This is a genomic window from Planococcus salinus (genome assembly GCF_003719725.1).
Taxonomy (GTDB): Bacteria; Bacillota; Bacilli; order Bacillales_A; family Planococcaceae; genus Planococcus; species Planococcus salinus.
Genome location: NZ_RIAX01000010.1, coordinates 1 through 55,000, shown reverse-complemented (window position 1 = coordinate 55,000; position 55,000 = coordinate 1). Strand labels below are relative to the sequence as shown.

At 47.1% G+C, this 55,000-nt stretch carries 63 protein-coding genes, 1 riboswitch and 1 other annotated feature (1 of these 65 cut by a window edge); of the genes, 41 read left to right on the top strand and 22 right to left on the bottom strand.

Translation table 11 applies throughout. The features are described from left to right. Positions 1-286: the 5' portion of a GntR family transcriptional regulator gene (locus EEX84_RS12880; protein ID WP_123166061.1), read on the bottom strand. 377 nt of this gene lie to the left of the window's left edge; only the first 286 of its 663 coding nucleotides appear in the window; the start codon lies at positions 284-286; the stop codon falls past the left edge of the window. Positions 287-462: 176 nt separating this feature from the next. Between EEX84_RS12880 and EEX84_RS12875 the strand changes: the two genes are divergently transcribed. Then, positions 463-822, top strand: a complete 360-nt coding sequence (locus EEX84_RS12875) for a SpoIIAA family protein (protein WP_123166060.1) — start codon at positions 463-465, stop codon at positions 820-822. A gap of 133 nt (positions 823-955) precedes the next feature. On the opposite strand, the gene EEX84_RS12870 is transcribed toward EEX84_RS12875, so the two are convergent. Then, a complete protein-coding gene (locus EEX84_RS12870; RefSeq protein ID WP_123166059.1) occupies positions 956-1,165 on the bottom strand; it encodes a hypothetical protein in 210 nt (69 codons plus the stop codon). A 105-nt stretch (positions 1,166-1,270) separates the two neighbouring features. Between EEX84_RS12870 and EEX84_RS12865 the strand changes: the two genes are divergently transcribed. The 8 genes from EEX84_RS12865 to EEX84_RS12830 all read left to right on the top strand — a co-directional run bounded on the left by EEX84_RS12865 (position 1,271) and on the right by EEX84_RS12830 (position 9,128). Further along, positions 1,271-2,464 (top strand): class I SAM-dependent rRNA methyltransferase, encoded by a 1,194-nt coding sequence (locus EEX84_RS12865; RefSeq protein WP_123166058.1) that lies wholly within the window; start codon positions 1,271-1,273, stop codon positions 2,462-2,464. A 28-nt stretch (positions 2,465-2,492) separates the two neighbouring features. Further along, positions 2,493-2,990: a DUF1648 domain-containing protein gene (locus tag EEX84_RS12860; protein ID WP_123166057.1), complete on the top strand. Its 498-nt coding sequence runs from the start codon at positions 2,493-2,495 to the stop codon at positions 2,988-2,990. A gap of 118 nt (positions 2,991-3,108) precedes the next feature. Further along, entirely contained in the window at positions 3,109-3,411 is a 303-nt protein-coding gene (locus EEX84_RS12855) for a DUF3817 domain-containing protein (RefSeq protein ID WP_275669736.1), read from the top strand. A 104-nt stretch (positions 3,412-3,515) separates the two neighbouring features. Further along, entirely contained in the window at positions 3,516-4,730 is a 1,215-nt protein-coding gene (locus EEX84_RS12850; RefSeq protein WP_192892971.1) for an MFS transporter, read from the top strand. A gap of 31 nt (positions 4,731-4,761) precedes the next feature. Then, entirely contained in the window at positions 4,762-6,504 is a 1,743-nt protein-coding gene (locus EEX84_RS12845) for an ABC transporter ATP-binding protein (RefSeq protein WP_123166055.1), read from the top strand. 62 nt (positions 6,505-6,566) lie between these two features. Next, entirely contained in the window at positions 6,567-7,331 is a 765-nt protein-coding gene (locus tag EEX84_RS12840; RefSeq protein ID WP_123166054.1) for a MerR family transcriptional regulator, read from the top strand. Between the two features lie 95 nt (positions 7,332-7,426). Next, positions 7,427-8,185 (top strand): endonuclease/exonuclease/phosphatase family protein, encoded by a 759-nt coding sequence (locus EEX84_RS12835; RefSeq protein ID WP_123166053.1) that lies wholly within the window; start codon positions 7,427-7,429, stop codon positions 8,183-8,185. A gap of 100 nt (positions 8,186-8,285) precedes the next feature. Continuing rightward, positions 8,286-9,128 (top strand): endonuclease/exonuclease/phosphatase family protein, encoded by an 843-nt coding sequence (locus EEX84_RS12830; RefSeq protein WP_240033983.1) that lies wholly within the window; start codon positions 8,286-8,288, stop codon positions 9,126-9,128. Between the two features lie 50 nt (positions 9,129-9,178). Here EEX84_RS12830 and EEX84_RS12825 read toward each other — a convergent pair whose 3' ends face one another. Beyond that, complete coding sequence (locus EEX84_RS12825) at positions 9,179-9,808, bottom strand: queuosine precursor transporter (RefSeq protein WP_123166052.1); 630 nt, start codon at positions 9,806-9,808, stop codon at positions 9,179-9,181. Between the two features lie 12 nt (positions 9,809-9,820). Then, positions 9,821-10,315, bottom strand: a complete 495-nt coding sequence (gene queF / locus EEX84_RS12820) for a preQ(1) synthase (protein WP_123166051.1) — start codon at positions 10,313-10,315, stop codon at positions 9,821-9,823. Positions 10,316-10,410: 95 nt separating this feature from the next. Next, positions 10,411-10,458, bottom strand: a riboswitch (PreQ1 riboswitch). 100 nt (positions 10,459-10,558) lie between these two features. On the opposite strand from queF, the gene EEX84_RS12815 reads away from it, so the two are divergent. After that, positions 10,559-11,461, top strand: coding sequence for a cation diffusion facilitator family transporter (locus EEX84_RS12815; RefSeq protein ID WP_123166050.1), 903 nt, complete (start codon positions 10,559-10,561; stop codon positions 11,459-11,461). A 51-nt stretch (positions 11,462-11,512) separates the two neighbouring features. Here the strand turns inward: EEX84_RS12815 and EEX84_RS12810 are convergent, their stop codons facing one another. Beyond that, positions 11,513-12,835, bottom strand: a complete 1,323-nt coding sequence (locus tag EEX84_RS12810; RefSeq protein ID WP_123166049.1) for a cytochrome P450 — start codon at positions 12,833-12,835, stop codon at positions 11,513-11,515. A gap of 178 nt (positions 12,836-13,013) precedes the next feature. On the opposite strand from EEX84_RS12810, the gene EEX84_RS12805 reads away from it, so the two are divergent. Then, positions 13,014-13,553, top strand: coding sequence for a TraR/DksA C4-type zinc finger protein (locus EEX84_RS12805; protein WP_123166048.1), 540 nt, complete (start codon positions 13,014-13,016; stop codon positions 13,551-13,553). 177 nt (positions 13,554-13,730) lie between these two features. After that, positions 13,731-14,129 carry a thiol-disulfide oxidoreductase DCC family protein gene (locus EEX84_RS12800; RefSeq protein ID WP_123166047.1) on the top strand — a complete coding sequence of 133 codons (399 nt, stop codon included), beginning with the start codon at positions 13,731-13,733 and terminating at the stop codon, positions 14,127-14,129. A 49-nt stretch (positions 14,130-14,178) separates the two neighbouring features. Here EEX84_RS12800 and EEX84_RS12795 read toward each other — a convergent pair whose 3' ends face one another. Beyond that, a complete protein-coding gene (locus tag EEX84_RS12795) occupies positions 14,179-15,390 on the bottom strand; it encodes a DUF3238 domain-containing protein (protein WP_123166046.1) in 1,212 nt (403 codons plus the stop codon). Between the two features lie 156 nt (positions 15,391-15,546). On the opposite strand from EEX84_RS12795, the gene EEX84_RS12790 reads away from it, so the two are divergent. Beyond that, positions 15,547-15,939: a PH domain-containing protein gene (locus EEX84_RS12790; RefSeq protein WP_123166045.1), complete on the top strand. Its 393-nt coding sequence runs from the start codon at positions 15,547-15,549 to the stop codon at positions 15,937-15,939. A 99-nt stretch (positions 15,940-16,038) separates the two neighbouring features. Next, positions 16,039-16,905: an STAS domain-containing protein gene (locus EEX84_RS12785; RefSeq protein WP_123166044.1), complete on the top strand. Its 867-nt coding sequence runs from the start codon at positions 16,039-16,041 to the stop codon at positions 16,903-16,905. A 25-nt stretch (positions 16,906-16,930) separates the two neighbouring features. Here the strand turns inward: EEX84_RS12785 and EEX84_RS12780 are convergent, their stop codons facing one another. Next, positions 16,931-17,431, bottom strand: a complete 501-nt coding sequence (locus EEX84_RS12780) for a metallophosphoesterase family protein (RefSeq protein ID WP_123166043.1) — start codon at positions 17,429-17,431, stop codon at positions 16,931-16,933. A gap of 101 nt (positions 17,432-17,532) precedes the next feature. On the opposite strand from EEX84_RS12780, the gene EEX84_RS12775 reads away from it, so the two are divergent. Next, positions 17,533-18,063, top strand: coding sequence for a dihydrofolate reductase family protein (locus EEX84_RS12775; RefSeq protein WP_123166042.1), 531 nt, complete (start codon positions 17,533-17,535; stop codon positions 18,061-18,063). A gap of 87 nt (positions 18,064-18,150) precedes the next feature. Here the strand turns inward: EEX84_RS12775 and EEX84_RS12770 are convergent, their stop codons facing one another. After that, positions 18,151-18,522 (bottom strand): PaaI family thioesterase, encoded by a 372-nt coding sequence (locus EEX84_RS12770; RefSeq protein WP_240033982.1) that lies wholly within the window; start codon positions 18,520-18,522, stop codon positions 18,151-18,153. A gap of 265 nt (positions 18,523-18,787) precedes the next feature. Here EEX84_RS12770 and EEX84_RS12765 point away from each other — a divergent pair, with 265 nt between their 5' ends. From EEX84_RS12765 to EEX84_RS12755, 3 genes are all read left to right on the top strand, one after another. Then, positions 18,788-19,417: a cell wall hydrolase gene (locus tag EEX84_RS12765; RefSeq protein ID WP_240033981.1), complete on the top strand. Its 630-nt coding sequence runs from the start codon at positions 18,788-18,790 to the stop codon at positions 19,415-19,417. Positions 19,418-19,549: 132 nt separating this feature from the next. After that, positions 19,550-19,897, top strand: coding sequence for an ASCH domain-containing protein (locus EEX84_RS12760; RefSeq protein ID WP_123166041.1), 348 nt, complete (start codon positions 19,550-19,552; stop codon positions 19,895-19,897). A gap of 7 nt (positions 19,898-19,904) precedes the next feature. Then, the gene (locus EEX84_RS12755; protein ID WP_123166040.1) at positions 19,905-20,336 is read left to right on the top strand and encodes a hypothetical protein; all 432 of its coding nucleotides are present in this window, start codon (positions 19,905-19,907) and stop codon (positions 20,334-20,336) included. 60 nt (positions 20,337-20,396) lie between these two features. On the opposite strand, the gene EEX84_RS12750 is transcribed toward EEX84_RS12755, so the two are convergent. The 3 genes from EEX84_RS12750 to EEX84_RS12740 form a co-directional block, all read right to left on the bottom strand. Further along, positions 20,397-21,206, bottom strand: a complete 810-nt coding sequence (locus EEX84_RS12750; RefSeq protein WP_240033980.1) for a carbohydrate ABC transporter permease — start codon at positions 21,204-21,206, stop codon at positions 20,397-20,399. Between the two features lie 74 nt (positions 21,207-21,280). After that, on the bottom strand, positions 21,281-22,156 hold the full coding sequence (locus EEX84_RS12745; RefSeq protein ID WP_123166039.1) for a carbohydrate ABC transporter permease: 876 nt from the start codon (positions 22,154-22,156) through the stop codon (positions 21,281-21,283). A gap of 4 nt (positions 22,157-22,160) precedes the next feature. After that, positions 22,161-23,420, bottom strand: coding sequence for an ABC transporter substrate-binding protein (locus EEX84_RS12740; RefSeq protein ID WP_420812574.1), 1,260 nt, complete (start codon positions 23,418-23,420; stop codon positions 22,161-22,163). A 220-nt stretch (positions 23,421-23,640) separates the two neighbouring features. Continuing rightward, positions 23,641-23,851, top strand: a binding site (T-box leader). A gap of 116 nt (positions 23,852-23,967) precedes the next feature. Between EEX84_RS12740 and trpE the strand changes: the two genes are divergently transcribed. Then, positions 23,968-25,308: an anthranilate synthase component I gene (gene trpE / locus EEX84_RS12735; RefSeq protein ID WP_123166038.1), complete on the top strand. Its 1,341-nt coding sequence runs from the start codon at positions 23,968-23,970 to the stop codon at positions 25,306-25,308. After that, positions 25,305-25,895 (top strand): anthranilate synthase component II, encoded by a 591-nt coding sequence (locus EEX84_RS12730; protein ID WP_123166037.1) that lies wholly within the window; start codon positions 25,305-25,307, stop codon positions 25,893-25,895. Before trpE ends, EEX84_RS12730 begins: the two co-directional genes overlap by 4 nt. Before the next feature lie 441 nt (positions 25,896-26,336). On the opposite strand, the gene EEX84_RS12725 is transcribed toward EEX84_RS12730, so the two are convergent. From EEX84_RS12725 to EEX84_RS12715, 3 genes are all read right to left on the bottom strand, one after another. Beyond that, complete coding sequence (locus EEX84_RS12725; protein ID WP_123166036.1) at positions 26,337-27,215, bottom strand: dimethylarginine dimethylaminohydrolase family protein; 879 nt, start codon at positions 27,213-27,215, stop codon at positions 26,337-26,339. A 159-nt stretch (positions 27,216-27,374) separates the two neighbouring features. Then, positions 27,375-27,752 carry a nucleotide excision repair endonuclease gene (locus tag EEX84_RS12720; protein ID WP_123166035.1) on the bottom strand — a complete coding sequence of 126 codons (378 nt, stop codon included), beginning with the start codon at positions 27,750-27,752 and terminating at the stop codon, positions 27,375-27,377. Between the two features lie 80 nt (positions 27,753-27,832). Beyond that, on the bottom strand, positions 27,833-28,480 hold the full coding sequence (locus EEX84_RS12715; protein WP_123166034.1) for an SDR family oxidoreductase: 648 nt from the start codon (positions 28,478-28,480) through the stop codon (positions 27,833-27,835). 166 nt (positions 28,481-28,646) lie between these two features. On the opposite strand from EEX84_RS12715, the gene EEX84_RS12710 reads away from it, so the two are divergent. Next, entirely contained in the window at positions 28,647-28,931 is a 285-nt protein-coding gene (locus tag EEX84_RS12710; protein ID WP_123166033.1) for a DUF6509 family protein, read from the top strand. 43 nt (positions 28,932-28,974) lie between these two features. Here EEX84_RS12710 and EEX84_RS12705 read toward each other — a convergent pair whose 3' ends face one another. Next, positions 28,975-29,718, bottom strand: coding sequence for a SurA N-terminal domain-containing protein (locus tag EEX84_RS12705; RefSeq protein WP_123166032.1), 744 nt, complete (start codon positions 29,716-29,718; stop codon positions 28,975-28,977). A gap of 197 nt (positions 29,719-29,915) precedes the next feature. On the opposite strand from EEX84_RS12705, the gene hisC reads away from it, so the two are divergent. Continuing rightward, the gene (hisC, locus tag EEX84_RS12700) at positions 29,916-31,025 is read left to right on the top strand and encodes a histidinol-phosphate transaminase (RefSeq protein ID WP_123166031.1); all 1,110 of its coding nucleotides are present in this window, start codon (positions 29,916-29,918) and stop codon (positions 31,023-31,025) included. 149 nt (positions 31,026-31,174) lie between these two features. After that, on the top strand, positions 31,175-32,083 hold the full coding sequence (locus EEX84_RS12695; protein WP_123166030.1) for an NAD(P)/FAD-dependent oxidoreductase: 909 nt from the start codon (positions 31,175-31,177) through the stop codon (positions 32,081-32,083). Between the two features lie 542 nt (positions 32,084-32,625). Here EEX84_RS12695 and EEX84_RS12690 read toward each other — a convergent pair. Then, positions 32,626-33,366 carry a YwaF family protein gene (locus tag EEX84_RS12690; protein WP_123166029.1) on the bottom strand — a complete coding sequence of 247 codons (741 nt, stop codon included), beginning with the start codon at positions 33,364-33,366 and terminating at the stop codon, positions 32,626-32,628. Positions 33,367-33,497: 131 nt separating this feature from the next. On the opposite strand from EEX84_RS12690, the gene EEX84_RS12685 reads away from it, so the two are divergent. From EEX84_RS12685 to EEX84_RS12675, 4 genes are all read left to right on the top strand, one after another. Beyond that, entirely contained in the window at positions 33,498-34,727 is a 1,230-nt protein-coding gene (locus EEX84_RS12685) for a DUF3221 domain-containing protein (RefSeq protein ID WP_123166028.1), read from the top strand. 115 nt (positions 34,728-34,842) lie between these two features. After that, the gene (locus EEX84_RS12680; protein ID WP_123166027.1) at positions 34,843-35,142 is read left to right on the top strand and encodes a hypothetical protein; all 300 of its coding nucleotides are present in this window, start codon (positions 34,843-34,845) and stop codon (positions 35,140-35,142) included. A gap of 67 nt (positions 35,143-35,209) precedes the next feature. Continuing rightward, positions 35,210-35,380 carry a hypothetical protein gene (locus tag EEX84_RS16630; protein ID WP_192892970.1) on the top strand — a complete coding sequence of 57 codons (171 nt, stop codon included), beginning with the start codon at positions 35,210-35,212 and terminating at the stop codon, positions 35,378-35,380. A gap of 5 nt (positions 35,381-35,385) precedes the next feature. Continuing rightward, positions 35,386-35,754: a nuclear transport factor 2 family protein gene (locus tag EEX84_RS12675; protein ID WP_123166026.1), complete on the top strand. Its 369-nt coding sequence runs from the start codon at positions 35,386-35,388 to the stop codon at positions 35,752-35,754. A 44-nt stretch (positions 35,755-35,798) separates the two neighbouring features. Here EEX84_RS12675 and EEX84_RS12670 read toward each other — a convergent pair whose 3' ends face one another. Genes EEX84_RS12670 through EEX84_RS12660 form a run of 3 tightly spaced genes read right to left on the bottom strand, consistent with a single transcriptional unit; the run spans position 35,799 to position 38,219 of the window. Beyond that, positions 35,799-36,371 carry a 5' nucleotidase, NT5C type gene (locus tag EEX84_RS12670; RefSeq protein WP_123166025.1) on the bottom strand — a complete coding sequence of 191 codons (573 nt, stop codon included), beginning with the start codon at positions 36,369-36,371 and terminating at the stop codon, positions 35,799-35,801. Beyond that, positions 36,368-37,471 carry a bifunctional diaminohydroxyphosphoribosylaminopyrimidine deaminase/5-amino-6-(5-phosphoribosylamino)uracil reductase RibD gene (ribD, locus tag EEX84_RS12665; RefSeq protein ID WP_123166024.1) on the bottom strand — a complete coding sequence of 368 codons (1,104 nt, stop codon included), beginning with the start codon at positions 37,469-37,471 and terminating at the stop codon, positions 36,368-36,370. Before ribD ends, EEX84_RS12670 begins: the two co-directional genes overlap by 4 nt. Beyond that, complete coding sequence (locus EEX84_RS12660) at positions 37,458-38,219, bottom strand: GTP cyclohydrolase II (RefSeq protein ID WP_123166023.1); 762 nt, start codon at positions 38,217-38,219, stop codon at positions 37,458-37,460. Before EEX84_RS12660 ends, ribD begins: the two co-directional genes overlap by 14 nt. A gap of 264 nt (positions 38,220-38,483) precedes the next feature. Between EEX84_RS12660 and EEX84_RS12655 the strand changes: the two genes are divergently transcribed. From EEX84_RS12655 to coaW, 7 genes are all read left to right on the top strand, one after another. Continuing rightward, entirely contained in the window at positions 38,484-38,981 is a 498-nt protein-coding gene (locus EEX84_RS12655) for a ferritin (protein ID WP_123166022.1), read from the top strand. Between the two features lie 59 nt (positions 38,982-39,040). Next, positions 39,041-39,772 carry an ABC transporter ATP-binding protein gene (locus tag EEX84_RS12650; RefSeq protein ID WP_123166021.1) on the top strand — a complete coding sequence of 244 codons (732 nt, stop codon included), beginning with the start codon at positions 39,041-39,043 and terminating at the stop codon, positions 39,770-39,772. After that, positions 39,769-40,518 carry an ABC transporter permease gene (locus EEX84_RS12645; RefSeq protein ID WP_123166020.1) on the top strand — a complete coding sequence of 250 codons (750 nt, stop codon included), beginning with the start codon at positions 39,769-39,771 and terminating at the stop codon, positions 40,516-40,518. The genes EEX84_RS12650 and EEX84_RS12645 overlap by 4 nt, the downstream gene beginning before the upstream one ends. A 91-nt stretch (positions 40,519-40,609) precedes the next feature. Continuing rightward, positions 40,610-41,614, top strand: a complete 1,005-nt coding sequence (locus tag EEX84_RS12640; protein WP_123166019.1) for a S8 family peptidase — start codon at positions 40,610-40,612, stop codon at positions 41,612-41,614. A gap of 62 nt (positions 41,615-41,676) precedes the next feature. Next, positions 41,677-42,549, top strand: a complete 873-nt coding sequence (locus EEX84_RS12635) for a DMT family transporter (protein ID WP_240033979.1) — start codon at positions 41,677-41,679, stop codon at positions 42,547-42,549. Positions 42,550-42,751: 202 nt separating this feature from the next. Then, positions 42,752-43,831 carry a M42 family metallopeptidase gene (locus EEX84_RS12630; RefSeq protein ID WP_123166137.1) on the top strand — a complete coding sequence of 360 codons (1,080 nt, stop codon included), beginning with the start codon at positions 42,752-42,754 and terminating at the stop codon, positions 43,829-43,831. Between the two features lie 130 nt (positions 43,832-43,961). Further along, complete coding sequence (coaW, locus tag EEX84_RS12625; RefSeq protein ID WP_123166136.1) at positions 43,962-44,765, top strand: type II pantothenate kinase; 804 nt, start codon at positions 43,962-43,964, stop codon at positions 44,763-44,765. 83 nt (positions 44,766-44,848) lie between these two features. On the opposite strand, the gene EEX84_RS12620 is transcribed toward coaW, so the two are convergent. After that, complete coding sequence (locus EEX84_RS12620) at positions 44,849-45,409, bottom strand: nitroreductase family protein (RefSeq protein ID WP_123166017.1); 561 nt, start codon at positions 45,407-45,409, stop codon at positions 44,849-44,851. 152 nt (positions 45,410-45,561) lie between these two features. On the opposite strand from EEX84_RS12620, the gene EEX84_RS12615 reads away from it, so the two are divergent. Continuing rightward, positions 45,562-46,947: a protoporphyrinogen oxidase gene (locus EEX84_RS12615; protein ID WP_123166016.1), complete on the top strand. Its 1,386-nt coding sequence runs from the start codon at positions 45,562-45,564 to the stop codon at positions 46,945-46,947. A gap of 163 nt (positions 46,948-47,110) precedes the next feature. On the opposite strand, the gene katA is transcribed toward EEX84_RS12615, so the two are convergent. After that, positions 47,111-48,577, bottom strand: coding sequence for a catalase KatA (gene katA, locus EEX84_RS12610; protein ID WP_123166015.1), 1,467 nt, complete (start codon positions 48,575-48,577; stop codon positions 47,111-47,113). A gap of 253 nt (positions 48,578-48,830) precedes the next feature. On the opposite strand from katA, the gene EEX84_RS12605 reads away from it, so the two are divergent. Together EEX84_RS12605 and EEX84_RS12600 are read left to right on the top strand one after the other, a co-directional pair. Beyond that, positions 48,831-50,012, top strand: a complete 1,182-nt coding sequence (locus EEX84_RS12605; RefSeq protein WP_123166014.1) for an acetyl-CoA C-acetyltransferase — start codon at positions 48,831-48,833, stop codon at positions 50,010-50,012. Beyond that, on the top strand, positions 50,005-50,919 hold the full coding sequence (locus tag EEX84_RS12600; protein WP_123166013.1) for an NAD(P)H-dependent flavin oxidoreductase: 915 nt from the start codon (positions 50,005-50,007) through the stop codon (positions 50,917-50,919). The genes EEX84_RS12605 and EEX84_RS12600 overlap by 8 nt, the downstream gene beginning before the upstream one ends. Positions 50,920-51,053: 134 nt before the next feature. On the opposite strand, the gene EEX84_RS12595 is transcribed toward EEX84_RS12600, so the two are convergent. After that, complete coding sequence (locus tag EEX84_RS12595; protein ID WP_123166012.1) at positions 51,054-51,641, bottom strand: hypothetical protein; 588 nt, start codon at positions 51,639-51,641, stop codon at positions 51,054-51,056. 141 nt (positions 51,642-51,782) lie between these two features. Here EEX84_RS12595 and EEX84_RS12590 point away from each other — a divergent pair, with 141 nt between their 5' ends. The 4 genes from EEX84_RS12590 to EEX84_RS12580 all read left to right on the top strand — a co-directional run. Further along, complete coding sequence (locus EEX84_RS12590) at positions 51,783-53,342, top strand: fatty acid--CoA ligase (protein WP_123166011.1); 1,560 nt, start codon at positions 51,783-51,785, stop codon at positions 53,340-53,342. 77 nt (positions 53,343-53,419) lie between these two features. After that, positions 53,420-53,815: a hotdog fold thioesterase gene (locus tag EEX84_RS12585; protein ID WP_123166010.1), complete on the top strand. Its 396-nt coding sequence runs from the start codon at positions 53,420-53,422 to the stop codon at positions 53,813-53,815. Positions 53,816-53,919: 104 nt separating this feature from the next. After that, positions 53,920-54,261 (top strand): hypothetical protein, encoded by a 342-nt coding sequence (locus EEX84_RS16530; RefSeq protein ID WP_158599126.1) that lies wholly within the window; start codon positions 53,920-53,922, stop codon positions 54,259-54,261. 1 nt (position 54,262) lies between these two features. Continuing rightward, a partial coding sequence (locus EEX84_RS12580; RefSeq protein ID WP_148039026.1) for an RNA-guided endonuclease TnpB family protein occupies positions 54,263-55,000 on the top strand: 738 nt, incomplete at its 3' end.

The window sequence follows — 55,000 nt, the reverse complement described above, 5'->3', positions numbered from 1 at the left end:
GCAAAACAGCCAGCGGAGGAAGAAGGTTTTTGAGGTCGTCTTTCGGCACTTCCGTTACACGTGTAGCTTTTCCCGGAAACATCTCCACAAATCCCTGCACTTCCAAAAGCTGCAGCGCCTCACGGATCGGCGTTCTGCTCAAATTCAAAGCTTGTGCCAGTTCAGTGTCTGCCAACTTTTCGCCAGGCTGTAAAGTTCCATCAATAATCCATTGCTGCAATTGCAAAAAAGCACTTTCTTTCGCTGTAAGGCGTACAGGTTTCGAGTGGTCCGTTGGAACCGGCATGGCAAATCTCCCTTTCTATAGAGCACGTTTTTTTAATTATACACCAAAATACAGCGCGTGGAAGCGTTGATTATACAATATATCGCTGTACTGCCGTTAAGAGTAAACCCATCCTGTTTGCAGGCGCTCGGAAAGGGAATAAGGAAACTAACGATTATTTCAGGAGGAGGGAAGGTATGCTGTCTTTTATCCCCAGCAAAGACACCAACACCATCGCTATTGAGTTTGACGGCAAGGCAACGAAAGAAGATCTGCAGAAAATGGATCGTGTCATCGAAGAAAAATTCTCTGACAAGGAAAAGTTTAATGTCTACGCCGTCATGCACGATATCGATGGAGCGACAGTAAAAGCGATGGCAGAAGAAATGAAAATCGACGCCAAACGGTGGAGCCAGTATCACAAACTGGCGGTAATCAGTGAGAAAAACTGGCTCGAAACCATGACGGACATGAGTGACTACCTGCCGGGAATCAAAGCAAAGCATTTTGCACCGGATCAGATGAACGAGGCATGGGATTGGATACAGCAGGAATAGAGGAAGCTGGAGACGTTTTGCCGTGTGGCAAAGCGTCTTTTCATCGAACGCCACTAGGTAAGGCATCACCGCAACTAAAGCCAGCAATGCAAAGAAAAGAGCCGTTTGCGTGAACGTAAACGGCTCTTTCCTGCTATTCCTCTTCCTCTTCAATCTCCAAAAGCTCTGCTTTGACGATGTGGAACATGTTGAGAACGATTGTGTTGCCATTTCGGTTTTCCACCGGCATGAAACTGACGGCCACACCCGGAAAATTGTATTCGAGTGGACCTTCAATGCGCACATCCTCAATCCATTCGCCGGTGGTCAACAGAATGCGGTAAACATGAAATCGTTTCTGCATCATTCTCCCTCCTCTTTTATTCGCCGTGAAACAGGTGTATTGCCAGAAGCTTTGTATTACAGTTATTATATGACAAATGAGCTTTAACAGATAGGATGAGGAATTGTGGAGCAGGAAGTTACAGTAAAGATTAATGACAAAATGGCAGGCGCTTATGCAAAAGGATATCCGCTGATTACAAAAGAAGCGGTGGAAAGCAGCGAAGCTTTGAAAACGGAAGGTGCGATTGTGCATCTGACGGACAAACGGGGCCGATTTTTGGCAAAAGGATATTACGGCAAACAGAACAAGGGATTGGGCTGGGTGCTGACACGTGACGCAGAGGAAGCAATCGATCAGTCATTCATCGAACGCATTCTGGCTGCTGCAGTCCAGCGGCGGAAAACTTATTTTGACGATCCGGAGACGACGGCGTTCCGTGTCTTCAATGGCGAAGGGGACGGCTTCGGCGGCCTGACCATTGACTATTTTGACGGTTTCTATATGATCAGCTGGTACAGCGAAGGGATTTATACGTTTAAAGAACTGGTGGTCGCGGCGCTTGAACAAGTGGTAAACGCGAAAGGGATTTACGAGAAAAAGCGATTTGACACCAAAGGGCAATACATTGATGACGATGATTTTGTTACAGGACAGCGCGGCGAATTCCCGCTCATCGTCAAAGAAAATGGCGTCAATTTTGCCGTTTATTTGAATGACGGGGCCATGACGGGGATTTTCCTCGATCAGCGGGATGTGCGTAACACCATCAAAGAAAAGTACGCAAAAGGCAAGACTGTGTTGAACACGTTTTCGTACACTGGCGCTTTTTCGGTGGCCGCGGCGCTTGGCGGTGCTGTCAAGACGACCAGCGTCGATTTGGCAAAACGCAGTTCCAGCAAGACAATCGAACAATTCAGCGTCAACGGCATCGATTACGAAAGCCAGGATATCCTTGTTATGGATGTCTTTAATTACTTCAAATACGCCAAGCGCAAAGAATTGGCGTTCGATTTGGTGATTTTGGATCCGCCGAGTTTTGCACGTTCCAAAAAATACACGTTCAGCACATCAAAAGATTATACAGATCTGATGAAGCAGGCGATTGCCATTACCGAAAAAAACGGTGTTATTGTCGCTTCGACCAACAGTGCCTCTTTCGACATGAAAAAATTTAAAGGATTCATCGATAAAGCATTCAAAGACCTCGGGAAAAAATACAGCATTGTGGAGGAATTTACGCTGCCATCTGACTTCCGTGTGCAAAAAGAGTTTAAAGCGGGCGATTATTTGAAAGTATTGTTCGTAAAATTAAAGTAGATGATTTGTCAGGAAAGGGAAGCTTGCAATGAATCTAAAAAAGCAGCCAGTATTCAAAATAGAAAAAACGTTTCTTGAACGGCTATTTGACTGGATCGGTATTTTCTCATTTCTTGCAGCGACCATTTTTCTCATTATCGAATGGCCATCGATTCCCGAAACTGTGCCGATGCATTTCGATGCAAGCGGCGAAGCGGATGGCTGGGGACCGCGCTGGACGATTTTCCTGCTGCTCGCTGTGGGGCTCGCCCTGTGGATCGGTTTGTATTTTCTTGAAAAAGTGCCCCATGTCCATAATTATTTAAATCTGACAGAACAAAACGTCAGGCAGCAATACAAAAATTCACAGCTGCTCCTCAATGTGCTGAAAAACGAAATTCTTGTCTTTTTTTCTTATTTCACCTGGAGTTCAGTGCAAATCGCCAAAGGCCAGGCAGATTCACTCGGCACATGGGCATTGCCGGTGTTCCTGGTTATCATTTTCGGTTCATTGGGCTTTTTCATGATCCGCAGCCTCCGTCTGTAATCAAAGATGTGGCGGAAGTTTGAAAGACCGTCTTCTTTTTTGCCTGATAGCCTCCACTGCCCTTGTGAAATCCAAATTTCTCCTTTTATAATGGATGATAGATAGCGAGGGGAAAAAATTGAAAAACGCATTAAAGCAATTTCGTTTTATGGGCATACTGGAAGGCGGGTCGCTGCTGGTTTTGCTGTTCATCGCCATGCCATTGAAATACTTCTTCGGCTTTCCGGAAGCGGTCAGTGTCGTTGGAGCCATTCACGGCGGCTTGTTCACGGTTTATTGTCTTGCCATTCTGTACGCGACATTTGCGGTAAAGTGGCCGTTCCGTTTCACGGTCGGCGCATTGGCAGTGGCATTCATCCCATTCGGCAATTTCGTATTGGACAGACGGCTCGAGAACTGGAAACAATTGAAGATGTCTTAATTAATACACCTGCGGAAATGTTCCGCAGGTGTATTTTCGTTTGGGGTTCGATTGTTCTATAATGGAATCATTGATTGAAAAATTTGATAAATGGAGGCAGTACAATGGCAAGAGCAATAAGTTCTTCTTCGTTAGCCGGAAATCCGGTTTATCCCGTCATGTTGGCGATTGGCGGCTGCCATTTGTTGAATGATACGCTGCAGGCGGTGGTTCCCGCGATCTTCCCGATTCTCGAGGCGGATATGGGATTGTCCTTTACACAGCTTGGCATGATTGCTTTTGCCTTGAATATCGTCGCATCTGTGCTTCAGCCGGTTGTTGGCTTTATCAGCGATAAAAAGCCGATGCCTTTTGCATTGCCGCTGGGGATGACAAGTTCTTTTATCGGCATTGCGGGCCTGGCTTTTGCCCCTGAATACTGGCTGATTGTCATATCAGTGGTTTTCCTTGGGCTCGGTTCAGCCATATTCCATCCGGAAGGCTCCCGTGTTTCGTTTATGGCGGCAGGTTCAAAGAGAGGGTTGTCGCAGTCGATTTATCAAGTGGGAGGAAACTCGGGCCAGGCGCTGGCTCCGTTGATCGGTGCTTTTATATTGGTGCCGCTCGGTCAGCAGGGTGCTGCGTTGTTTTTGCTCGTCGCGGCTTTCGGCATCTTCGTGTTGTCGAAAATTTCGTTATGGTATAAAGACACATTGGAAAAGGAAAAACTGAGCAAAGTGAAGAAAGTAATACGGTCCTCCTTGCCCGAGATGACGAAAAAGCAAGTGGGAGTTGCGTTGATACTTTTGCTGGTCATCATCTTTGCGCGGTCTTTCTATGTCACGAATATGACCAGCTTTTATATCTTTCATTTGATTGAATCGTACGGACTGACTATCCAGCAAGGCCAGCTGTATATTTTTCTGTTCCTTGGTGTAGGTGCGGTGGGAACTTTTTTCGGCGGGCCGCTTGCCGATAAAATCGGCCGCAAGAATGTCATTGTGCTGTCATTGGCCGTTCCGATTCCGCTGGCTGTTATCCTGCCTTACGTTCCTTTGTTTGCAGTGCTGATGCTTCTTGCGCTGATTGGCTTTTTCATCATGCTGAGCTTTTCGGTGACAGTGGTCTATGCACAGGAGCTGGTACCGAGCAAAATCGGTACAATGGCCGGGCTGACGGTAGGTCTGGCGTTTGGCATGGGTGCGATCGGCGGTGTGGTCATTGGTATGTTGATGGACTATATCGGCGTTTACCAGACGATGATTATTGTATCGTTCCTGCCGATTATCGGGTTGGTCGGTTTCGCTTTGCCGAGTGACCGGAAAATCAAAGCTGTCTAAATCGAATTGCAATGGATAGGAGATCTTTTTTATGAAAGAACAACAACAGAATACCGGCTTGAAACCGTTCGTTTCCCTCATTTTATCTTTGAAAATCCCGAAGCTGGCACTGGTCTTCGGATTGCTGGCGAGCTTGATAACGACGCTTGTCGGGCTTGTCGTGCCACTGTTGACAAGAAATTTGGTGGATGGCTTTTCGGTGGATTCGTTAAGCACTCCATTAATAATCGGCATTGCGGCCGCTTTTATTGTACAGGCGGTCATCAATGGTGCTTCGATTTACTTGCTCAGCATGGTGGGCCAAAGAATTGTGGCGGGCCTGCGTGACAAGATGTGGCTTCGGCTGATCCGGTTGCGCGTCAGTTATTTCGATCAGCATTCAAGTGGTGAGACAGTCAGCCGGGTGGTCAATGACACCGGCATTGTCCGGAATCTGATTACCGATCATTTCCCGAATTTCATCACGGGCATTATTTCCATTATCGGAGCGGTCATTATATTGCTTATCATGGACTGGAAAATGACATTGATCATGCTGCTTGCTGTGCCGGTCACTATCGCCATCATGATTCCGCTCGGCCGGCAGATGGCAAAAATCTCACGGAATCTGCAAGACGAGACAGCTTTGTTCACAGGAAATGTGCAGCAGACGCTGAGCGAAATCCGTTTGATGAAATCATCCACCGCCGAACTGGCCGAACAGCAAAAAGGATTGAACGGGATCAGCCGTTTGTTCACCATCGGTATGCGGGAAGCGAAAATTTATGCCTTGATTGCACCGCTTATGTACGTAGTGATCATGGCTGTGATTGTGGCGATTATTGGCTACGGTGGGATTCGTGTGACAGAAGGCACGATGACCACGGGGTCGCTCGTGGCGTTTTTGTTGTACTTGTTCCAGATCATCATGCCGATGACGACATTTGCCATGTTTTTTACAGAACTGCAAAAAGCAAAAGGGGCGACAGAGCGCATCATCGAAATACTGGAGTTGCCGCTTGAGGAATCGCATACGGGAATTGAAATGGATATCACAGGCAAGGCATTGCAAGTGCAAGATGTCACGTTTTCGTATAATCAGCAGGAACAGCCGGTTCTTCAACATATTTCGTTTACCGCACAGCCGGGAGAAATGATTGCTTTTGCAGGCCCCAGCGGCGGCGGAAAAACCACCATCTTCGGTTTACTTGAACGCTTTTACGAACCCGATTCTGGAGAAATTACCATCGGCAGTGTACCGATTTCGGATATTTCCATTGCTTCCTGGCGTGACCAAATCGGCTATGTGTCTCAGGAAAGTGCCATGATGGGTGGAACCATCCGGGCGAATTTGACCTACGGCTTGCCTGGCAACGAAACCATTGAAGACGAAGAGCTTTGGGCCGTGGCGCGTATGGCTTACGCGGAAGATTTCATCAAAGCGTTTCCAAAAGGCCTGGATACGGAAGTGGGCGAACGGGGAGTCAAGTTGTCCGGAGGGCAGCGGCAGCGTATTGCCATTGCACGTGCATTTTTGCGCGATCCCAAAATTCTCATGATGGACGAAGCGACAGCCAGTCTGGACAGTCAATCAGAAGGGATTGTCCAACAGGCGTTGAGCCGTCTGATGCAGGGGCGCACCACATTGGTCATCGCCCATCGGCTTTCGACCATTGTAGATGCTGATAAGATCGTTTTCATTGAAAAAGGACATGTCACCGGCATTGGCAGCCATACTGAACTGATCGAGAAGCATTCCTTATACCGTGAATTTGCGGAACAGCAGTTAACGTGAATTTCCTGTTTGACATTGACGTTGCGTGAAGGTGTAGAGTGGAGTTATCAGGAGGTGAGCGCATGGAATATACGGTGCAGAAGTTGGGGGAACTGGCTGGCGTCTCGACAAGGACGCTGCGGTATTACGATGAAATCGGAATTTTGAAGCCTGCCAGAAAAAATTCCTCAGGTTACCGGATTTACGGGCAGCGCGAAGTGGATCGACTGCAGCAGATCCTTTTCTACCGGGAACTGGGGGTGGACTTGAAAAGCATCAAAAAAATAGTCACCGACCCTGCTTTTGATGGTGCCGACGCGTTAAAGAGACATCGCCAGCAGCTGGTTGAAAAGCGACGGCAGCTGGACCTCCTGATCATGAATGTGGAAAAGACCATTTCCGCAGCAGAAGGGAAGAGTTCAATGGCGGATAAAGAAAAGTTCGAGGGCTTTAAACAACAGCTGATAGAGGACAATGAACAGCAGTACGGTCAAGAAATTCGTGAAAAGTACGGCAACGAAGAAGTTGACAAGTCGAATGCCAGAATGCTGAATATGAACGAGCAGCAATACCGGCAATTTACACAGCTGGAGCAGGAAGTGCTGGCTGTGTTAAGAGAGGCTTGTGAAACAGGCGATCCTTCAAGCGAAACGGCACAAAAAGCGGCGGATTTGCATAAGCAGTGGCTGGCTTTTACATGGCCATCCTATAGCAAAGAAGCGCATGCCGGACTTGCGCAGATGTATGTGGACGACGAACGGTTCGCCGCCTATTACAATAAAGTGCATCCAAAAGCTGCCGAGTTTTTACGGGATGCAGTGCACATTTATACCGGATTTAAAAAATAGGCTGAAAAGTGCACAATTCGTTGGTTGTGCACTTTTTTTTAGTTTCTGATTAAGGACAAAAGGGAATTATACTCAAAAAAAGAGAGGTGAAGAAGATGCAATCGGACAGAAGCGTTAGGGTTGTCACCTTTAACATCGGAAGTGGCAGGGATATGGAAGGACATATTGATTTGCCTGGGACTGCTGAACTGCTTGGCCACGCAAAAGCCGACATCATCGGACTGCAGGAAGTGGATCGCCATTTTTCCAGCCGCAGCCATTTTGCAGACCAAGTAAACTGGCTGGCGGAGCAGTTGGATATGTATGCCGCATACGGTCCGAATATTGACTTGCCTGCCACTGAAGAGGGACGGCCGAACCGTCAGTATGGAAACGCAGTTTTCAGTAAACATCCGATTGTTTCCTGTCAAAATCACCTCTTGGCCAGTGTGCCGAACGAACAAAGTGGAAATGAACAGCGGGGTGTATTGGAAACGATCATAAATATTGAAGGTACGACAATCGCTTTTTTGAATACCCATTTTTCATTGGATGAGCAGGAACAGCATTTAGGGGTGGACACCTTGATTGCCATTACAGAGCAATTGGAGGTACCGTCCATTATTGTGGGAGATTTTAATATGACAATTGATGAGCCGCCGATGGAGCGCCTCTTTTCCCATTTCAATCCAGCCCTTCCGCGGAACATGCATTACCCGACAACCTATAGTCGGGATGCGGAAAAAGGAAACCGTCTCGATTACATCCTCTCCGATAAGCATTGGTCAACAAAGCTGGTAGCTGTACTTCCCACAGACGTTTCGGATCATTTTCCGGTCTTGGCTGACATGGAGCTGATTTTGGACTTGAAATAAAACTTTACATAAACTCAACAACATTTCTTGTATTTCTTTGTTATACTCGGGGTGACAAAGAAAGAAGCCGAATGGTTTCGATCAAAAAGGAGAGGTTCGAGTGTCTGAGAACGAAGATCCCGTCAATATAGCTGTAAGAGTAATGTCGTTTAACATCGCCCACGGATTAGGAATGGATGGAGTAGTGGATTTGGAGAAAACTGCCCGTGTCATCGAGGAATCGGAAGTGGAGATCATAGGCTTACAAGAAGTGGATCGTTTTTTTTCAGCGCGCAGTTCTTTTATTGACCAGGTCGACTGGCTGAGTAAGAGGCTGGGGATGTATGCGGCATTCGGTGCCAATCTGAACGTGGAATCCGAAGAGTTGGAACGGCCGATCGCACAATACGGCAATGCGGTATTGAGTAAATATCCAATCAGGTATGCGGAAAATCATAAGTTGACGCAAGTTATTGCTCCGATTGGCAATAATGAGCCGAGAGGAATTCTGGAAACGGTGGTCGACATCAAGGGAACTTATATCAGTTTTTTCAATACCCATTTTTCGTTGAAAGATGAAGAATTGAAAGTCAGTGTTTTAGAGCTTCTCGAAATTTCAGGGAAGAGCCGGTTTCCCCGCATCGTTACAGGAGATTTTAATGCGCCACCAAGGCATGAGGAAATGAGCAGGATAAAGCACCACTTTCAGGATGCTTTCCTGAAAGTGAAAAAAGGTGATGCTTATACGTATCCCTCCCCTTACGTCAATCAGGATACCAGAGAGATTTTCAGACCGGCGACAAGAATTGATTATGTCTTCACGGATGACGGGTTTGAAGTCAGTCAGGCAGAAGCGATCGAAACAGCGGTGTCTGATCATTTGCCCATTATTGCTGACTTGGTCCTGACGAAAATACCGGGCCGTACAAAACAACCAGCAAAGACACAAAGCATAAAACTGTAAAAATTCTTAATAGGAAAGGCCGGAAGCTCTTCGCTTCCGGCCTGTTTCGTTTATCCATAAACTTGTTCAGTTGAGTGCTGTCTGCGTCTGCACAGTTTGACGAGCAAGTAGACAAGCGGTGTATCCGCGCCGGCCACTACCCATTTAAAGAGGTACTGTGTCACGATCATGCCAAGCAATGCGCCGGTCGGCAGAGTGCCGTAAAAAGCGATGGCGATAAAAAGCGTCGTATCCACCAATTGGCTGACCATGGTGGAAGCGTTGTTTCGGATCCACAATTTGGAATTGCCATGACGCTGTTTTAATTTGTGGAAAATCGTTACGTCCAGATGCTGGCTGATAAAATAAGACACGAGGCTTGCGAGTGTCACACGGAAGCCGGCAGAAAAGATCGTTTCAAAGGATGCCTGGTCACCGAAAAAAGGGGCAGCAGGCAAACGGATGGCAAAATAGATGAACAGCAGTGCACAAAGCTGGGTGATGAAACCGGCCCATACGGTTTGACGCGCCGCTTCTTTTCCGTATACTTCTGCAATGGTATCCGTGATTGGGAACGTAAAAACGTAGACGATGACGGCGGCCGGCAATACAGCCCATGGACCGATGCTGAAAAGTTTGACGGCCAGGATGTTTGATAAAATCAAAAGGCCGACAAAGGCACCATTCAAATAAAGCAACATGTTTTTCCCTCCTTACCGATTGGTGATCGTTTCGGGATTCATGTCGTGATTCATCATCCGGTACGATGCCATTTCTTCGTATTTTGTGCCTGGTTTGCCGTAATTGGTGTAAGGATCGATCGACAAGCCGCCGCGCGGTGTGAATTTGCCCCAGACTTCGATATAGCGGGGATCTAGCAAATCGATCAGGTCATTCATGATGATATTGACCACGTCTTCATGGAAATCTCCATGGTTGCGGAAACTGAAGAAATACAATTTCAGCGATTTGCTCTCCACCAATTTTTTATCAGGGATAAAGCTCAGGTAAATCGTAGCAAAATCCGGCTGGCCGGTCTGTGGACAAAGGGACGTGAATTCGGGATTGTTGAATTTCACGAAATAATCGCGGGTATGCATATTATCAATTGCCTCCAGAACTTCCGGAGCGTATGCGTATTTATATTTTGTGTCCTGATTGCCGAGCAATGTTAAATGATCCAATGTGTCTTCGTTTCTTCCTGCCATAAAGATAGGCCTCCTTAAAAATGCCGGCTGGAGAGAGCCTATAAAAAACGGACAAAAGAAAAAGCCAAATCGCATGTGGATTTGGCTGAGCTTCAAAATCCATAGTTTTTTATAGAGGGTGAAATGCTATGAACCTCTCCCGTCGCCGGGTTATTTATTTTCCTCACTTATCGTATAAGACTTCCGCGGCGCTGTCAATTGCGTTTTTTGTTAGACTGTTTTCAAGAGAAAGGAGCTTGTGGAATGGGACACGATCACAGCCATTTTGAAGCTGCCCGGGAAGGAAACAGGAAAGCGCTTGTCGTGGCCCTTGCCATCACAGCAGGTATCATGCTGCTGGAATTTTTCGGCGGCCTTCTCACAAACAGTCTGGCATTGATCGCCGACAGCGGCCATATGCTGTCTGATACTGTATCACTGGCTCTCAGCCTGTCGGCGATTTGGTTTGCAGGAAAAGCTGCGTCTGCGCGGAAAACCTATGGCTATTACCGATTCGAAATCATTGCGGCTTTCTTTAATGGCATCACGTTGTTCGCCATGGCCGGCTTCATCGTCTATGAAGCCATTGAGCGGTTTTACGCGCCGCCTGAAGTGCAGGGAAGCCTGATGCTGCTCATTGCCGCCATTGGCCTGCTGGCAAACTTGCTGAGCGCCTGGGTATTGAACCGGAAAGCGGATGTCCATGAAAATCTTAATATGAAAAGTGCTTATCTGCATATTATCGGTGATGCTTTGGGTTCAGTCGGTGCGATTGTGGCGGGCTTGCTGATTCTGTGGTTCGGCTGGAACATTGCAGACCCGATTATTTCTGTGTTCGTGGCGCTGCTGATTTTGAAAAGCGCCTGGGGCATTCTTCAGAACAGCATCCACATTCTGATGGAAGGAACGCCGCCGACCATCGATCCGAAAGAAGTGAAATTGCTGTTGGAAGAAATTGACGGTGTCGTGGAAGTCCACGACCTGCATATCTGGACCATTACGTCGGGGCTTGATCTGTTCACGTGCCATATGAAGGCTGAGAACGAAGCTGACGAGCAGGAGCTGCTCAGCCAGGCCATTGCGCTGATCCATAACCGTTACAAAATCGAACATACGACTATTCAAATCGAAAAGTCTGCTGACATGCATGATGAATTGAAAGTCTAGCCACGTAAAAAAGCCGGTTTCCCCAAATAGGAAACCGGCTTTCTCTATTTATCAATGGACACGTGATTGTACGACTGTCTGGCTTTGTTCATGGAACAGGACGTTGTCGGGGCGGGCTCTCAGTTTTTGGACATCGCGGATGACAAAGTGGCTTTTTGGCATGGTCGGCATGCGGGCCATATCGTATGTCAAATCCTGATCGGGCACTGTGTAACGGATGTTGGTGGCCAGATACTTAAAGAAAGACTGCATAACCATGACCGTCATCCATTCACCGGCGCAACGATGACCCATGTGATGATCGCCGCCTCCTTGAGGGATAAAAGAGAACGGGCTGCCTTTCCAATTCTGGAACCGTTCGGGAACAAACTCCTCTGGACGATCCCATGAGTCCGGATGCCGGTTCGTGCCGTAAAGATCCAGTATGACCAGCATGTTCTTTTTGAAATGATAGCCGTGCCAAACAAAGTCTTTCTTCACTTTTGCCGCCATGGCGGGCGCAAATGGGTAATAGCGGCGGACTTCCTGAGCGAACATATGGCTGTAGTTGTCTTCATCCGCCTGCATTTTTGCCTTTGTTTCCGGATATTGGTGAAGTGCCATCGCTCCAAAGACGATGAGATAAGCGGTGGCAATCATCGGACGGTAGGCATTATTCAAATCAACTGCTGCGGTATGAAGGTCCAATAGTTTCCCTTCAGGCGTTTTTTGATGTGCCACAATATAGGCGGCGGTATAAGGCGGTGGGTTATAGACACCGGAGCGAATTTCCTTGATGATGCCTTCCAACCACTCTTCGTGGCTTTTGCGCGCTTTGGCCCCTTCTTTCAGGCGGTTCACGGAACCACCGAAAGAGTCAACCATGGCGACCAGTTCCTGTGTACGCTGTTTGACGTCGCTTTCTTTGAAAGGCAATCCTGCCCAGTGCATGACGGCCCGTGACAGTACCTCTTCCAGCTCGTCGAGAAGGATGACTTCATCCTGCGTTTCCCATTGATCCACTTTGGCATCCAGTTCCTGTATGGCCATGCGTTTGACTTCTTCCAGCCGTTCCGGTGTCATCATGGAAAGGAACATCCGTTTTTGATGGTGATGGTCTTCTCCGTCTCTGACATGGACACCGCCTTCGCCGAACAAGGTTTTCTTCAATGGTTTCGGAGCGGCTCCTTTGCGTTTAAAGTATTTATTGTCATAGAAGACGGCTGCCGCTTTTTCTCCGGCTATGCAGACGGCTTTTTGTCCGAGTAAGCGGGTTTCGAATATATCGGATTTCAGTTCTTTGCGGCGGCTTGGAAGAAAGTCGAAGCCTTCATTGATAAGTGATAATGTGCTGTCCAGTTCCTTGGCTTTGGGGATGGGAGTCTTCACCTTCATTTGATTCATCTCCTCTGTAATATTCCTCTTTAGACAGTACCCTTCCAAAGCGGGCGTAAACCCGTGACTGGCATGAGTTGCCGTTCTCTGCAGCAGCAAACGCATATCGATTCCAGGTTTGATTTGTCCAAAAAAGGAAATATACAGAACAAGCAGGTTTTATTGAGGAGGAATCAGGATGACTGATGAACAACTGAAACAATTGAAAAATGAATTGGAGCAGCAATTGAGTTCTTTGGAAGAACGCGTGGAACATACCGAGGAATTCGATACAAACGAATTATCCAATTACGATAATCACCCAGCAGATAATGCGACGGACTTGTACGATCAGGAACGCGGCATGGCATTGACTCAATTCAAAGAAGATGAACTGGGAGATATCAAAGCTGCGCTTGCGGCTATAGAAGACGGTACCTACGGAAAATGTACAGTGTGCGGAAAAGAAATCCCCTTTGAGCGCTTAGAAGCCCTGCCGACAGCGCTTACCTGCATCGATCATGCCGATCAGGAAGTGGATCTGACGACGCGTCCCGGAGAAGAAGACATCCTGCGCGACTCGACGGATCAGCCGGTTGTAAAAGAAGACAAAACGTTGCGGGACGATCGGGACAGTTTTATGGACGTGGAAGATTACGGTTCATCAGACGGTCCTCAAGACCAGCCGGGAGACGACGAAGAAATGGAAGACTTTTATGAGGACGAAAAAGGAAGCTGACCCCTGGAGAAAACTGCACCCTGCTTGTTAATCAGGTTTGACAAGTACGGTGCAGTTTTTCAGGAAGAAGACGGCTATTTCCCGGGAAATAAAATACCTTGAAGCTGCTTTGTTTCAAGAAAGCGGAAAAAGGTTATTTAAACAAAATAAGGATTACTAGATAGAGGAGGAACGATTATGGAACATGCAATTGTGCTGTTTGATGGAGACTGTAATTTCTGCGACGCCAGCGTCCAGTTCATCATAAATCATGATCCGGCCGGCTATTATCAGTTTGCTTCGCTGCAAAGTGAGATAGGGGAAGAGCTTCGGAAAAAACATGAAATTCCGGATGATGTGGACAGTCTGGTGCTGATCCAGGATGGTAAAGCGTATGTAAAATCAGATGGCGCCATTCGGATTTCCCATCATTTGACGGGCTTGTGGAAACTGGCGTTTTATCTGAAGTCATTTCCTCGGCCACTTCGCGACGCCGTCTATGACACAGTGGCAAGGAACCGCTACAAAGTGTTTGGAAAGCTGGACAGCTGCATGCTGCCGCCACCACATATCCGCAAAAGATTCCTGGACAAATAAAAAGATCCGAAACAGTTGACTGTTTCGGGTCTTTTTGTATGCTTTTGCGTTATTCGAAATTTGAGATGCGCCAGTATTGCCGAGCGATGGGGCCGGCCATCCAGGCGAGTCCTTTGCTTTCTGCTTCGTGGATCATCTCCCATTCTTCACTTGCTCCGTCTTTCAAGTACACCTCATGATTCGGCGATTGATCATGGATGCCGGAAATATCGTACGTTCCATTGTGATAGAACACCGCCGATACTTCGTAACTGATATCCGGAGCTGTAGTGATGGGATTTCCGACTTTATGTGTATAAAAAACGGTAGCGGTTCTGTCGTTTTCTCTCACTTCTTCAAAATGAATTCCTTCGGTCGAAGCCACATCCGCTTTACGGAATTTCCTGCGCCAATTATAAGCGACACTGGTGCCGATATCTTTGTGGAATTCGCAGATTGCACTTTTGTCATTGAGCTCAATGGAAAATTCAACTTGCGTACGGTACCGCTTCGCTTCCGGATCAAATGACCGGTCATCACCTGAGAAATATCGGTTTGGTGAAAGCATGTTCGGGTTTTGAATTATGCGGTCGGGCAGAAAAGTCATGTATCGGAAATACCATTTTGAAAATTGAGGCCGATCCTGTGCCTGATGCCGATCCACCAGTAACCGGTCCAATCGGCCGATTTTCTTGGTCAGCCAAAAATCCTCCATGGCCGGTTCACTGCGGGAAGGGCGCCTGTTGAAGAGACCAAATAAACGGGCGGCGATGAATTTTTCTTCCCCGAAATTCTCTTCCGAATCCGGCAAAGGACGCTTGCAGCGGATCCAAAATGTATAGGATTGGTCCATGGGAACGTTGCGGTCGGTATATTGCGTTGCAGTGACGGTGTCAACGAGTTCTCCTTCCCGGTAAATCTCATATTCTTCGACTCCCTGGATTTCTCCCCACGCCAGTGATATTCTATTTTCCGACACAATGGCGGTGACGGTGATCGCCTGCAATCGATTTAAATGGTTATGTTCCTTATTTTCTGTGCCGGTCTGCATTTTTATGCGGTCAACCACTTTTTCTTCCTGATCAAGGCGTTCAATAGTATACGTATAGAATTCGCCTCTCTCCAGGTTTTCATCTTTGACTGCATTGTGAGTTCCGGTGTAAATGACTGTTTCGTCCCGGATCACACGGCAGGTATCGCCGGTTTTTGTCCATGTAAAGTATATGGCTGTATCGGATTGTTCCAATAAGTTAATGTCGAATGTATTGGTTGGCTGGCTCATCGGGTTCCCTCCTCAGTTCTTTTATAGAGCCATACCCTTTTTGTGATGTCCCTGAACCCGTTTTCCAAATTACTGAAATAATTGTTACGGAAACTAAATATTATCACAACATAATTACCTGTATAATAAAGACAAAGAGTAGAGGAGGTTTTCCTTATGACACATCCAGCCCGTCTGGCAGAGGATTTGAAAAAGAAGATGCCTCACTTCCCGTTTCGCTATTGGGTGTTTGGACTTTTCCATACCACACACATCGAAAACGTCAAAGGAGTGAAGGGGCTGTTGGCTGCAGCGGAGAATCGGTTGATTTTTTTCGCCAAAACTGCTGAAAAGGAAGACTTCTGTGTATCTGTCCATTACAACAAAATCGATTATATAGAAGCAAGAACTTCTGGAAACGCCAGTATCTCTTGTTTTTTGACAGACGGAAGCCAAATGGAAATGACGCTCATTTCCAGAGGGGACTACGAAAAGATGGCAGAATTTCTACATGAAAAATGTGGCGGTTCTTTAGAAAATAACTTTTCCAGAAAAGCTGATTCTCTATAGAATCGGCTTTTTTTGATAAATAATTGCAATATTTAGAATTTAATAGTATCTTTTATAGAAGAAAAGAGAACGGATACAGCGGTGGCGGGGGGATGTTGGATGAATTTAAAAGAACCGCAGAAAGCGAAGGGGTTCCGGGATTTCGCGGGAGCCGCCGAGCATATTCTGCAAATGATCGGCAAGCAGATGGATGTTCACACTTTATGGATTGCGCAGAATGAGGGGCAGGAAAACCGGCTGGTTCACGTCTATTGTGCAGCAGAAGAAACGACGATCGAAAAAGAGCTTTTGAAGGTTTTATGCAATTTAACGCTGCACTACAGTCACGACACATTGGTCATCCCGGATTTTTCAAATGCTCAACAAACACTTGCTTTGGACACGATGCCAGAGATTCAGGAAGGGGCGTTTATTGGAGTTCCGATCTATTATGGAAACAATGAAATTTTCGGGACCCTCTGCGGCTTGAACCGGCAATCGTTCAAGTTCACGGAAGAACATGTTCACCTGTTTGCGATGATGTCTTCCTTGTTGACCTACGTGCTGGAACTGGAAAAGGCGAACGAACAGATCGAATCATTATCAGCGCCGCTTGTGCCGGTGACAAAAGGTGTTTTTATCCTGCCGGTGATCGGGGAAATAACGGCTTCGCGCGCAAAGGCGATTATCAATCATGTACTGAACAAAAGTCAGGAAGATACAATGGAGTACCTGATCATTGATGTATCGGGCGTATCCCAGATTAACTCTGCCGTTGGGGAATACTTGTTGAAGCTGGTCAATATCCTGAAAGTTATCGGCATAACACCGGTGATTACCGGTATTCAGCCTTTTATGGCATTAAAGGTTCCGCATTTTGCAGCTGCCTTAAAAGGGGTGTTGATCGAAGCGAACCTTGAAACGGCATTAAAAAAGCTGGGATTTGTGCTGATACAGGAATGCAGTGAAAAACCGGGTCGCCAATGAACGGCAATCCGGTTTTTGGAAGTGTTCAATCTTCTTTGTCAAAAAACACATGCTTCAACTGCCATGTTTCGTCAATTTCAAGTATGCCAAATGAGTATTGATCCTGCCGCCGCTTGTCAGTTGGTGAACCGGGATTAAAGAGTGTGATTCCTTCTGCGTCCCGCATGACAGGGGTATGTGAATGTCCAAAAACGATAATATCCACATCCTCTTCCGCGAACGCTTCAAAAGCACGCTGCTCTGTCGTCTTCCGGGTGCCATCGCCATGGATGACGCCGATTTTCAAGTCACCGAAAGTGAATGTTTTCTTTTGCCCAAAGCGGTCCAGGATGTCCCAGGGATCCACATTTCCCGTCACACCATCTGTTTCAGCATAAGCGGATAGTTCATGGTACACATCCATGTGTTGCCAATCTCCGGCATGAATGATGAAGTCAGCCTTTTCGCATGCCTCTGTTAAAGCGCGAGGCAGTTTTTTTGCACGTGCGGGAATATGGGTATCGGACACAATCACAATTGTTTGCATATAATCCCTCCAGGAAATCTGTTTTCTTCACTTTATCAGAATAATAGAAAGAGGTCTAAATGCTTTGATCAGATGAATAAAGAAAGGAGCCGGAAACAGAAATGGACAGCAGCCGAAAAATAATCTGCTATATTGCTGCGAGTTTGGACGGGTACATTGCCACACCGGACGATTCTCTTGATTGGTTGATGAAGACGGAAGGGGAGGGCGACGCGGGTTATGCCGAATTTATGGAAACGATCGACACCATCATCTGTGGAAAGCGGACGTATGATTGGGTGGTGGAGAGGGAAGGAGAGTTTCCGTATAAGGAACAAACCTGTTATGTATTCACCCGTACTCCCGGAGAACCGGAAAGCCATGTTCGTTTTGTCAATGAAGACATTGCGTTGTTTGCGGACAAGTTGAAAAGACAGGACGGAGAAAATATCTGGCTGGTTGGAGGCAGCCAACTCCTGCATGAGTTTCTGAAGAGAAAATTGGTGGATGAGTTCATCATCTCCATTGCACCTGTAGTGATTGGCAAGGGCATTCCATTGTTTCAGGAGTTGGAATTTGAAATCGATTTCACGTTGAAAAGCGTCAAGCGGTATGGGCAGTTTGCACAAATGCATTATGAAGTGCAACAGTGATTGTTTTCAGGGAAATGGACGGTGAATCCCTGGACAGAAAGTGAGAGATTCGGAAGCTCCTGCTTCCGGGTCTTTTTTTATGCCCGGCTATTTATTGAACAGCACAGCCTTTGCTTTGGCGATCACGTGATCTTCATCGTCATAAATCAGGCAGTCGGCATGGATCAGGTTTTGCCCTTCCTTGACGGCAAACGCACGTGCGGTCAGCAAAGAAGAATTGCTGCTTTTGAGAAAAGTGACATTCAAGTCGACTGTCACCGCCTGTTGGCGCCCTTGTTCATCAGGTGCGACAGTATTGCACAACGCCACTTCGGCCAGTGTTGAAATGATGCCGCCGTGTATAAGTCCGCCGTTATCAACATAAAGTTCTTTGATCGGCAACTGCACTTTTACGCTGTTTTCGGTAGTGCGCTCATATTTCATTTCCAAAAATTCATCAAATGGCTGCTGGATAAACACAGACTTCCCTCCTAAACTGTCTCGTCCTTTAGTGTTTCTATTCGCTTTTAGCTGCTTGAAATCCTTTTTTGTTAAAATGCTGAATCTTTATACCTAATAAAAATACCAAAAGATCAGTGTATACCTATAATAAAAGGTTAAACCTTACTTTTATACTTTTATTTTTGGAAAATAAAGTAGGTCTGACGGATATAAATCTTATTATTCTAAATTTATACTGAAGAGAAGAATCAGAAATGGATTCTAAAGAGAAAGGAGAGGGAAGATGAATAGGACAAAAATGATGTTCTCAGGATTTTTATTGGGATTGGCAGTGGTATTCAGTTTTTTCTCAACTGAAGCGGAAGCGCATGCAGCTGATTTCCAAGTCGGTTCTACAGGGCAGGGAGTTACGGAATTGCAGTATACACTGCAAAAATTGGGGTATTTCGATGTTGCACCCACAGGCTATTATGGGCCTGTCACGAAGCAGGCAGTTTCCCGTTTCCAGCACGACTTTGGCGTTCCGTCTACCGGTTATACAGGCGAATTGACAAGAAATGCACTTGACCGGGCAGAGATGATGGCGCATGTGGTGCATGGGGAAGCGCGTGGAGAAAGTTTCGAAGGGCAAGTAGCGGTGGCGGCAGTCATCCTGAACCGCGTTCAATCACCCGAATTTCCCAATTCGACCTACCATGTGATTTTTCAACGAAACGCATTTACTGCAGTAAACGATGGCCAGTATGGGTTAACACCCAACGCTTCAGCTTACCGGGCAGTGAAAGAAGCGATGCGGGGCTGGGATCCTTCGTCGGGTGCCACGTATTATTACAACCCGGCTGGTGTAACGGATACCTGGATTTATACACGTTCCGTCATTAAGACAATCGGTAAGCATCATTTCGCGAAATAGCATTTAAACTGCCCCAAAAGCCGGAATGCGGTTTTTGGGGCAGTTTTTTGCTGAAAAGCCCCTATCAGCTGGCCACAGCGTTTATACTGGTACTGGTAGAGAAAACAAAACAAAAGGAAAGGCGGGATGTAATTGACAACACAGAACCAAAACGAACTGCCGCCCAAAACGTGCAGTATTGAAAAACTGGTGACAAATAAAAAAGATATTGAAAAAGTGCTGGCTGGCCAAAAGACAGCCACTCGCCGAAATGGACGCTACGCAGATATAGGCGAAATCATGGTGCTTGACGGCCGTAATTTTCAAGTGGATCGCGTGTATCAACAGGAACTTGGTGATTTAACCGATGAAGCGGCACGACAGGAGGGCTATGCGAGTGTGGAGGATTACAAACAATCCATCTTATCGTTCCATCCCGGAATGCCGTGGCTGCCCGAAATGAAAGTTTGGGTTCATGAGTTCAGCGCTGTAACTGAGTGACAATCGTATGTATACAGCCATTCTGTACGCACATATAATGAGCGCGGTTTTGTCGATCGGTCCATTTTTCGTCCTCGTTCCGATGGTCAAAAAGATGGCAATTGCAGAGGGTGCAGTTTTACGGACCCATATTGCCACATTCAAATCAGCGACGCGTCTGGTCAAGCATGCAGGCCATTTGCTTGTAACGACAGGTGTCCTGCTCATTTGGCAAAGTTCCTGGTCATGGACAGCGTCCTGGATCGTCTTGACGCTTGCTGTCATGCTGGGCTCCGTCTTTTTTCTGGCACGGGCGTTTACGCCTGTCTTGAGGAAATTCGACGACGTACAGGAAGACCAGTTGCAACTGGTCCGGAAATTGAATCGCTCGCTGTGGATCTACATTTTTCTGCTGATGCTGATGCTGTGGTTCATGGTCGACAAACCGATGCTTTGGTAATAAAAAAGGCTGCTGTTTCACTCATTAAGAGTCGAAACAGCAGCCTTTTTTTATTTTAATTTACCCCTTCACAGCCCCTGCTGTCATGCCTGCAACGAAGAAACGCTGCAGGAAGATGTAGGCGATGACCATCGGTGCCGAAGCAATGACGACACCAGTGAAAAGCATCGGGTAGTTGGTGGAATATTGGCCCTGGAATTCCAGAAGCGCAAGTGGCAACGTCTTATAGGCATTATCCGTGATGAATAACAGAGGATAAAGCAAATCGTTCCAATGCATAACAAAAAGAAAAATCGCCGTGGCCGATAAAGACGGCAGTGATAGCGGAATCACTATTTTCGTGAATATTTTCCAGTTTCCTGCGCCGTCAATTGTGGACGCTTCATACAGCTCTTTTGGCAAGGTCTTCATGAAGCCGGTCAATATGAAGACGGCAATCGGCAACGTCACGGCTATATTCACAAGGATCAAGCCGAGCAGGCTGTTTGTTAAGCCGAGGTTCAGCATCAATGAATACAACGGCACCATGCTGACTTGTGCAGGAACCATCATGCCGAGTGTGAACAAGCCGAAAATCACGTTGCCCAACCAGTTATTGAGGCGTGTAATGCCATAAGCAATCATCGAAGCGAAAAGCAGAGTGAACGTTACAGAAAACAGCGTGACAATGGTGCTGTTGACGAAATAACCGGCCATTGTCTGTTCTTCGAAAATGGAAACGTAATTGGTGAAATCAATACCGCCTTCAGGAAGGCCGAGCGGGTTTCTGAATGTTTCCTGTCTCGTCTTAATCGATGTCAGCACAACAACGATCATTGGAATGATGATGAGCAAAGCATATAGAAGTAAAGAAAACCTTCGAAAAAACACCCTTTTCCCTCCTTAGTTATTCCATGATTACCGTCAGTGGGGAGGAAGAACCCACTGAGTGAAGTTTCTGTCTGTCAATAAGAAATCCGGTCTGACCGCAATGCTTTGAATTGCAGATACGTAATAATCGCGATGATGACCATAAAAATGACGGAAATGGAACTGGCATAGCCAAATTGATAGCTTCTGAATGCGATATCAAAAATATAAGTGGCAATGATCTCTGTTGAATTATTGGGTCCGCCGCCCGTCATGGCAAAGACCAGATCGAACGCTTTGAACGATTGAATGGTCGTGTAGGCGACAACAATAGTGGCGGAAGGGGCAAGCAATGGCCACGTTACACGGCGAAAAGCCTGCCATTTATTGGCCCCTTCGATTTCAGCCACTTCGTAAAGTTCTTTCGGGATCGCCTGAAGTCCTGCCACAAAAATGATGAGCATCTGTCCGGCATGGAACCAAACCTGCGTGATGGCCAGGGAGTAGATGGCAATATCCGCGTTTCCGATCCAGTTTTGTGTCAGAAAATCCAGTCCCACCAATTGAAGCACCTGATTTAAGATACCGAGTGACGGGTCGTAAATGAATGTCCAGATAAAAGCGACCGATACAGACGAAAGAATGGTCGGAAAAAAATACAAGGCGCGCAATAATACATTGGTTTTGGTATTTTTAATTACAATCAAAGCGAATGCCAGTGCCAACAGGGTCTGTAAAATCACTACGACCAGCATAAACTTTAAATTGTTTCCGACTGTCTTCCGAAATATCGAATCTCCGGTAAAGGCCCGGCTGTAGTTGTCGAACCCGACAAATTGAAACGAAGCGCTCAACCCATCCCAATCGGTAAAGGAATAAAACAAAGCACTGACGGTGGGAACCAGAAAGAAAATCGCGTATAAAATGAAACCCGGTATAAAAAATAAATAAATCGTTTTTGAAGCTTTCATAACATCATTCCCTGTTTTCTTCTACAATTTGTTGAGCTTGTTCTGCAGCTGCCATCGGATCTTCTCCGCCCAATACGTTTTCAATGGAGCTGAGAACAGCTGCTTCTATTTGCGCATTGGTAATCAGGAATCTAGGCTGGAACCGGGTATTTCTTTCGTCGATCCAGTAAGACGTATTCTGAAGTGCTTCCGATTCGTACTCAACTCCATTAACCGTTAAGTGCTGCCCGGTTTCATTGGCGTATTTGGAAGCCACTTCAGGCTGGCTGAGGTAATCGATGAACATTTTGGCTTCTTCTTTTTTCTCTGAATTGCTGTTGACAGCCAGCATGAAAGTGGCTGTATGGATGCCCTCGTATTGTGCCTCTTCTTCTGGAACTGTAATCGGAGCCAGTAAATCAAGCTGCAAATCCGGGTTCAATTCCAAAAGTGATGCCATATGATAAGAGCCTGTTGCGAGCATGGCTGCTTCCTCGTTTGCTACCATTGCCATGGCAGAGTCCTGGTTTGTTCCCAGTGCATCAGCCTGAATATAGCCTCTTTCTTCAAGCAATTGGAAATCTTCCAATGTCTTGACCCACCACTCGTTGGTCAGTGATTCTTCACCGTTCTGCAGTTTCTCAAATACATCTTCATCAGGTGCGTTGTTCATCATCATGCTGTTCATGAATTGGTTCGGACCGATATCAGCCCCCGGAAAAGCGATGGGAGTTATGCCATTTTCAAGCAAGGTATCGGACATTTCCTGAAATTCAGTCCAGCTTTTTGGAACTTCCAATCCGAGTTCATCAAACATGCCTTTATTGTAAACCGGCATATTAAAAACGAGTTGGTAAGGAAGTGCGAATTGCTGACCGTCTTTTTGGCCAACCGTTATGGAACCTTCATCAAAATTGGAGACGAATTCTTCATCCGTCAGATCCTCAAAGAACCCTGCGCTGTGGATGGCTTCAAATTGAGCGCCGGGAAAAGAAGTGAAAACATCCCCGGTTGATCCATCCTGCAGCATCCGCTGTCCGGTTGCCTGGTATTGCTCAGAAGGATAGATGGTCATTTCGACGGTGATGTCAGGATTTTCTTCTTCAAATTGCGCAATGATTTCATCAAAGACATCTTTGTCTTCGCCCCGCCAGTGGATAAAGCTGATTTGAGTGGAATCGCCATTGTCGCTGCTTCCACTGTCATTGCTTTCGCCTGCACAACCTGCAAGCACCAGCAGCATGCCTAAGAGGCCCGCCCGTAAAAAATGAGTTTTTTTCAACATATTCATATCCTTCCTTTCTTTTTCTAATTTGACTCCCTACTACTAGTTATACAGTAAATTTGATAGTAAATACAGAATTATTGGATTACTGGGTACAATTAATAAATGTTTGACAAATCCGAATAAATTGCATAAGATAATGGCAACCTTTTTTGTACGGCAAATGGCAGAAGGTGCCGGCAGCGGCATCGCCCAAGTACAGTTGAGCTGAGCATAGCAGAGAAAATCGTCGAATAAGAAAAGTAGCGTATAGCAGCCTCTCAAAGAGAGCCAGTGGCAGGTGGAAACTGGCGGGGACCATGCGTGAATGGGCTTATGAGAGATTCCTTGAATCTGAGTAGAGGAATCCGTCTCTCCCGCGTTACTGGGAGTCAAGGGAAAGCTGTGCAAGCTTTAACATGAGGTGGTACCGCGGTCAATCCGTCCTCTGCAAGGAATTTCTTCCTTGCAGGGGACTTTTTTGTTTTTGCGGTGCGAACAAGCGTCAGCGGTTGTCGGGCCTGGACGATCGCCTGCGCTTTTCAAAATCGAGAGGAGATGAGCAGAGATGGAGATACGAAAAATTGACGGAGATGCATTAACGCCGATTGCGGTGTTTAACCGGTTGCAGGGAAGCCGTAAATGTTTGCTGGAAAGTTCATTGAAAACCACTCTTACCGGCCGTTATTCATTTATCGGAGCCAACCCTTCAAAAGCTTTTATCGGATTGGGCGAAACTTTGACTGAAGTGGATTTCAGGGAAGGAAAAGAAGTAAAGCATACCGGCAAGCCCTTGGACCTGATCAAGGAGCTGCTGCCCGTGCATGAAGCGACAGTGGAAGGCATTCCATTTACAGGAGGAGCCCTGGGATATGTCGGTTATGACGCAATCCAAGTATATGAGCCGATTGCTGCGCCGAAAAAAGACAGCCTTCAGATGCCGGATATCCACTTACATGTATATGAAACGATTGTGGTTTTTGACCATATGAAAAACGATGTAACGATTATTTCATTCGAGGGAAAACTCGATGAAGTGGAAGAGCAACTTCGGAAGCCGGAACCGGCAGCATCTGGAGAAGAGCCGAAAGCCCTCCGTTTCGAATCGAAAATGACCGATGCAGCGTTTCGGTCCCAGGTAGAAAAGGCGAAAGGCCATATTCGGAAAGGCGATGTGTTTCAATTGGTATTGTCACAGCGGCTTTCGGCTTCCTACCAAGGCGATGCTTTTACTTTGTACCGGAAATTACGCAAACAAAACCCTTCCCCTTACCAGTTTTACATCGACTTTGACGAGTATGCGGTAGTCGGGGCGTCACCGGAAAGTTTGTTGACCATCCGCGACGGGCATATGATCACCAATCCGATTGCCGGAACACGCAAGCGAGGAAAAACAGAGGCGGAAGATCAGGCGTTGGCTTCGGAATTGGCAGGTGACGAGAAAGAACGGGCTGAACATCAGATGCTGGTCGACTTGAGTCGCAATGATGTGGGACGTGTAGCAGAAATCGGGTCGGTTGCCATTCCCAAATACATGGTGATTGAGAAGTACCAGCATGTCATGCATCTCGTCTCGGAAGTGACAGGGGAATTGAACGGCAAAATGCACCCACTTGATGCCTTGGTGTCATGTCTTCCAGCCGGGACAGTGTCGGGGGCTCCAAAAGTCCGTGCCATGCAATTGATCCAGCAGTTTGAAGAAGACCGACGCGGCGTCTATGGCGGCGCCATTGGCTATTTTGGCTTTAACGGCAACCTGGACGTGGCTCTGGCTATCCGGACTTTTGTCGTCAAAGATCAATCTGTTCACGTCCAGGCCGGAGCGGGAATTGTCTTCGATTCCGATCCGCAGGCTGAATACGAAGAAACACTCCATAAAGCTCGTTCATTAACGGAGGTGTTCGGATGATTTTACTCATTGACCATTATGATTCGTTCACATATAACATCTACCAGGCGGTGGCTGAGTTGGGACATGAAGTGGAAGTCGTTCGCTATGGTGTCTTGACGGTCGATGAAATTATTGCGAAACGGCCGGAAGCCATTATTTTGTCGCCAGGGCCTGGCCATCCGGATGCTATTCCTGAATCAGTCGAGCTGGTTCGCTCGGTATATGATTCGATTCCGATTCTGGGCATTTGTTTGGGGCAACAGCTTTTAGGTGCTGCATTTGGTGGCCGTGTGGTTGAAGCGCCGATCATTCGCCACGGCAAAGTTTCACCCATCAAACATCAGAGCCGGGGGCTTTTTTCATACATGCCGCAGCCGTTGTCCGTGATGCGCTATCATTCTCTCGTGTTGGAGAAAGAGTCGCTGCCGCTTTGCCTGGATGTACATGCCACTGCGATGGACGACCGGACCATTATGGCAGTCAAGCACCGTGAATATCCCGTATACGGTCTGCAGTTCCATCCTGAGTCGATCGGCACACCAGATGGAGTGAAGTTGATGGAGACTTTTCTTTCAGAGGTGGGCAAAAAAGCAACCGTAAAATAATTTTCAAGTAAATAGTAAAGCACAAGCTGTGGTCATCTTGTGCTTTCAACTTGTTGAGAAACGGTCCAGCAACTCGATATTCCGCAAAACAGCTCCGCTTTCCTGCGGGCTTGCGCTGAACTAACTCGGGCTAGACGCCCGAGTGGATTTCAGCACTTCGCTATCCCGCTGGAGTCTCCGCTGTTTTGCTCCATATCTTTAGCAAAATTTCGTAAAACGAGAAAACTAATAATGCGTTAAGTTTTCTTGTGTTAGCTATCACACAATCAATAAGTGGTAATTGAATGAAGCGAAAAGCGACGAAGCTAGCGCAGCGATGCAGGAGCACCATTCTTTTCAGCGACGAGGAGACTGAAGCCATGTCCACGGAAAGCGTCCGCCTGGAGCGAAATGGAAAAGCTCGATGAAAGTTTCTCGACAGCCTGAAAGCACAAGCCATGGTCAGCTTGTGCTTTTTTCTTCGTTTTCTGCTCTGATCAAAGGTAATGTGCAGCAGCGGAAGGCGCCGCCGGATTTGATGATTTCGGAAAAATCCACTTCGATCAATTGAAAGCCGTGCGCTTTCAACTGCCGATTCACTTCTTTGTTCTGCGGCTGTGTGAAGACGCGACGTCCACCGATGGACAGGACGTTTGTTCCGAGTTGAAATTGCTCTTTCGGATTCACATCGATGAGGGTGTATCGTTCTTCCAGCATTTGAATCGTTTCTTCGGACAATGCATCCCTGAAAATAAGCGCTTCAGTGGGAGAAAGAATGTTAAACACACAATCCAAATGCAAGTATTTTTCATCAAATGAAACAGGGACCACTTGAAATTCGGGCAGTTTCTTCTTCAATTTCTCCACTGCATCTCCCGAAGTGCGGCTGCTGACGCCCACAAAGACCGTGTTCCGGTCCAACAGGACATCCCCACCTTCTATGTGGTGGTCTGTGAGTTGGTCGAAATCCAATTGTCTTTCATTCAGCCAGTTTTGGAGAACGGCTTCCTCTCCCTGTCGGACATCGGAAGCCATTTCGCCAACAAAGACGGTTCTTCCGACGGTAAAACCGATATCTCTTGTAAAGACCTGTTCAGGAAATTGCTTGGAAGGCTCCAGGACCTCTGTTTCGACACCTTGCTCGCTTAATGCACGGACAAACTCTTCATGTTGCCGGAATGCTTTTTGGCTGTCGATATTTTCATCTTTGTAGCGCTTTTGGACGGCATTGATGACGTCTTTTATTTCCATGAAAGTCGGCGGGCATAAAAGTACGCAATGAAGCGTGTCATATTCACTGTAGCAGCTGGCAGACGGTGTTTCTCTCGCAGATGACGACATAACATTTCCTCCAGTGTTGAATCGTTGTTTCTTAATGTTATTCCTGTTTCCAGCCATTTCAAAACCTGACAGCCGTGATGCTGCAAGTGGCTGTCCGCAGCTTGCGTGAGCCATTTTCCGGGACAAAAAAACGGACGCCATTTAGGCATCCGTTATCGCTCAGTCTTTGTAAAAGACTTTGTCTACATTGTATTTCGCTTTTTGCGTATTGATCAAATACGTTTCATAGATTTCACGTTCCATTGGGTCATCCACAATGGAGACCGTAATGCGGTGAACTTCTTCGCGATGGTTTTTCAAAGGCGAAACATTGTCCTCAAAATGTTTTTTTACACGCTGGCGCAGTTTGCGGGCTTTCCCGACAAACAGCAATTCGCCGCTGTGGTTGAAAAATTGAATGATGCCGCCTTTATCACGCGGGATTTCATGCAGGTCGATGAAACCGTACAGTGGTTTGATCACTGGCTCGTCTCCAGTGGTATCCTGTTTGCGCTGTGTGATTGTCACATCTGCCTTAGGGGGTTGAATATTAATCATAGTTATCACGTCCTCTATTATCGTATGGCTATCGTAACACAAAAGAAGGCGAAAATCTATTCGCCTTTTCTTCACTGTTGTTACAAAGAGCTTAACGCTTCGTCACAGGAATGATCGCCTTGCAGCAATTCAAATACCTTATGGGTAGTGTTCGGGCGTTCCAGAACACCCACCAGCACATGTGCGACATCAGCTCTTGGGATGGAACGGCCTTCCATCGAAGAAAATCCTTCTGCAGAAACTTCGACTTTGCCGGTTTTCTCTTCGTCGGTCAGAGCACCCGGCCGGACAATGGTGTAGTCCAGATTTGTCGATTGCAGCATGTCATCCGCTACACGCTTGGCGACCAGGTAAGGCTTGAAACTGTCGTCCGCTGCGTCGGGAGTAGGGGTTCCCATCGAACTTAGCTGAACAAAACGTTTCACGCCTTTTTCCTCTGCCAGCTTTGCTGCTTTCACAGCTCCCCATAAATCAATGGTCATCGTCTTGTCGGCACCGGTTGAACCTCCGGAACCGGCAGCGAAAATAACGGCCTCGGCGCCTTCGAAGGCATCGCTGAAGTCATTTTCCAGGTCACCAAGCACCACCTTGTCGGCTCCAAGTTCTTTCAACTTGTCCACTTGTTCTTCTTTGCGTACCATGGCGATTGCATTATGTGAGGAGTCAGCGAGTTCTTTGACCACTTTTTGGCCCACTTGTCCGTTTGCTCCGATTACTAATACATTCATTTGTTTTCCACTCCTTTAATAGTTCATCTATACAGTGTTCCCGGAAACAGGGGGCAGATAAACATGCCGGGAAATTTCCCATTGCCAACTGAAGAGATTATTATTTCCCGCTCTGGCTATCAAAATCGGGGAAGACAGGATAGAATGGAGAGATGGAGGTGTAACGATGGACATTACAAATTACAGCATGCACAAAATAAATGATCCTACTGGGATTATGATCGGTGACCGCTACGAATTTCTTTTGGATATTGAAGTGGATGAAGATGATGAATTGTACACGGCTACGGGTCTTGAAGTGCGCGTTATTTTAGCGGTTGACGAAAACGGGGCTCGTCTTGCCAGCTACAGCATCATTGACAAGCAATCAAGGGATGTTCTTGAGTTTGGACTGGAAGAAGAGGAAGAGGAAGAAGTGCTGGCTTTTTGCAAAGAAAAAGCAGGAAACTAAAAAGCATCCCCACCAGAAAATGGCGGGGATGCTTTATTTGTCATCAGATTTTTTCTTCAACATCAGCGGATTCACGTAGTTCTTCGATGCGCACCATCACTGCTTCTTGTTGTTTCTGCTCCTGCAATGACTGGCGGATGGTCGGCTCCATTTCCTCAAAAGAAGGTGCTTCTTCGGAAGCTGCCGCAAAACTGTCATACGCTTCCTGCACTTCCTCGTCAGTTACTTCTCCTGTTTCCACTTCTTCCGCTACATAGCTGTCATACATCATCTGTTCGCGAAGCTGCTTTCTGATGTCATCCATGGTGAAACCGGTTCTTGCCAACGCTTCATCCAATTCTTCCTCGGTTTCAAATTGCCCTTTTAATGCTTCCACTTGCTCGTCCACGGCGGCTTCTTCAGGCTCGTGGCCTTTTTCTGCCGCATCCTGCACAATCAGCGTGTTTCCAACAATTACTGTCAACGCCTGTGATTTTATCAACTCAGCGTTTTCTGAAGTCGTGACATCTTCTCCCGACTGCGAAAGTGACGTTTCGAGCTGGCGCGCCACGCTGTTATAGACTTTTCCGGATACATCTTCACCGTTTACCACAACGACTACTTCGTCTTCTGCCGGCAGTTCAAGCTGCGATGTCGGCTCTTCAGGTGTTTCTGTGGTTTCTTCTGTCGCTTCTTCCGTTTCCGGGGTTGTTCCTTCGTCCGTTGTCGCTTCTTCGTTATCTGAACACGCCCCTAAGATGAACAATAAAAGGAAAGGCGTTAATGTCAGTTTCATTTTCTTAATCATGCAAAATCTCCTCTTTATTATGTCTCGTTACAGTAAAGCATATTTGAGAACGCGATACAAATAAAAAAGCACGCTGTTAAAATAATAAGGCAATTCTGTATAATCGTCTGAAAGTCGATGGTGTTCCATCGTATTTATGATAAAATTAAATGATTATACACTGTATACATAAAAATCGATATTTTGGAGGAATCAACATGACAAGCACAAATTCGATCAGAGCACGCAAAACATTGGATAATATCCAGCCTTATTCACCCGGCAAACCAATTTGGGAGGTCCAGAAAGAGCTGGGCCTTGAACGCGTCATTAAACTGGCTTCAAACGAAAACCCACTGGGGCCTTCGCCAAAAGCGGTGGCAGCCATCCAGAATGGTTTGACGGAGTTAAACCGCTATCCTGATGCAGACGCCAGTGTCTTAAAAGAAGCAATCTCATCAAAGTACAACGTTACCCCGAAGAATGTCATCACGACCAATGGGGCAGACGAATTGATCACATTGATCTCGGAAGCGTTTCTTGAGCAGGGCGATGAAATTGTGGTCCCGTCACCGTCATTCAGCGAGTACGATTTCGGCGCCCATATTATGGGCGCGTCGGTTGTGCAGGTGCCTTTTGGCGAAGGATTTCGCTATGACGTCGATCGGCTGATTGAAGCGGTGACGGAAAAAACAAAGATCATTTATATCTGCTCACCGAACAACCCGACGGGCACCCATATTCCGAAGCAGGACGTGGAAAAATTGTTGAATGCGGTCAGCGATGTCCTGGTTGTGTTCGACGGAGCTTACAGCCAATATGCGGATGCGGCTGATTATACAGATGGCATGGAATTCGTCAAAGCCGGCTACCCGATTGTGGCGCTTCAGACATTCTCGAAAATTTACGGCATCGCCGGTGTACGCGTCGGTTTTGGGGTGGCACCGGAATCCATCATCCAATCGATCCTGAAAGTAAAAGAGCCGTTCAATGTCAATGCCCTGGCTCAAACAGCGGCAGCAGCCGCCATCACGGATACGGAGCATGTCAATGCGTCCTACGAAACCAACAAATCCGGGCGAGAACTGTTTTACAGGAAGTTTGATGAAATGGGCTTGAATTACACGGAAAGTCTGGCTAATTTTGTCCTTGTTCAGCTCGGCCCGGACGGGGAAAAGCTTTACCAGGAGCTCATGGCCAGTGGCATCATTGTCCGTTACGGAAAAACATGGGGCTTGCCGGAGCACGTGCGCGTCTCGGTCGGCACGCCGGAAGAAAACGAATTCTTCATTGAAGTACTGTCAAAGTTAATGGCCAAACAGGCTTAATCGGTAAACACAAGCTGCGTCTGTCAATCAGATGCAGCTTTTTTTGCTGCTTATCAAAAGGATATAATTTTGACAAACCCGCAATTGTTTATGAAGCGGGGGAAGCGGGAAGATTTGGGGTAAATCGATTTTAAAGGAATGGTTGATCAATGATCTATGATTGCGCGATTATCGGAGGAGGACCCGCTGGATTGAACGCTGCATTGGTTCTTGGAAGGTCGAGAAGAAATACCGTGCTGTTTGATGACGATCAAGGCCGCAATCTGGTGGTGCGGGAAAGCCATGGGTTTATTACGCGCGACGGCATTCACCCGGAAGAACTCAAGCGTCTGGCGCGTGAAGATATTGCCAAATACGATTCAGTGAAAATCAAAAAGAAAAGAATCGTCAACGTTAATCGGATAACGGAAACGCATTATGAATTGACGACGGACGAAGGCGAGACGTTTCACAGTATAAAAATCATTATCGCTGTAGGGTTGAAGGAGGAGCTGCCGAATATTCCGGATATCGAGAAGTTTTATGGTACGAGTTTATTCAGCTGTCCCTATTGTGATGGATGGGAATTGCAGGATCGTCCACTCGCTGTCATTGCAGATAAAATGGTCTTCCGGCTGGCCAAAGAAGTGTATACATGGAGCCGTGATCTGGTCGTCTTTACAAATGGCGAAGGCCGCTTGGAAGAAGAGGAAAAAGCGAAGCTTCAGGCAAAGGGCATTGTGGTGCGTGAAGAACTGATTGATGGCCTGGAAGGAGAAAATGGAGAATTACGCAGTGTGAGACTTGAAGATGGTACTCTTATTGACCGTACAGGAGGGTTTGTGACGCCGCTGTGGAGCCACGCCGCTGATTTTGCGAAAGAACTGGGCTGCAAGCAAAACGAACATGGTGGCATCCTGACTGATGAATATGGACGGACGAACGTCTGGAACGTTTACGCGGCAGGCGATGCCTCGCTCATCGTCCCTGCACAGCTGGTCATCGCGGCAGGGGAAGGAAGCGCGGCAGCCATCGGCGTCAATGGGGATTTGACGAACGAATACTTTGATTCTGAATGAAGAAAAAGACTATCAGGTTGATAGTCTTTTTTCCAGCTTGTTGAGAATCAGTTCAGTAACTCGATATTCCGCAAAACAGCTTCGCTTTCCAGCGGGCTTGCGCTGAACTAACTCGGGCTGGGTGCCCGAGTGGATTTCAGCACTTCGCTATCCCGCAGGAGTCTTCGCTGTTTTACTCCATATCTTAAATAAAGTTTCATAAACAAGAAATTAATGGAGATGTCACGATTTCTTATTTCGACCGCTTCAATCAGGACTGGGAACTGAATGAAGCGGAAGGTGGCTCAGGGCAAACATATGCTCCTGCACCACTCCGCTGCTTCGTCGCCAAGGGATTGACCGAATTGCTTTCGGCCAATACCTTTCCTGCGGGAGCAGTGACGGAGCAAAGCGACGGAGCGACATGAGCAGAAGACCCCGCATCGATGCAGGAGCACCGTTCTTTTCAGCGACGAGGAGACTGAAGCCATGCCCGCGGAAAGCGTCCGCTTGGAGCGAAATGGAAAAGCTCGGTGATAACTTCTCTACAACCCCTAAAAAGACTATCGTTTGGATAGTCTTTTTTCAGGTTTAACAACCAACTGTCTCCACAGGAAGCACTGGCCAAGAAAAAGAAAGAGGGCTGTCAATCCGAGGTTCAGGTAATACCAGATTCCGTCACCGAAAAAATCCAACGGAGTGGCGGCAGCGGGTGTTTGTGTGAGATAGAGGTAGTTGGCACCGCTCCAAGGATTGATGAAAAAGCCGATTACCAGGGCATAGGCCACCAGCAGGGAGTAAACGAAAAAAACAGAGCGGAAAGTGATGGCAGCGGGCTTTACAAATGCCAGGAATAGGCAGGCCCACGGAATCGCTGTATGATGGATAAAAAATTTCCAAAAGCGGTAATGGTGATAGTCATGAGGCAAATCCGGTGTCACCAGAGCCAGGAAGGCAGGAACAATGCCGATGAAAAAAGAGATTTGTATCCATGTTTTATGCAAAGTCAGCAGGCCGATCAAGGCAGTTATGGATGCGATGCCGCATAAGTGGAGCGGCACATGCCCACTGAAACTCCAAATTCCGTGGATGGATGCCCAGGTTTGGTAGGAAAGCTCTGATAGAAGGAGCAACGAAAACAAGGTCCACCGAACCCATTGGAAAGCACGTTCTTTTGCAAGCCATCGCTTTCTTGTCACGGACAGCAAAATAAGCCCTCCAGCTGCAATGGCAAGCATGACGAGGTGGCTGGTGGAAAAGAGTTGAAAATCATGTGGTGAACCAGGACCGAACCAATTCTCCATACGGAACCTCTTTTCTTAGTGTGTCTATTTCGCTTTTTTATCCTTACCAGACGCTAATCTTTAGAAGATTGTAACATTTTGAAAGTTCTTCCGTCTAATTGTTCATAACAGTTTTGAGGGAGGTGCCATCGATGAAAAAGAAGCTCATGGCTATAGGGATGATTTTTCTTCTTACAGCATGTGGAACGTCGGTGAATAAGATAAATGACGATGAAATCGACCAAACTGCTGATGCTGAAGAAGAGGCAAAAGTCGTCAGTGGACGGGAAATCATCGCTTCTCTTGAACAAACGACAGACGATACAGTGATACGCGATGAAAAAGCAGAGGCAATCAAAGAAACGACTGAATTTAAAGAAGGTTACATGGGAGAACCGACGGACGAGCTGGCAGAAGATCTGGCCGTTCAGCAAATTGAAGGCCTTGCCGCAACCGAAGCGATTGAACAGGTTTATGGCGGCTATGAAGGAGTCAATCAAGCCGGAGTCATCTTCTATGAGAACCAGTCTTCAGGTGCTGAACAATCAGGATTCTGGTTCGGTGTAAAAGAACCGGATGAGCGGCTTGACACCATGTTGACGATTCTTCAGGAACAAGTGGACACCGGAAAAATTCTTGCTGAACCGATCTATATTTACCAAAGCCCGCATACGGAAGCGGATAACCGTGCGTTGATGGATCAGGCAGCAAAGCCGCTGAAAGAAATGGCAGAAGCGCATCACAATCCGGATGCTGTAAGCTACAGCATCTCGGCTGATACCATTACCGGTGCCCTTGAAATTGGCCATAACTTCCTGACAGAAGAGCAACAGGAACAATTGGTCCAAACTTTTCCGGAGCATGAAGTGGTGATTGAACAGCAGGGAACAATGGTGCCGCTTCCGGGAGAGCCCGACGTCGTCTATCCGGATCCGGAAACAGTGAACGAACCTTCTGCTGAAGGATATTATTTAGTAAGCGTTGAAGAAGACGGCATGCTGGCCGTGGCAGCAAAGTCCCAGGATTTCAGTTCAACCGGTGGTGTAAGCAAGCATTTTTCCGCCATTAATTTTGCTTTCCAAAACGCGGCTGAAAAATTGGACGTCGGACAGCGTGTATTGATCGAAGCCTCAGGGCCCATCGCAGAATCGTACCCTGGCCAAGGAAGAGCCAGCTTTGTGGAAGTGTTGCCGGCTTACCAACCGGAAGGCGCCGATCTTATCGAAACACAAGTTGTCCAGCGGGCCCTTGAAACAGCCAAGCAAAAATCCAATTGGGTGACCGCCATTAGCTCGCTTGAATTTAATGAAGACACAGACCAATGGGTGGTAGGAATTTTCCAGGAAGATGAAGAGTACGAAGTGGAAATTGAAGACAAATAGCATTTCTGGCAATGGGCAACTCACGGGTTGTCCATTTTTTCCGGTCCGCATTGTTTGCTTGTGGAGGGGCGGATGCGATAGAATTCACTCAATAGAAGAACGGGAGGAAACCGGTATGGACCAAACAAACTTATTGTCCTCACTGACGTACATTGACACGGTAAGGTCCATTGAGGCCGGAGAGATGAAAATTATCAAAAATGAACACGATCTTCATTTATACGAAGATACGCTCATTGCCTCCACTAAAAAATACAACATCTCCAATGTGTGGGACATCTCTTACAAATCTTTTTCGGAAGATGCAAATTTGCTTTACTTGCACACCCACACAGGTGTAGTGACATATAAAGTGTATACAGATCCGGACCATTTTGTAACGACATTCAAAAAATTGAAAAACGTGAATTACTGAAGAAGATGGGCAGGTCCCGTCTTCTTTTTCACTATGATAGAGTTTAAAGGAAAAGGGAGCGGGATATATGGGAAATGAGTTCGCTGTTGGCTGGGGAACGTTATCATTGATCAATGCCGGGATTGCGCAAGGGAAAAACAGGAGTGGCCTCAACTGGTTTTTGTTGTCACTCCTGCTCGGTCCGGTCGCTACATTCTTACTCGTCATTTTTGACAAATTGCCAGACGAAAGGAGCTAGGTAGAATGAGTAAAGTCATCGAAACAGCTGATCTTTGGACGGAAAAAGTCAATGCCAAAGACGTCAAAGGGGTATTGGCCGTCTCAGATTCTAATATTGAAATGGTCGGACCGCGGGGAACAGCGGCTGGCCATGAGACGTTGACACAATGGGTGGAGGATTCAGGGCTTCACCTGACTACGGTCACGCGTTTTGCAAAAGCTGACACGGTGGTCTACGAGCAGCAGGGTACCTGGGAAAACCAGGACGGCCAAGTGACCGTTTATACAGTCATGGAAGTGGAGAATGGCAAAGTGACAAGAGTCTCACGTTACGACACGCTTGACGAGGCGTTTGGCACAAGCGGATTGAGTGAAGAAGATCGTGTGGAATAACGGAAAAGGCCGGCCCGAAATTTTCGGGCCGGCCTTTTTAGGTTTTACTTCATTTCGTTCTCGATCAATTCATGCAAGTCCGCCCATTGTTTTATGCGGGGCAAATCCAGATGGCGGTTATAGGACTGGTCTCTCACCAATACCTTTAAAGCTTCGTGGTTCAACGTTTCAAGGACTGCGGGTTTGTCATCAAAATAATAGTCGAGCTGCAGGTCTTCGATGATTTGCACTTTTTCGGCGTCTTTCATGCCGCAGTAAAACCGGTCATCCCGAACCGGGAAGCCTTGTTTTTTTAACCACTCTTTCGTATTTTCGCCGTGTTCAGCCGTCCGCGACGTTATGTAATAGATCTCATGACCCTGCTGGTCAAGTGTCTGCAATAATTCGACGGCACCGGGTGAAGGAGGGCAGTCTGCATAATACAATTCATCGACCAGGCTATTCCACATCTCCGCTCCTTCTTCATCGCTCATTCCAAAAATTTCATGGATTTCAACACGTTGCAGCTCATGGAAAGCCTCTTTATCCACTTCACGTCCCAACTTCTCCTGATAAACGCCAAAAGCATACTCCCGCAGATCAATCAAGGTATCGTCTATATCAAATCCGAATTTCATGAGTCCTCTCCTTTTTTTCGGGGATAGCCTGTAAACTTGAAATCTTTCCCAATTTTTGTGAATTCTCCATGGTCCAGTTCCACCGCGTCTTTCATCAATTCAAATCCACTGCCTTCCAAAAAGGTCGGAGCCTGTTTTCCGCCGATCAGTTTCGGAGCAAAATACAGCACCACTTTATCGATCGCGCCCTTCTCCAAAAAAGCTGCATTGACAGTGCCGCCGCCTTCAATGAACAAAGATGAAATGGAATGATTCCCAAGGTATTGCAGCAAGTCGTCCAGATCGACACGTTCTTTGCCGCTGGTTTCTATGACAATGGCACCAAGCCGTTCCAGTTCGGTTTTTTTCTGCCGGTCATACTGCTGGCTGGTGAAAATCCATGTGTCCGCTAATCCGTCCGTCGCGACTTTCGACTGGAGTGGAATCCGCAGCTTTGAGTCCATGACGATCCGGAGTGGATTGCGGCCATTCGGAATGCGGGCGGTCAATGACGGATCGTCTTCTATAACCGTACCGACACCGACCAGGATGGCCATGTTTTCACTCCGAAGCTGATGGACATCTGTCCGGGCTTCTTCGGAGGTGATCCATTTGCTGTCGAGCGCATGAGTGGCAATTTTGCCGTCCAGTGTAGAAGCAGCCTTTAAAGTGACAAATGGTTGCTTTTCCACGATGAACTTATTGAACACTTCATTCAGTCGCCGGGATTCTTCCCGGCGGATGCCGATGACGACTTCAATGCCGGCGTCTTCCAGCATTTTGACGCCATTGCCGGCCACAAGGGGGTTTGGATCAAGCGTCGCAATGACGGCTTTTTGGATGCCTGCTTCGATGATGGCCAGGGCGCAAGGACCCGTTCTGCCAAAGTGTGAACAAGGTTCCAACGTAACGTAAATCGTTCCGCCGCGCGCCAGTTCACCGGCCATTCGCAGCGCATGGATTTCCGCATGCGGTTCTCCGGCTTTTAAATGGCTGCCAACACCGACAATTCGGTTGTCATTGACAATCACCGAGCCGACAAGAGGGTTCGGATCTGTCTGCCCTTTCATTGCCTGCGCGTTAGACAGCGCCAGGTCCATATAGAACTCATGATTCGGCATCGCACTCTTCTCCTTCGTCTCTTAAATGGCCGGAACGGGTTATTTTCGTCTGCAAGTAATTGGCGTTAAACTCCGACTTGTCTCCCCAAAGTGAAGTGCGGCCGGCTATTTGCAGTCCCGCTTTTTCAATCGCAGCTAATTTTTTGGGGTTATTGGTCATCAAAGTGACCGGTTTTTCCCGCAGGGTTTTTAAAACGGCAATGGCATCGCCATAGTTCCGTGAATCGTCAACAAAGCCCAGTCCTTCATTTGCTTCGACCGTATCGTAGCCATTTTCCTGAAGAACATACGCCATCGCTTTGCTGAACAATCCAATGCCGCGGCCTTCGTGATTGGCCAAATAAAACAAAGCGCCTGTCCCGTGCTCTGTGATCCGCTGCATGGACTGTTTGAGCTGGTAACCGCAATCACAGCGCTTGCTGCCAAAAATATCTCCAGTATGGCAAATCGAGTGCATGCGGATCAGCGCATCTTCGCTGTTTTCGAAATCGCCGTAAACCAGTACACTCGATTGCTGGTATTCGGCCAAATTTGAAGAAGACAGTTTTTCGATGATGTTTTCGTAATCCTCGGTGACTTCATCGTAATTCAACCAGCAATACCAATTGAAGATTTTTGTTTCGCCGTATAAATTGACGGGCAGGCGAATGGGACCTACTAAATAAATCGCCCCTTCGTCCATTTTGATCATTTGAATTTTGTCTTTTAACAGGTCCAATACTTTCGGTTCGAGTTTCAATTGTGTCATGGAAATCCTCCGTATCTACTGAATAGCGTTTCTATAAAGTTATCATACTACAATAAGTTACTAAAAGTAAGCAGTAAGCATCAAGTGGTCGTTATCTGCAGATAAATAATAATTATTATCATTTAAAGGTATTATAAGATTGTTATTGATGAGTTTCATTATCAATTAGATATAAAATTCTCATTTGTTTTGATTTTTTAAATAGGGGTATGGTATAGTATCTACATTAGAATGATTCTAAATAAGAAAGAGGAGGAATACACAATGCTACCGGAAAAACTGACACAGGCCCTAAACGATCAATTCAACAACGAGTTGCAGGCGGCTCACTCGTACACGGCAATGGCGGCGTATTTTTCAGAAAAAGGGTATCATGGATTTGCTAATTTCTATTTAGTGCAATCGAGAGAAGAACATTTCCACGCGATGAAGTTTTATGAGTATTTAGTGACTATGGACGAAAAACCGGTCGTGCAGTCTTTATCTGAACCGAAAAACAACTACGTCAGTGCCATGGATGTTGTAGAAAGTTCATTGGCGCAGGAAAAAGAAGTGACAAGCAATATTTACGCGCTCGTGACGTTGGCCGATGAACTGCAGGAGCACGCCACCTTGTCTTTCCTGGATTGGTTTATCGAAGAGCAGATGGAAGAAGAGAAAATGTTTCGGGATATCATTACACGATTAAAAGGTGCTGGGGAAGGTGGCGAATACTTCCTGAAGATGAACGACGAATTCGCCGCACGCAAATTGGAAGAGTGACAGGCGAAACAGCACACGCTGCTTGTGTGCTGTTTTCTTTTTGAAAGGAAGTGAAGAACATGACGACCAGTTACAAACCGGCTGTGCATTTCAACCAAGTGGATTTTTCGACGAAAGCTGTACATATAGTAAAAGGGGTTACAGGGTCTTTTCCGGAAGGGAAAATCACTACACTGGTCGGACCTTCAGGAGCGGGAAAGACCACTTTATTAAAGCTGTGCAACGGACTGCTCTCTCCGGACAGCGGCGTGATTTATATCAAAGGGAAACCGATCGAGGACTATGATCCGATTGAACTGCGGCGGCTTGTCGGGCTGGCTTTGCAAAGCGCACCGATGATCAGTGGCACCGTCTACGATAACCTGAACTTGCCAATGGAACTGCGGGGCCGTAAGCTGCCCGAAACGGAAGCTGTGCAATTGGTGGAGGATGTCGGACTCGACAAAAGTTTTTTGCAGCGCAAAGTAAGCGATTTGTCGGGTGGGCAACGGCAGAAAGTTTCAATTGCCCGAACGCTGGTCAATAAACCGGAGATTTTGCTGTTGGATGAAATCACTTCTTCTCTCGACAGAAAATCGATGAAGGAAATTGAAGAACTCATTGTTCATATCAACAGAAAATACGGGACAACCATCATTTGGATTACGCACAACCTCCAACAGGCGTTGGAAATCGGTGATTTTACCTGGGTGATGATGGAAGGGGAAGTAATGGAAAGTGGCGAAAGCAGCTTATTGGAAAACCCGACAAATGACAAAGTAAAACGATTTGTGAAGGGGGAAGAGAAATGAGCTATTTAACATTATCGATTACGCTCATCTTCGTCGTCATCCCCCTCTTATTGTCAAAAACCCTCAACCTGGGACTGGAAAAAGACACCATCATCGCGACGATCCGTTCCATCATCCAATTATTGCTGATTGGATATGTGCTGAAGTTCGTCTTTGAATCGGAAAGTCTTGTGTATATCTTTTTAATGGTGACGCTGATGATTGTGGCGGCCACGCATAATGCTCAGAAAAAGGGTGCGGCGATTAAAGGGATCACATGGAAAGTTGCCGTCACATTGGTGTTTGTTGAAGTGCTGACACAAAGCATCTTACTCGGATTCCAGATTACCCCCCCAACAGCCCAGTACATCATCTCTATCAGCGGGATGGTCATTGGGAATTCAATGGTTTTATCGATTCTCTTCCTGAATCGGTTTACGGCGGAAGTAGAGTCAAATCAGGAAGCAACCGAACTGATCTTGTCTCTTGGCGGTACCCCGAAACAGGCAATCCACAAACAATTGATCGATTCGATCAAAGCCAGTATGATTCCGACCATCGAAAGCCAAAAAACAGTCGGCCTCGTGCAGCTGCCCGGTATGATGAGCGGCCAGATTATTGCCGGTGCAGATCCGATTCAAGCTGTTCAGTTCCAGCTGCTCATTTTATTTTTGCTGCTGACCACTGCAGCGGTCACCAGCATCATGCTCGGGTTTTTGTCCTATCCGACTTTATTCAACCAGCGAATGCAATTGCTGAAAAACTGAAACCCGGAGAAATTGAAAAGATTTATGGTTTCTAACTATTCAGTGAATGAAAGCATTAATGGTAAAATAAAGTAAAAGGAGGGGAAAACGGATGAGTTATATGCATTTGATTCCTTATCGTATTGAGGCAATTCACGCTGTGGCTCCACAGATTCCGGAAGGGGTGAGGATGATCCAGGCACCGGAAGTCTGGGAAGCGGCAGAAAAAGGAAAAGGCAATGTCATCGCTATACTGGACACTGGATGTCAGCCGGATCATCCTGATTTAAAGGACCGGATTATCGGCGGCCGGAATTTCACACCGGATTATGACTCGGATGAAGAAAACTATGACGATAACAATGGCCATGGGACGCACGTGGCCGGTACAGCGGCGGCTTCTTTGAGAAAAGGTGGCGGCATTGCGGGAGTCGCCCCGGAAGCGAAACTGCTGATTTTAAAAGTGCTGAGCGGTGAAGGTGGTGGTGATTACACCAGCATCATCAACGGCATCCACTATGCATTGGATTGGGAAGGACCGAACGGTGAAAAAACCAGTGTCATTTCCATGTCGCTTGGTGGACCGACGGATGTTCCGGAACTGTATAAAGCTGTAAAACGGGCGGTGGATGCCGGTATCCCGGTGGTCTGTGCCGCAGGCAACGAAGGAGATGCGAGCCCGGAAACCGATGAATACGCCTATCCGGGTGCTTATGGAGAAGTGATCCAGGTGGGGGCTGTTGATTTCAATAAGAAAATCGCTTCTTTCAGCAATACCAATAACGAAGTCGACTTGGTGGCGCCCGGTGTCAATATCTACTCCGCCTATCCCGGCGGCAAATACGCTACATTGTCCGGAACGTCAATGGCGACACCCCATATCTCGGGGGCTCTGGCATTGCTCCGAAACATTGCAGAAGCTGAATTTCAGAGAAAACTGACAGAAGGGGAATTGTATGCCCAGCTTGTGCGCAGAACGGTCCCTCTCGGTTATCCGAAAACAGCGGAAGGAAACGGACTGTTGGCACTTGATATTGTCAGCAAATTTGAGCAGTTGTTTAAGCTGTTCAATTCTTCCTTCGGCATTAACCAGGAAACGAAACCAGAAGTCAAATAGCCGGCAATCTGCAGCAGCCGGCTTGAGAAAGAAGGTGCAGTATCAGCCATCCATATGTTCTGTTGATATTAGTGGTTGTGTTCTATGCCGGTAATATCCTGGTCGGCAAAGCAGTCAATGATTTGCCGCCTGTCACCATATCCTTTTTCCGCCTGCTGATCGCTTTTATCGTCTTGTTTCCACTCGGATTCCGCAGCGCCTGGCAGTATAAAAGCACATTTATCCATTACAAAAAACCATTTCTGTTGATGACGCTGACCGGTATTGCTTTCTTTAATGCCTTTCTTTATGGAGCCTTACAATTTACTACGGCCACCAACGCTTCCGTGCTGGAAGCGGTCATACCGGCAGCTACTGCGCTGATGAGCGCAGTGGTCCTGAAAGAACAGTTGCGCGGCATCCAATGGTTGGGAATCCTTGTGTCTTTACTGGGCTCGGTCTGGGTTGTCATGGACGGGCGCATTTTCCAAGTCGCTGCAATGCCATGGAACGCAGGGGACGGCATCATGGTTGGAGCCATCATTTGCTGGGCGGTCTATTCCATTACAGTCAAACAATATATGCATTTATTTCCTTCCTACGGCGCGCTTCTCGTGATGACCGGCATTTCGCTGCTGGTACTGGGGCCACTGGTTCTGATCGAGTGGTATATGACCGGCTTTTCCATTCAGCTGCTGGCTGAAGCGCCGGGTCTTGTTGCAGGCCTGCTGTATTTGGGGATATTCCCTTCTTTTATTGCCTTGCTCCTCTACAACCGGGCAGTGGGCCTGTTGGGGGCTTCCCGTGCTTCGGTATTTTTGAATTTCCTTCCCGTCGCGACAATGGCTGGTGCATACTTCTGGCTGGGTGAAACCATCACCTCCATGCACATACTCGGTGCGCTGCTGGTCATTGCCGGCGTAATTATGACTACACAAGTAAAGAGAGAACCGTGAACAAGCCGCCTTACCGGAACCTAAGAGCGGCTTGTTTGGCATTTTAAGTTATCGTTCTATTTAGAAAAATGAATGATTTCATGGATATTCAGCGGAGAAATCTTTATAATTAATAAGGTCTGCTTACATAGTGGTAAAAACCGGACAAGTTAAACCAATCGTTCCTGCAGTCGAACAGGAACAAAAGACTGGAGTGGTTGAATTGTATCAATTATTGAAAGAATTATGTGAAAAAGTAGGACCAAGCGGTTTTGAACAGGATGTTCAGCGATACATAGTAAATGAAGTGGCAGATAAAGTGGACGAAGTGGAAGTTGATGCATTAGGAAATGTTATTGCTACCATCAAAGCAACGGATGCAGAGATGCCGTCCATCCTGCTGGCCGCCCATGCGGACGAAATCGGTTTTGTCGTGAAGAAAATTGAAGACAACGGAACACTTCGTTTTGAACAACTCGGCGGTTTTGACAACCGCATTCTGCTGGCGCAACCGGTAACGGTCAAAGGAGCGGAAGGGTATGTAAATGGAGTGATCGGCACGCTGTCTGCCCATTACGCAAAATGGGACGATCCGAAACGGATTGCGTCACACCGTGACATGTATATTGATATAGGGGCGTCATCAAAAGAAGAAGTACTCGAAATGGGTGTCAAAGTCGGACAGCCGGTCAGTTACGGCAGTGAACTGAAACTGGTGGGAGACAAAAAGCGCAATCGCGTCGTCGGCAAAGGGCTTGATGACCGGGCAGGATGCGCGCTGCTGATTCAACTGATTCAAAACTTCCGGCAAAATCCGGACCTTTCACACGGCGATGTTCATTTCGTTTTTACAGTACAGGAAGAAGTTGGTCTCAGAGGAGCCTCTGTCCTTTCTCCGAAGTTTCATCCGGACTTTGCACTGGCCATCGATACGACGCCGACAAGCGATACGCATGACGTATTGATGACAGGGACCAGAAAACTGGGAGCCGGCCCCTGCATTAAAATTGCAGACCGCTCGCTGATTGCGCATCCCCTTGTGTCAGGTCTGCTCGAAAAAGTGGCTGTTGAAAAGAACATCCCTTACCAGCAGGAAATCTTTATGGGAATCGGCACGGATGCAGGTGCCATCCATATGACTTCCACGGGCGTATCTTCCGGGGTGGTTTCGATTCCTTCCCGCTATACACATTCCCCGATTGAGATTGTGGACCTGGCGGATTTGGAAAACAGCGTTAAACTTGTGCAGGAATTTATCCTTCATTCCAAAGAATTGGTCGGTAAAAACTTTCTGGATACATAAGAAATAAGAGCAGCAAGTGTGCACAGGCTGTTTCTGAACTTCTTTGAGAAGGACTGTGATAGAATTTTATCGTGCAAAGAAATATGCGGGTGTTCTGAAAAGTAATGTGCAAGAAAGAGTGGGTGTAAATATGATTGTCGGAATAGATGCGGGCGGCACCTTGATCAAAGTAGCCTACACCGAAAAAGGAGTGCTCCAGTTCGTTAAATACCCCGTTGCAGAAATCGAAAAGGTCGCTGCCTGGGTGAATGGTTTGGACAACAGCAAAGTTTGTGTGACCGGCGGCAAGTCCGGAGTCCTTCTTTCTTTGCTGGATAAAAAAGCGAAGGAAATGGTGGAATTTGAGGCTACTCATCACGGGGTCCAATTCCTTTTGGACCGGATGAAACGCGAAGAAAAGGAATATCTTGTGACCAATGTCGGCACCGGAACTTCCATCCACTGCATTCAGTCCAATGAGCAAGTGCGTCTCGGAGGCAGTGGTGTTGGGGGCGGAACGTTGATCGGCTTGTCCCGTCTCCTGACTGGTGTAACCGACTTTGAAGAAATTGTAGAATTGGCGGGAAGTGGTTCACGGGACCGTGTGGATTTGAAAGTAAAACATATTTATGAAGGAAAAGAACCACCAATTCCCGGTGAATTGACAGCCAGCAATTTCGGCAATCATCTTTTCACTGCTTGCGGGGAATTAACCAAAGAAGAGTTGCTGGCAGCCGTCGTCGGCCTGGTCGGCGAAACGGTCAGTACAGTCAGTGTGCAGGCGGCGAAACAATGTGATGTGGATATCATCATCTATATCGGCTCTTCGTTTATCCATAACCCCCTGCTGAAGGAAGTCGTGGAAAGCTATACGATCTTGAGAGGGGCTACGCCGTTGTTTCTGGAAAACGGGGAGTTTTCTGGAGCGGTCGGGGCAATGTCGGAAATTCAATAAGAAAAAAGATGGCGCCACAAACGGCGCCATCTTTTTTTGAAAAATTTCAGTTGTCCAAAAGAAAATAACTCTGAATCTCAGGGTCATTCCTCGATAATCGTCAATTTTTCGCGGATATCGGTCCGTTCCCGTTTTTCAGGCACATGTTTCGGATAACCGATCATCAATGTGGCCACAACTTTTTCACCTGGAGCCACACCGATTGCGTCTCTGAAAATCGGGTTGTAGATCCAGTCGTTTGACCGCCAAATCATGCCGATGCCCCGTTCCCAGGCAGCCAGCTGGAAGTTTTGGATCAGCGACGATATGGCTCCGTAATCTTCATCCCATCTTCTTTGGCGAGGGTCTTCCGGCATGATGACCACCAGGTGCAATGGGATATCCCGGAAATATTGTGCTTTGTTCAATACTTTCTGCGGCGTCTCGCCATCTTCTTTCGGCATGGCGTCGATAAACGCCCGAACGAACTTTTCTTTGCCGGCGCCCGTGTACAGCTGGAAACGCCAGGGTTCGTTCACTGTATGGTTTGGCGCCCATTTGGCGACATTCAATAATTCGATGATTTCTTCCACGTCGACAGCATCAGTCTTGAATTTCTTGATTGACCGTCTCTCGATAATATTTTGATCGATTGCGTTTTTCATGGCGATTCTCTCCTTCATAACTAAGCTTCTCTCCTAATAAAACCAGTCTGAAAGTCAAAACGCAACAAAAGCGTTTAGAAAAAGACAAAATCCCTCCTGTTGTCTAACGGAATTGTTGGTAAAATGAAGAGAAGAGTAAGGAGTGGATAGCAGTGAAAACAGTCGTGGTCATCGGGGGAGGCATCACAGGCCTTTCAGCGATGCATTATATACAGAAGTTAAAAAAAGAAAAAAATCTGGATTTGGACTTGCTGCTCATTGAAAAAGAAGAACAGCTGGGCGGGAAAATCCGGACGGTGAAAGACAAAGGATTCATCATGGAAACGGGAGCGGATTCCATCGTGGCACGGAACGAAAGTGTCATGCCTTTGATTGAGGAATTGCAGTTGGAAGACCGTCTTGTCTATAATGCGACAGGCATTTCGTATTTATATACCAACAACAAACTGCACGCCATCCCGGCTGATACGATTTTCGGTATTCCGATGAGCAAAGAGGCCTTGTTCAGTTCCACACTTGTTTCTGAGCAAGGGAAAAAAGAAGCGTTGAAGGATTTTGATACGCCAAATGACCGGTTTACACGCGACAGTTCAATCGGTGAATTTCTGGAGGCTTTTCTGGGAAAAGAACTGGTCAACAACCAAATCGCGCCGGTCCTGTCCGGTGTGTATTCAGGAGATTTATACGATTTAACACTTGCTTCCACGTTGCCGTATTTAGTGGATTATAAAAATGAATACGGCAGCATTATCAAAGGCTTGGAAGCAAACAAAAAGCGCTTCCAGGGCGCATCGAATAAGAAATTCATTTCCTTTGACGAAGGAATGGGCGTGCTGATCGATCGCTTGGAGGAAAAACTGGAGGACACGACCATTCTCAAAGGAGTCGGCACAACAGGCCTGACGAAAACGAACGGTCAATATGAAATCCATTTGGATAATGGTGAGACCATGAAAGCAGATTATGTGATCCTGGCGGTTCCCCATAATACGGCACAGGAAATACTTCAGCAGCCGGCATTGGATAATGACTTCAGCAGTTTTAAAAACTCGACGCTGATCAGTGTTTATCTTGGCTTTTCCCTGCCGGACGCACAGCTGCCTGCTGATGGGACGGGTTTTATCGTGTCGGAAAACAACGATATACTCTGCAACGCCTGTACATGGACGAGCCGGAAGTGGACGCATACTTCGCAGGCGCAAAATTTGCTCGTCCGCTTGTTTTACAAAAGTTCCAATCCTTCTTATGAGAAACTGAAAGATCTGCCCCAGGAACAATTGGTCGAAGCCGCACTGGGAGATATCCGGAAAAGCCTGAACATCCAAGCAAAGCCGGAAACTGTAGAAGTGACCGACTGGAAAAATCTCATGCCCAATTATCATATGGGACATAAAGCATCCGTCGATGCCTTAGAGGGAAAAATGGACGAAATTGTCCCTGATGTTTTCCTGGCTGGTGCTTCCTATTACGGTGTCGGCATTGGAGCGTGCATCCAAAACGGCAAAGATATAGCGATGCGAATTGAAAAGAAATTATAGAAAGAAAGTAAAAAAAGGAAGGGCGCCAAATCGGCTGTCCTTCTTTTTTGGTGGTCAATTATGGACAGCAGCTTTTCAGTACTATAAAAAAAGCAGCCAGCCCAGTTTAAGGGTGGCTGCTAATTGAGAATAGCAAGGTGATATTATCAGCTGTCAAACTTGATCAGTTTGCACCTGCAAGACCAGGAACTTCCATGCCAAGGCCTTCTGCAACGCGGGTACCGAAATCCGCATCCGCTTTGTACAAGTGATCGATCATGCGAAGTTTGATGTGGTCATATGTTACGGCACTCAGTCCGCCCACAAAAGTGGCTACAAGGCGTTCTTGCTCTTCCGGACTTTGCAGGCGATATAGATCCCCTGGTTGTGTGTAATAATCTTCTTTGAAATAAGGTACTGAATCGGTAACGCCCGATACTTCAAGAGGTGCTGGTTTTGCAGCTGCCTCTTCTGCAGGTCCGTTAAAGCTGTTCGGTTCGTAGTAAACAGAACCGCCGCCATTTTTGCCAAAGTTCATTTGGCCGTCGCGCTGGTAGTTGTTTACTTGGTTTTTCGCTGCGTTGATCGGCAGCATCTGGTGGTTGGCGCCTACACGGTAGCGATGCGCATCATGATAAGCGAACAAGCGGCCCTGCAGCATTTTGTCCGGTGATACGTCGATGCCGGGAACCAATGTGCCAGGAGAGAATGTTGCCTGCTCAACTTCTGCAAAATAGTTCTCAGGGTTGCGGTCAAGCACCATGCGGCCAACTTCGATTAACGGGTAATCTTTGTGTGACCATGTTTTTGTTACATCGAATGGGTCGAAGCGATACGTGTTCGCATCTTCCAAAGGCATGATTTGTACATACATTTTCCAAGCCGGGAAGTCGCCTTCTTCAATGGAGTTGAACAAGTCTTCTGTATGGAAATCAGGGTTTTCGCCGGCAATTTTGTCAGCTACATCCTGTGTGATGTTCTTGATGCCCTGTTCAGTCAGGAAGTGGTATTTCACCCAGTGGGATACGCCTTCAGCGTTGGTCCATTTGAATGTGTGGCTTCCGAAACCGTGCATGTGGCGAAGTGTTGCAGGAATCCCGCGGTCGCCCATCAAGTAAGTCACTTGGTGCAAGGATTCAGGTGACAATGACCAGAAATCCCACACTGCGTTAGGGTTTTTCAAATGCGTTTTTGGGTCGCGTTTTTGTGTATGGATAAAGTCAGGGAATTTAATCGCATCCTGGATAAAGAAAATCGGCGTGTTGTTTCCGACTAGGTCATAATTTCCTTCTTCTGTGTAGAATTTCAAAGCAAATCCGCGAGGGTCACGAACTGTATCTGCAGAACCGTTTTCACCAGCTACTGTGGAGAAGCGGGCAAACAGATCCGTCTTTTTGCCGACCTCGGAAAGAAAAGCGGCTTTCGTATATTTCGTCACGTCCTGTGTGACTTCAAAATAACCGTGGGCGCCGGCGCCTTTTGCGTGAACGACACGCTCAGGTACGCGTTCTCTGTTGAAATGCGCCAGTTTTTCAAGAAGATGAACATCCTGCAATAGGACCGGTCCGCGCTGTCCGGCTGTCTGCGAGTTTTGGTTGTCTCCGACTGGGGCACCCCAGCTGGTAGTTAGAGCTTTTTTGTCTGTACTCATGAATCGAACACCTCATTCTCATTTTTTATGTAAAAGCACTACAGTATCTATCATACCATTATTTAATTTGAAATCAATTCTTATTAATAATGATTATAATTAAAAGATAATTCTGTTCTTCCGCTGTTTTCCTCTTTTGAAAACCATTGCAATCCAAAATAAATATCGTTAAGATATCTTTAGATAAGAATTTTCAGATAATTAATGGGTTATAAAAAAGACAAAAGATCTAATTGTGAAAGGGGAAATCGGAATGAGCAATGTATATATAGTAGATGGAGCCAGAACAGCATTCACCGCGTTCGGAGGTTCTTTTGCCAAGATGGATGCCACGGAACTGGGGACGGCAACGGCCGTGGAGGCACTGAAACGCTCGAATGTAAAAGCGGAATCAATTGATCATGTCATTTATGGCAACGTTATTCATTCCAATGTAAACGCCGCTTACTTGGCACGCCATATCGGGTTGAAGGCAGGAGTTCCGATTGAGGTGCCCGCTTTGACTTTGAACAGATTATGCGGCTCCGGAGCACAGTCCGTCGTTTCGGCGGCACAGTACATCAAACTCGGTGAAGCGGATTTGGTGTTGGCTGGCGGTACAGAGAACATGTCAATGTCACCCTACTCAAATTTCAAGCAGCGGTTCGGGGCTCCAAAAATGGGTGATATGAAATTTGAAGATATGCTGACGGCTACTCTGACAGATCAATATACCGGCAACGGCATGGGAGTGACTGCGGAAAATCTGGCAGAAAGATACGACATTTCCAGGGAAGAGCAGGACGCCTATGCGGTCGAGTCAAATCAGCGGGCAGCCAAAGCGATTGAAAACGGTGTGTTTGCAGAAGAAATCGTGGGTGTGGAAGTGAAAACCAGAAAAGGTACACAGCTCATTGATACGGATGAGCATGTGAAGCCTGATGCCAGTAAAGAAGCGCTTGCGAAGCTTCGTCCGGCATTTAAAAAAGAAGGAACCGTTACTGCTGGCAATGCCTCAGGGATTAATGACGGGGCGGCATCAGTTGTAGTGGCGGGAGAAGCAGCAGTCAAAAAGCATGGCTTGAATCCAATCGCCCGTATTGTTTCCTGGGGAGTGGCAGGAGTGGATCCAAATGTCATGGGCATCGGACCGGTCCCGGCAATCCGGCAGGCATTGGAGAGAGCCCAGTTAACTCTTGAAGACATTGACTTGATCGAAATCAATGAGGCATTCGCCGCCCAATATTTGGCGGTTGAAAAAGAGCTCGGCTTGGACCGCAGCAAAGTAAATGTTCACGGCGGAGCCATTGCACTTGGTCACCCCGTCGGAGCCAGTGGAACACGGGTCTTGTTGTCTGCCGCGTACGAATTAAAGCAGCGTGGCGGAAAGTATGCGGTAGCCAGTCTTTGCATCGGCGGCGGCCAGGGAATTGCGGTGGTGATTGAACATGCTTAAGTTGCCGGTCATTGTCGCTCCGATGTTTTTGGTATCGACGCCCGGGATGGTCATTGAAGCGGGAAAAGCAGGGGTCATCGGCTCGTTTCCCCTGCTGAATGCCCGGCCGATTGAAACGTGTGCCGAATGGCTGAAAGAAGTGAAAGAAGCGCTGGGTGACAAACCGTGGGCCGTCAATCTGATATGCCACAAAAAATCAAACAAGCGCTTTGATGATGATCTGGAGCTGGTCCGTCAATATCAGCCGCCGATTGTCATCACTTCGTTGGGTTCTCCAGCCGAAGTTATTGAAATCGTCCACAGCTACGGTGGTCTGGTTTATTCGGACGTTGCAAATGTCCGCCATGCGAAAAAAGCGGCCGGGGCCGGTGTGGATGGGTTAATCCTGGTGTGCGCTGGGGCCGGCGGACATGGCGGCATGTTGAATCCGTTCGCTTTCATCGCTGCTGTCAAACAGTTTTACGGAGGCACCATCATCCTGTCAGGAGCCTTGTCGACAGGGGCGGATGTGGCAGCTGCGAAATTGATGGGGGCCGATTATGCTTATATGGGGACGCGTTTTCTGGCGGCGGAAGAAAGCAGCGCTCAGGAAGAATACAAGCAGATGGTCATCGATTCAACAATTGAAGACATTCTTTATACCGACTCATTCAGCGGCGTCCATGCCAATGTGTTGATTCCAAGCTTATTGAAAGAAGGAATTGATCCGGCTACCTTGAAGCCGAAAGACGAGGTGGATCTGTCCCATCTGGTGGATGTAAAGGCCTGGCGGGATATTTGGTCGGCCGGCCATGGTGTAACCACTGTCACCAAGAGTGAGACCATCCAGGAAATCGTTGAAACATTGTCTAAAGAATATGAGGAAAGCGTAGCAGAGCTGACGCGCGAAAACCAAACCTTGCAATAGTACGATTTTTGTCCATCAAAGCAACAAAGAAAAAGGCTGCCGGCCAAGTCCTGTTTGAGACTTGGCCGGCAGCCTTTTCTGTCTTTTGGGCGTTCGTTATTTTCTGCAGAACAGCGCCTGTGGACTGTTGCTTTTTACGGTGTGGTACCGTTCAGAAAGTAGCGGATTCTGCGGATGTCCTTTTTTACTGTGTCTGCACTTTCCATGGTTGTCTGATACCATTTTTGCAGTTGGTCAGCTTCCGCTTTGCTCAGCGTTTTCTTTTCAGCCGTTTTTTCCACCAGCATCGTCATAATTTTTACCACTTTTTTATAATGCTCCGCTTGCTGGCGATAGCGTTTTTCCACTTTGGGGTCAAAATTCATACCGAGATGGATGAGTCCGGTATTTATGTATTCTTCTGCATACAATGCTGCTCCGGTTACTGCCAGACGTTCTGACAACGGCGCCTTTTCTTTATCGGGAAACGTTTGAGGCGTCATGGCTTCCACGGTTCTGTAAGCAGTAAAAGCCTGCTTGATCTGGTCAATGTTCAATCCGGCTTTGCGGTCGAAGTTTTGAAAGATGGCACTGACGTGATCAAGATGTTGTGGAAGCTCATCCCATTCAGCGGCCTCCGGCTTTGTGTCCAGCATGCCTTTGATGTTCCCGTAAACAAACAGGCGCTGCAAATAGCCGTATAACAATACCACGCCGTGAAACTGAAATTGTACTTTGTTCATCGAACCTCTCCTTTGGATGAAATTTGTGTTCATTATACAGCAAAATCCGTTTGTGCGTTGTTGCAAAATTTCGTATTATCTGACATTATTGATATAGCAAGTTAATGAATGACCATTCATTTATTTCGGAGGGGTGAAAATATGTACGTGACATTAGGGGAAATTTTTGATCAGACAGTAACGAAATATCCTGCAAAAGAAGCGCTTGTAGACTTGAGAAGAAACCGCCGCTGGACGTATCAGGAATGGCAGGCCGATGTCCATCGTTTGGCCAATGCCCTGAATGCTGCGGGAGTGGGAAAAGGCGACCGGGTCTCGACATTTTTGTTCAACAATCATGAATTGGCTACCACGCTTTTTGCCTGTGCCAAGATCGGGGCCATTTTTAATCCGATCAATTTCCGGCTGAAGTCGGAAGAAGTGTCATTCATTTTAAAAGACGCTGAACCGAAAGTGGTCATATTTGAAAATCAGTTGAAAAATACAATTTCCGAAATACAGCCGGAGTTTCCAGCGGTTCAATTTTGGTTTATCGATGAGGCAAAACCTGATTTTGCGAAAAGTTATCAGGAAGAAGTGGCTCGTTCTCACACTGCACCACCTGAGGCCGAAGTCGATGAAACGGATACCTATGCCATTATGTATACAAGTGGAACCACGGGCCGCCCGAAAGGAGTGATTCACCGTCATCGGGATATGGCGGAACAAAGCCTGATCTGCATCAATGTGATGAAGTACAATAACAGCGACGTAGGGTTGGTTACAGCACCGATGTTCCACTGTGCAGAGCTGCATTGCTGTGTGATTCCGAGGGTGCATGCAGGTGCTTCGAGTGTGATCATGCACCAATTCGACCCGGTCGTGGCGCTCGATACTATTGAAAAAGAAAAAGTGACGGTGATGTTTGCGGTGCCGACGATGTGGAGTATGATGGCAGAGCAGCAAGGGGCCGGATCAAAAGCTCAGACGCTGCAACGTGGTTTATACGGGGCCGCCCCGATGGCTCCTGTTCTTGTGAAGAAAGTAAAAGACATTTTGAACGTGGATCTGATTCAGGCATACGGACAAACTGAAATGGGACCGGCCATTACATTCCTGCTGGAAGATGAGCAACTGACAAAAGCAGGATCCGCGGGTCGTGCAGCTTACAATCATGAAATCCGTGTTGTACGCCCAAGTGAAGACGGGCCGTCAGAACCGGACGATATCCTGAAACCGGGGGAAGTCGGGGAAATCATCGTGAAAGGTCCTTGCATGATGGAAGGTTATTTTAACCGGCCGGAAGCGTCTGATAAAGCTTTGTATAAAAGCTGGTATCACTCCAGCGATCTCGGCTATATGGATGAAGACGGATATTTGTATGTGGCAGACCGCGTCGACGATATGATCATCAGCGGTGGGGAAAATATTTATCCACGTGAGGTGGAGGATATACTGCATGAACATGAAGCGGTGAAAGATGTTGCGGTTCTGGGAGTACCGGATGAAAAATGGGGCGAGTCAGTGATTGCCTTTATCGTCTCCGGAGATCCATCGCTTACTGAAGAAGAGTTGGAGGAATTCTGCAGAAACAATGACAAATTGGCTCGCTACAAGCGGCCGAGGAGCTATCGGTTTGTGGACGAGTTGCCGAGAAACGCCAGCGGCAAAATACAAAAATTCCTGTTGCGTGAACAGAAAACAGAAACTGGAAGCCGATAAGAGAGGAGCTCTCAGCTGAGAAACCATAAAGGCTGAGAGCTTTTTCTGTCGCCAGTAAAAAAGAAAGGAAGAAGGATATGAAAATGAAACCGGTTGAAGAAACAATTGCAGGTGTGCTGGGAATTGAAATGCAGGAAATCACAGCCGAAAAAGTGACGGCTACCATGCCGGTCCACGCAGCCACTCATCAGCCATTTGGCCAGCTTCATGGCGGCGCTTCAGTGGTGCTGGCGGAAACTGTTGCCAGTGTGGGGACGTGGAACATGATCGATCAGGAAAAAGAATTGGCTGTTGGGCTGGAGATCAATGCGAATCATATACGCGGCAAGCAGGACGGCATGGTGACAGCCGTTGGCATTCCTTTACATAAAGGACGCACGACAATGGTATGGGACATCAAAATCATCGACGAGGAAGAGCGGCTTATCTGTGTGTCCCGCTGTACAGTGGCGATTGTGCAGAAGAAAAACTGAAGCGAAAGAAAAGAAGGAAAGGGTTCTTCTGCTCTATGTGAAACCAAGTGAATCTTGGACCGTATGATAAAGCAAGAAGAACCAAAGAAAATTGGGGCGATAAAATGAAGTTTAGAAAAATGATGATTTTACTGACTGCTTTGTTGCTTTTTGCAGGCTGTTCTGCCGAAGCAAACAGTTCGATCAAGTCCATCGAAGACGTGGATTCGGACAAACTTGCCGAATACAATGGCACATATGTCGGGGACAATTCCGACGTGTTGGCAATCATCAGGGAACTTGCGGGTGCTGAAACGTTTAACGTTTCCCGAAAGAAGTCTCCCTCTTCAAGCGCGCAACGGGCGAAGCCCAGCGGTAAGGGGGAGATGAATTTCGGTTGGCGCAGCCAAAATGGTCTTCCTTTTTCTTTCCGGCTATCATCAAAGGAAGAAAGCGAGGTGATTTGATATGGCAAACAAAGCGTATAAGTTCCGTCTGTACCCGACAAAAGAACAGGAACAGCTGCTGCTAAAAACGTTCGGCTGTGTTCGTTTCGTATACAACAAAATGCTCGCGGAACGCAAGGAAATCCATGAGCAATTCAAAGACGACAAGGGATTGCTGAAACAACAGAAACTTCCGACACCCGCCAAATACAAAAAAGAGTTTGAGTGGCTGAAGGAAGTGGATAGTTTAGCGCTGGCAAATGCACAGCTGAACCTGCAAAAAGCATACACCAACTTCTTCGCAGGACGGGCAAAGTTTCCGAAGTTCAAGAGCCGAAAAGCGAAGCCATCCTATACGACAAATCGGGTGAACGGCAATATACAGCTTTTGGAGAGCCAGATCAAATTACCGAAACTCGGACTCGTCAGGCTGAAACGGCATCGGGAGATTCCGGCCCATCATGTCATCAAGTCGTGTACGCTTTCCCGTTCTGCCACGGGAAAGTATCACATTTCCATACTGACAGAATATGAAAATAAACCGATTGAAAAGGAGATCACGGAAATCATCGGACTCGACTTTGCGATGGATGGTCTGTATGTCGAAAGTGAGCAGGGTGAGATAGCCAATTACCCTCGTTTCTACCGGCAGGCACAACAACAACTGGCAAAAGAACAGCGGATCTTGTCGCACCGAACAAAAGGGTCTTCCCGCTACGAAAAACAGCGGATCAAAGTCGCCCGCCTGCACGAACACGTG

Excerpts from the sequence above, each read along its gene's own strand:
- EEX84_RS12875 (WP_123166060.1), top strand. The coding sequence starts at position 463 with ATGCTGTCTTTTATCCCCAGCAAAGACACCAACACCATCGCTATTGAG.
- EEX84_RS12870 (WP_123166059.1), bottom strand. The coding sequence starts at position 1,165 with ATGCAGAAACGATTTCATGTTTACCGCATTCTGTTGACCACCGGCGAA.
- EEX84_RS12860 (WP_123166057.1), top strand. The coding sequence starts at position 2,493 with ATGAATCTAAAAAAGCAGCCAGTATTCAAAATAGAAAAAACGTTTCTT.
- EEX84_RS12850 (WP_192892971.1), top strand. The coding sequence starts at position 3,516 with ATGGCAAGAGCAATAAGTTCTTCTTCGTTAGCCGGAAATCCGGTTTAT.
- EEX84_RS12845 (WP_123166055.1), top strand. The coding sequence starts at position 4,762 with ATGAAAGAACAACAACAGAATACCGGCTTGAAACCGTTCGTTTCCCTC.
- EEX84_RS12840 (WP_123166054.1), top strand. The coding sequence starts at position 6,567 with ATGGAATATACGGTGCAGAAGTTGGGGGAACTGGCTGGCGTCTCGACA.
- EEX84_RS12835 (WP_123166053.1), top strand. The coding sequence starts at position 7,427 with ATGCAATCGGACAGAAGCGTTAGGGTTGTCACCTTTAACATCGGAAGT.
- EEX84_RS12825 (WP_123166052.1), bottom strand. The coding sequence starts at position 9,808 with ATGTTGCTTTATTTGAATGGTGCCTTTGTCGGCCTTTTGATTTTATCA.
- queF (WP_123166051.1), bottom strand. The coding sequence starts at position 10,315 with ATGGCAGGAAGAAACGAAGACACATTGGATCATTTAACATTGCTCGGC.
- EEX84_RS12815 (WP_123166050.1), top strand. The coding sequence starts at position 10,559 with ATGGGACACGATCACAGCCATTTTGAAGCTGCCCGGGAAGGAAACAGG.
- EEX84_RS12810 (WP_123166049.1), bottom strand. The coding sequence starts at position 12,835 with ATGAAGGTGAAGACTCCCATCCCCAAAGCCAAGGAACTGGACAGCACA.
- EEX84_RS12805 (WP_123166048.1), top strand. The coding sequence starts at position 13,014 with ATGACTGATGAACAACTGAAACAATTGAAAAATGAATTGGAGCAGCAA.
- EEX84_RS12800 (WP_123166047.1), top strand. The coding sequence starts at position 13,731 with ATGGAACATGCAATTGTGCTGTTTGATGGAGACTGTAATTTCTGCGAC.
- EEX84_RS12795 (WP_123166046.1), bottom strand. The coding sequence starts at position 15,390 with ATGAGCCAGCCAACCAATACATTCGACATTAACTTATTGGAACAATCC.
- EEX84_RS12790 (WP_123166045.1), top strand. The coding sequence starts at position 15,547 with ATGACACATCCAGCCCGTCTGGCAGAGGATTTGAAAAAGAAGATGCCT.
- EEX84_RS12785 (WP_123166044.1), top strand. The coding sequence starts at position 16,039 with ATGAATTTAAAAGAACCGCAGAAAGCGAAGGGGTTCCGGGATTTCGCG.
- EEX84_RS12780 (WP_123166043.1), bottom strand. The coding sequence starts at position 17,431 with ATGCAAACAATTGTGATTGTGTCCGATACCCATATTCCCGCACGTGCA.
- EEX84_RS12775 (WP_123166042.1), top strand. The coding sequence starts at position 17,533 with ATGGACAGCAGCCGAAAAATAATCTGCTATATTGCTGCGAGTTTGGAC.
- EEX84_RS12765 (WP_240033981.1), top strand. The coding sequence starts at position 18,788 with ATGAATAGGACAAAAATGATGTTCTCAGGATTTTTATTGGGATTGGCA.
- EEX84_RS12755 (WP_123166040.1), top strand. The coding sequence starts at position 19,905 with ATGTATACAGCCATTCTGTACGCACATATAATGAGCGCGGTTTTGTCG.
- EEX84_RS12745 (WP_123166039.1), bottom strand. The coding sequence starts at position 22,156 with ATGAAAGCTTCAAAAACGATTTATTTATTTTTTATACCGGGTTTCATT.
- EEX84_RS12740 (WP_420812574.1), bottom strand. The coding sequence starts at position 23,420 with ATGTTGAAAAAAACTCATTTTTTACGGGCGGGCCTCTTAGGCATGCTG.
- trpE (WP_123166038.1), top strand. The coding sequence starts at position 23,968 with ATGGAGATACGAAAAATTGACGGAGATGCATTAACGCCGATTGCGGTG.
- EEX84_RS12730 (WP_123166037.1), top strand. The coding sequence starts at position 25,305 with ATGATTTTACTCATTGACCATTATGATTCGTTCACATATAACATCTAC.
- EEX84_RS12725 (WP_123166036.1), bottom strand. The coding sequence starts at position 27,215 with ATGTCGTCATCTGCGAGAGAAACACCGTCTGCCAGCTGCTACAGTGAA.
- EEX84_RS12720 (WP_123166035.1), bottom strand. The coding sequence starts at position 27,752 with ATGATTAATATTCAACCCCCTAAGGCAGATGTGACAATCACACAGCGC.
- EEX84_RS12715 (WP_123166034.1), bottom strand. The coding sequence starts at position 28,480 with ATGAATGTATTAGTAATCGGAGCAAACGGACAAGTGGGCCAAAAAGTG.
- EEX84_RS12710 (WP_123166033.1), top strand. The coding sequence starts at position 28,647 with ATGGACATTACAAATTACAGCATGCACAAAATAAATGATCCTACTGGG.
- EEX84_RS12705 (WP_123166032.1), bottom strand. The coding sequence starts at position 29,718 with ATGATTAAGAAAATGAAACTGACATTAACGCCTTTCCTTTTATTGTTC.
- hisC (WP_123166031.1), top strand. The coding sequence starts at position 29,916 with ATGACAAGCACAAATTCGATCAGAGCACGCAAAACATTGGATAATATC.
- EEX84_RS12695 (WP_123166030.1), top strand. The coding sequence starts at position 31,175 with ATGATCTATGATTGCGCGATTATCGGAGGAGGACCCGCTGGATTGAAC.
- EEX84_RS12690 (WP_123166029.1), bottom strand. The coding sequence starts at position 33,366 with ATGGAGAATTGGTTCGGTCCTGGTTCACCACATGATTTTCAACTCTTT.
- EEX84_RS12685 (WP_123166028.1), top strand. The coding sequence starts at position 33,498 with ATGAAAAAGAAGCTCATGGCTATAGGGATGATTTTTCTTCTTACAGCA.
- EEX84_RS12680 (WP_123166027.1), top strand. The coding sequence starts at position 34,843 with ATGGACCAAACAAACTTATTGTCCTCACTGACGTACATTGACACGGTA.
- EEX84_RS16630 (WP_192892970.1), top strand. The coding sequence starts at position 35,210 with ATGGGAAATGAGTTCGCTGTTGGCTGGGGAACGTTATCATTGATCAAT.
- EEX84_RS12675 (WP_123166026.1), top strand. The coding sequence starts at position 35,386 with ATGAGTAAAGTCATCGAAACAGCTGATCTTTGGACGGAAAAAGTCAAT.
- EEX84_RS12670 (WP_123166025.1), bottom strand. The coding sequence starts at position 36,371 with ATGAAATTCGGATTTGATATAGACGATACCTTGATTGATCTGCGGGAG.
- ribD (WP_123166024.1), bottom strand. The coding sequence starts at position 37,471 with ATGCCGAATCATGAGTTCTATATGGACCTGGCGCTGTCTAACGCGCAG.
- EEX84_RS12660 (WP_123166023.1), bottom strand. The coding sequence starts at position 38,219 with ATGACACAATTGAAACTCGAACCGAAAGTATTGGACCTGTTAAAAGAC.
- EEX84_RS12655 (WP_123166022.1), top strand. The coding sequence starts at position 38,484 with ATGCTACCGGAAAAACTGACACAGGCCCTAAACGATCAATTCAACAAC.
- EEX84_RS12650 (WP_123166021.1), top strand. The coding sequence starts at position 39,041 with ATGACGACCAGTTACAAACCGGCTGTGCATTTCAACCAAGTGGATTTT.
- EEX84_RS12645 (WP_123166020.1), top strand. The coding sequence starts at position 39,769 with ATGAGCTATTTAACATTATCGATTACGCTCATCTTCGTCGTCATCCCC.
- EEX84_RS12640 (WP_123166019.1), top strand. The coding sequence starts at position 40,610 with ATGAGTTATATGCATTTGATTCCTTATCGTATTGAGGCAATTCACGCT.
- coaW (WP_123166136.1), top strand. The coding sequence starts at position 43,962 with ATGATTGTCGGAATAGATGCGGGCGGCACCTTGATCAAAGTAGCCTAC.
- EEX84_RS12620 (WP_123166017.1), bottom strand. The coding sequence starts at position 45,409 with ATGAAAAACGCAATCGATCAAAATATTATCGAGAGACGGTCAATCAAG.
- katA (WP_123166015.1), bottom strand. The coding sequence starts at position 48,577 with ATGAGTACAGACAAAAAAGCTCTAACTACCAGCTGGGGTGCCCCAGTC.
- EEX84_RS12605 (WP_123166014.1), top strand. The coding sequence starts at position 48,831 with ATGAGCAATGTATATATAGTAGATGGAGCCAGAACAGCATTCACCGCG.
- EEX84_RS12600 (WP_123166013.1), top strand. The coding sequence starts at position 50,005 with ATGCTTAAGTTGCCGGTCATTGTCGCTCCGATGTTTTTGGTATCGACG.
- EEX84_RS12595 (WP_123166012.1), bottom strand. The coding sequence starts at position 51,641 with ATGAACAAAGTACAATTTCAGTTTCACGGCGTGGTATTGTTATACGGC.
- EEX84_RS12590 (WP_123166011.1), top strand. The coding sequence starts at position 51,783 with ATGTACGTGACATTAGGGGAAATTTTTGATCAGACAGTAACGAAATAT.
- EEX84_RS12585 (WP_123166010.1), top strand. The coding sequence starts at position 53,420 with ATGAAAATGAAACCGGTTGAAGAAACAATTGCAGGTGTGCTGGGAATT.
- EEX84_RS16530 (WP_158599126.1), top strand. The coding sequence starts at position 53,920 with ATGAAGTTTAGAAAAATGATGATTTTACTGACTGCTTTGTTGCTTTTT.